Origin of the sequence: Collinsella sp. AF19-1LB (assembly GCF_003459655.1) — a bacterium.
Classification (GTDB): Bacteria; Actinomycetota; Coriobacteriia; order Coriobacteriales; family Coriobacteriaceae; genus Collinsella.
Window position 1 is genome coordinate 1 of sequence record NZ_QRWO01000026.1, and the last position, 45,358, is coordinate 45,358.

Sequence of the window (45,358 nt, forward strand, 5' to 3'; positions counted from 1 at the left end):
CTAATAAAGAAGGCCAAGATTCGGGACGCAGTTCATTTGTGGTGGTGTCCCTACGACCAAGGAGGGCGTTATGTGCGGAAGTCACTTTGATAAGCAAACCCAACGCGAGCGTACCTGCTCGCTGGTTCACGGTACCTGGCGTTGTGTGGGTGCCAAAATCGCTTGCGCCGGCGCGTGTGCGCTTATGGTCGGTCAGTTGCTGCTGCCGAGCGTGGCGCTGGCGACGGAATGCGCCGATCCGGCCGCTGGGACGGATGAGGTTGCCGCGGCTCCGGTGACGCCGACGGTTGTGGAGGATACGGCGGCTCCGGCGACCGCGCCTGCAACCGATGCTGCTCTGACGGCGCAAGCCACCGCTGAGCCTCAGCAGACGGTCCCGACTGGCGCCACCGATGAATCCAACGATGCGGCACCCGCTGAACAAAATACTCCCAGCGACAACGCCGCCACGCCGGCGAATGACGCCATCATGCCCTGCGGTGTGACCGATGTTGTTGGCGGCAGCGGCGTTAGGGTCAATATTACGGTGCGGAACAATTACACCGACATCAAGAAAGAAGAAACGATTGAGTATGTGAAGGGGATTGCCCTTGTAGATGGAGACCAGTCTGCTCTCGATGGTAGCGCTTTGACTTTTATCGGCCTGGGGGACTTGATCGTCCATGCGGCGTATGACAGTGCGAGCAATAAAACAACGCTTACCCTGGATATCAGCAAGATTCAGAGACAGAAGGAGGAGCAGAAGTACTTTACGGAGTACAAGGAGAATAAGTCCAAGATGACGACCACCTATGATGGATCCAAGCTTACGTATACGGGTACAGAGCCCGGGAATATCATCATCGGTGATCCGGACGACGCCTTTAAAGGAGACACCGAGGCGACCGGGAAACCCACTATTAACGAGATCCGGGATGACTACTACACCCGCACCCATGTCTACGAGAGGGCGTGCCTTGTTATCCCGGCAGCGGAATCAGAATCGGAATCCATCTCCTTTGCCAATGTTCAGAATACGAACTTCAATTGGCAGCTGGATACTGGTCCGCAGGCGACGGCAGGTGTCCCTAACTACGATGCAGATAAATACGAAATCGCTTATGAATGCTGGCAGGAATTTGAAAACAACGAACCCGTTGCTGCCTGGTATTCCGATAACGGCTCACATGGTTCCCTGCCGACTATTACAAAGTTTAAAAGCGGGAAAGAGTACGTGTATTCTCTTATGCTGAAGCCAAAAGACGGATATTCCTTCAGCGATGAAACCGTTGTTACCGTAAACGGGGAAACCGTAAAGTCGAGTCTAAGCGGAGAATTCCTGTATGTCCCTGCTATTAAAACAGTTACGACGCCTGCTTCGTCGGAAAACGAAGCTCTTGAGAATCTAAACGTCAACGATGTGAAAATCGACTACGCGCCCGGCGAGGCGCCGCGTGCGACCGCGACGATTCCTGCCGCCGATGCCGATAAGTATGAGATCGCCTATGAGTGCTGGGAAGAGATGGATGGCAGCGACCCTGCGGAGCTCAAGCCCGTTGCCTTCTGGTATTCCGACCCCGCAAAGTACACGCCGGGCATGAAGAAGATTGACCACTTCGAGGAGGGCAAGTTCTACATGTACTCCGTTGAGCTGAGGCTCAAGGGCGACAATACCGTGGGCAATGACTGCATGATGTACGTCAACGGCCATTGGGCGCACCACATCAAGACCGTCGACGGCGTCTTCGCACCAAACGCCGACAATATGCTGTGCGAGCAGCCGATCGACGAATGGCGGGCCATCGACGTTGTCGAGATCAACGGCGCCACGACCACCTTCAAGGCAGGCGATAAGCCGATCTTTACGGCGAATGTTCCGACGGGTTCCAACTCCCTTCCTCAGTGTGAGTTCTGGACGGGCAGCGATGGCAGCGAAGTGAACTCTCAGAAGTTCTGGGATCAGAACATCACGAATCACATCGACGTCTTTAAGCCCGGCGTGACCTATCGCTACGGTATCTACCTCAAGTCCGCGCGCGGCTTCTACTTCACGTCCGACACCAAGCTGGTGATCAACGGCCAGGAGTGCGGCTACCAGGTCGCGGATAGCGTATCCGATGAGGACAGCGGTTGGATCTACACCCTGTGGCTCAACACCGATTTGACCTTTACGCCCGAGGCCACGCCGACTCCCGATCCGCAGCCTACGCCGGATCCCAAGCCAACGCCGCAGCCTGGGGTGAAGCCTGAGACCGAGCCCGAGGTGAAGCCCGAGACCAAGCCCGCGGCCAAGCCGGCCACGACAACCGCCACGACCAAGACGGTTGAGAAAACCACGCATGCCAAGAAGGGCGATGCTGTCCTGGCTACCACGGGGGATACCACCGCGATGACGGTCGCCGCCCTAGGCATCGCCGGCGCAACCGTAGCCGCCGCCGGCCTCGCCGCGACCAAGTGCCGCAAGCGTTAGAGCTGGGTGACGGCTCTCGTTCTCGGCCTCAGCAAAATCTCAATCTGTAACACCAAACTGCCCAAAACGGCTCTAGATGTTACAGATTGAGATGAACTGCTCGGCTGCCAACCTAACGTCTCGATCTGTAACACGTAGCGAGGAATTTGGCCTCTAGCTGTTACAGATTGAGACTAACTGGCCGGCCAAGTCCAGAACCGCCACAAAGGTGCCTGTCCCCTTTGTGGCGGTTTGCGCAGGTAGAACGGTAGGTTCGTATATATGAACCTACCGTTCGCTTTGTTTTTGGACAACGATTACGCTGGATGACTTTTGGTTTGCAGGAAAGGAACGACCATGAGGTGGACTACTGTTCGAGCGCTTTGCCGCCGCCTGACCATTGCCGCGGTGACCCTCACCATGGTGACGGGCTCGTTGCCTGTGGGCGCGTTTGCTGAGGTGCTCACCACCGATAGCACCTTTGTGCAGACGGATGTCGACCAAGTAGACGCCGCCGACCCCGCCGACGCCGCGCCCGATGCCGCCGATCACGCGCCCGATGCCGGCGCTGCCGGCCCCACAGCGCCCGATACCGGTGACACCCCTACGCCCCCGGCCTCCGAGATTGCATCGGCGGCGGGCCTGACGGGCGCCGGACAGACCGAGAGCACACCTGCGGGTACGCTTGCCACCGATCTTGTCGAGGGCAAGGAGCTCGCCGAGCAGCAAAAGCAAGAGGAGGCTTCCGGCACCGAGGCGACCTGGAACGAAGAACTTGAACTCTGGGCAACCTCGAAGGGCGCCATGGGCGTAAAGGACGAATACGACGATGGCTACGTGGCCGGCGAGCAGACCCCTGCGCAGTACTACTTCTCGATCGATAGCCTCACCAACGAAATTTCTATCGAGTATGGCGACGCGGGCATTACCACGTTGGAGGTGCCCTCGACCATCGACGACAAAAATGTCGTAAGCCTTACGGGTATGGGAAGCGCTGCGCTCACATCGATCACCTTCGCTTCGAATTCGCATGTCCGCTCGGTTGGCGGCTTGGGCGGCAGCAGCATCAAAGAGATCGCACTGCCCGATTCGGTCGAGGAGCTCAAGAGCTATGCATTCTACAAAAGCAAGACGCTCCAAACGGTAACCTGGCCCAACAACGCGGCCTTTACCACGATTCCCGAGCAGGCCTTTAAGGACTGCGAACAACTTGACGACAATGTGGTGGCAACGCTGCCGCCTTCGGTCAAAACTATCGCCTATCTTGCATTCGCCTATTGCGGCGTGCCACAGTTCTATGTCTCGGACACAACAGTGCTCACCTTTACCCAGATCGCCGTGCCGGGCACGGTGGAGCGGATTGGGCCCTATGCCTTTAACGGGTGTGAGCATGTGTCGTCGGTGACGATTGGCGACGGCGTCAAATATATCGGAGCGCACGCGTTTACTTACCTCGATCCCGCACTGGCTGGTAAGGAAATCGTTGTGCCCAAGAGCGTGCAGTCGATTGATCTGGAGCCGTTTGACAATACGCGCATTACCAGCGCCGCCGGCAGCTCAACCACCAACCACAGCGCGGTGACCCTGCGCGTCATGAATCCCGACATCAAGCTCGAAGAGGGGGGCCTGTACGTCAACAACGTGACGATCGATGGCGTCGATTACTCGATGCCTTTTAGCGAGGGCCAGACCATCTATGCCTATGCGACGGACTCGGCGGGCAACCCCTCGATGATTAAGAAGGTTGCGGATGCCGTCGGCGATCAGATGGACTCGGCCGACCCTTCGCGTCCCGCCTATACCTTTGAGTGGATGGGCGAGGCGGCCCAGGTGACGGGCAAACTTCCCCAGAGCGCGACGGCTACACTCGTGCAGGCGGGGCAGTCCACGCCGCTGGCGGTTGGCGATGACGGCAGCTTTACAGCGGACGCTCTCTCCAAGACAGCAGTCACCCTGCGCATTTCGCTCAGCGGTTACTATGACATGGTGCTGGCGCGCCCGGGCGACCAGATGACGGGCACGTGGAATATCGGAGAGATTAAGGCGGAGGACTTTACCAAGATTCCGACTTCGCGCGCGATTGAACTCAATGTGGCCTATCTCGAACCGGTCGCAGGCCAGGATAAGACCGAACGCATTGAGCTCGATAGTCTCGATAACATCGATCTGACGGTGAAGAGCGGCGGCAAGACGCTCAAACCTGCCAAGGGCGACAAGGAAAACGACTACCGTATCCAGGGTACAGCGCTCGTGGTGTCGCAGGCCATTGCCGACGCGGACCAGGATCTGGAGATAACGCTCGTGCCCAAAGACAGCCTCAAGCTGGGTGGGGCGACGGCGACGGTGAAGCCTTCGGCCGGCAAGGTCGATATCGACTTGAAGCCTTGGGGTACGGCGACGGTCACGACCAAGGGCGACTACCAGGGAGCCAACCGCGTGCTGGTGTTTCGTACGTCCGACGGCAAGTTAGTCGCCGACGGCGTCACCTATCTGATGGGTTACGAAGACGATGGCACCACGCCTATCATGAAGGCCGAGACGCCGCGCCTTAAGGCCGGTTCGTACACCATCGTCGCCTTTAACAAGACGAGCTACGACATTCAAGCGACGAGCTATTCCACGTTTAGCCGGCTAGGGCTGACCGTGGGTAAGCATATCGCGCAAAAGCAGGTGAAGATTGAGGACGGCAAACAGCTCGACGTGACGCTCGACGTGCCGACGTTTGACGTGGAGGCCTATCGTGCCGAGCGCGGGCTGACGGCGGGCTCGGTTATTGCTGATTCGTCCGCGGTCGTTGGCGTGGAGACCGAGCTGCGCATTCATTACGAGCTCAAGGACAGCCAGGCTGCCAAGATTGAGATTCCGCTGGCCAAGGATGCCGTCGAGGATGTGTCCGCAGGCTCTCGCGATCCCGGTGATAGCTCCCGTACATGGTGGACTGACGCGACGTGGGAGGGCGACAACCTCGTTCTCGATATGAAGAAGGGCATGGGCGCCGATGTGTTTGTGCGCTTTAAGCCTAAGGCCGCGGGTATCTATGCCATCTCGCCGCTTATTACGCTGGGCGAGGTGACATTGCCGCTGGGAAGCACCACGCTCGAGGTTAGCGGGTCGCGCATCGAGGTCGACAGCACCGACGTCCACAGCCTGCTGGGCAATGTGGCCTACGTTTATGCGGCGCCCGGCAAAAGCGTGCAGCTTACCGTGGGCGCGGGCGCCTCGGCCGCAAAGTACACTGGCAAGACCAATAAACTCGGCCGTGCCAAGATTGAATACGACCTGCCGCAGGATACGCTTGCCGCCGAGCGCGTGACGCTCGAGGCGCGCGTGGGGTCGACCGACGTCGCCGCTGCTGCCGCAGAGGTGACGGCTCGCAACTATGTGCGCTATGTTCCGAGCGCTTCGGTCTGGAACTTTGATGTGACGTATCGTGGCGGTACGCAAAACTTGGTCAAGGACGGCAAGGACACCGGCAAGAGCCTGTGGACCTTCCATCATCTGCCACAAAAGAAGAACGCCTACTGGACCTTTGACATCACGCTCGAGGTGGGAAACGAAGAGGCCGCCGACACGCTCGACCTGTACGTGGACTGCGTGGATGGCAAGACGGTGACGATTCCTCTGGCTCAAAAGTCGCGCGAGGGCACCCGTGTGCGCTATGTGGCGGAGTATGTGGACGAGGGCTACCTTAAGCTGCTCGACGAGTTTAACAAGGCGAATGACTCGACCTATGTGAACTGCGGTAACTTTGAGCAAATCTTTATGCCGCAGACCTACCGCATCTCCAATGCTCAGCTTATGACCATGCTGAGTTTTGATGCCAACGCTTCGGCCAAAAAGCATTCCGCCGCGGCCGAGGAGCGCCAGCAGGAGTTCTCGAATGCCGTGCAGCAGTGGCACGAGTATATGATGGATAGCTCGTTTAATGATGTCGACGAGGCCTTTAACGACGCGATTGACCAGATGGTCGCCGATGCGTTTGCCGAGGAGGACAAGGACGGCAAGGACGAGGGCGGCAACGCGCGTAAGGTTCGCCGTGCTCCTGCCGCTGGTAGTGGCGAGGGTGAGACGGACAATGAGGCGGCGCAGTTTGCCGCCGAGCTTAAGGCTGCGGTTGGCGGCTCGTCGGCGCTGCTGACCAAGCAAGGCGACAGCTATGGCGTCAACGTGGACAAGATGATCTTTGAGGACGCGTACGGCACCGGCGAGGATTGGTATCAGGAACTTGCGTCGGCCCAGGGCGCGAACGCTGCGGATGCGGCGGCCATCAAGGAACTCGTCGACCATGCGTCGCGAGCGGAGTTTATTGCCCAGCAGGCCGAGGATCTGGTGGGCCAGTCGATGGGTATCGGCCAGCTCAACCAATACGGAAGCTGGAATGACGCAACCGCTGCGGCGCTCAACAAGTGTGCGGGCATTAAGGCCAGCGAGTACAACGGCCAGTCGACGAGCGGGTTTAACGATTTGGGCCAGGCGCTCGGCAGCTCGCTGAGCTACAAGGCGGCTGACGACGATACCGTCAAGGGCTTTAAGGTCGCGGCGCCCGATGGCGAGCAGACGGCCTATATCGAGTCGGAGTTTATCGAGAACTCCAATAACAACAAGAACCAGGCGCTGCTGTTTAACTCAATCGCCATGCAATGCGACATTTTGGACAATCTGTACGATAACTGGAACGTAGTCCACAGCCTCAATAACTCTACGATTCGCGGTTGGCTTATGGCTTGGAAGCGCAACGGTGACGTCAGCGCCCACATGAAGCTCATCCGCACGATCCGTTCGCTCAAAAGCTACAAGATCGAGTGTGAGATGTTCGGCCAGGTCTTTAAGACCGATGCGTGGAAGGCGGCCGGCCAGGCGTTTCCCGCGGCGACCCAGGGCATCGGCATCTTTACCGGCATTTACGGCGTGAACGATGCCAGCAAGAACTGGGAGAACGTGAACGTCCGTATGCAGAAGGTGAAGGGCGAGCGCGAGGGCTATGAGCTTCAGCATACGCGCTTGCTTGCCAAGCCCGAGAAGACCGAGGACGACTGGAAGTGCATTTACGCGCTGCGTGACGCCATGGAGAAGGCGCGTGCGTTTGAGGATCTGCTGTATCGCCAGCTCTGCCACGATAGCACCGATGTGGCGGTGGGCTCCATTATGACAATCGCCGGCGTGCTGACGGCCGGTTCGGCGGGTACCGTGGTGGGCGCTGCCTATGACGCGGCTTCGACCAGCGTAGGTTCGGAGCGCGCGATTAAGCTGACCAATGCCGAATGCGCCTACGATGTTGCCTGCGAGCAGGTGGAGCGCGCATGCCAGAATCGTATTACGGTCAACTGGGGCGAGCTGACCGATGCCGAGGTCTACAAGGCCAACAAGGACGGCTTGATCTCGGACGAGAAGATGCAGTCGATCTTCGAGGCGCGTTATCGCAACGTGGCTGCCAAGGCTGCACCCGACCCTGCGGGCGTGGTGTACGAGGGCCTGCTGTCCAATACGGTCGAGGGTGCAACGGTTGAGCTGTGGAGCGCCGACGATGCCGCCGGCACCAATGCCACGCGTTGGGACGCCGAGGAGTATGAGCAGGACAATCCGCTTGCAACGGGTGCGGACGGTGCGTACAACTGGAATACGCCGACCGGATGGTATCAGGTGCGTGTGACCAAGGACGGGTATGAGGAGGCGCGTTCGGCCTGGCTTCGCGTGCCGCCGATTCAGACTGAGGTGAATATTGGCTTGGTGTCGACGGCGGCGCCCGAGGTGGTTTCGGCCCATGCCTATACCGATTGCGTCGAGGTTGAGTTTGCACAGTATATGGATGCGAGTGACGATGCCCTGGCCGCATTGTGTGAGCAGGGCTTGGGCGACGTGACGTATACGTGGCTCGACAAGCAGGACGATCCCAAGGGCAAGCCGTTGTCGCGCGTGCTGCGCATTCACTATGCCGATGCGCGTGAGGCGGGCTCGACGGTCGAGTTTGAACTCGATGGCGCTCGCAACTACGCCGGCACGGCCATGGCGCGCTGGGCAAGTGGCGAACTTGTCGTGGGCGTTCGTGCCGACAAGCTCAAGCTCAACGTGGAGCAGGCCGTGACCATGCTTGAGGGCAGTGACTTTGAGCTGGTGGCGCACGTGACCGATAAGGCGGGCAAGCCGTTTGCGGGCGCAAAGGTTAGTGTTGGGCTGGAGTCCTCGGCTATCTGCTCTGTCGATGCCACCCAGGCCGTGACGGGCGAGGACGGCGCGGCGACGTTTGCGCTGCATGGTGTTCTGCCCGGTTTGACGACGCTGACGGCGGCGGTGGACGGCACGGCGCTGTCCAAGCAGGTCGACGTTCGCGTGTCTGCCGAGGCAGTGCGACCGGCGCGACCGGTGGCGACGATTGGTGCGACGACGTTTGGTGCATGGTCGCCCAAGGAGAACTATATTACGGTGCCCAAGGGCACGAAGCTGGAGCTTTCGGCCGAGGATGGCACGACGATTTGGTACACCGCCAACGACACCTGCCCCTGCCGTGATGAGGGGCGCGTGCGGTATACCGAGCCCATTGTGCTCGACAGCAATATGTACGTGCGTATTGCGGCGCAGCGTCCCGGCATGTCGTATAGCGAGTATTCGGAGCGCTTGAACATTACGATTACGGTGACCGATGAGGCGACGCCCGATCCCGAGCCGGAGCCCGGGCCCAAGCCGGAACCCAAGCCGGAACCCAAGCCGACGCCTGGCGGCGGCGAGCAGGGTGGCGGTGCGGATGGCTCTGGCGGTACCGGGGCTCCTGCGGGTGGTTCGACTTCGACGACGACCACGGTGACGACGGACAAGTCCAAGGGTAAGGGCAAGAACGGTAAGAAGTCCGATGCTGCGGTGCTCGTCAACACGGGAGACACCACCGCGATGACGGTCGCCGCTCTGGGCATCGCCGGCGCAACCGTAGCCGCGGCCGGCATTGCCGCAACCAAGCGTCGCAAGCGCTAGGTTTTGGCGACGGCGCCCATCCTCGGCTTTCGCAAAATCTCAACCTGTAACACCTGGCTGCCCAAAACGGCCCCAGATGTTACAGATTTAGATGAACCGAATGGCCGCCAACCTAACGTCTCGATCTGTAACATGTAGCGAGGAATTTGGCCTCTAACTGTTACAGATCGAGATGAACAGGCGGATGTTCGCACAATATCTTGATCTGTAACAACTACAAGGCTCAACAGGCTCTAACTGTTACAGATCGAGACAAAACGACCGACCAGACCCCAGATCACCATAAAGGCACCTGCCCCCTTTGTGGTGGTGGGGCGGCCGACATAGAAAAAGTCCCCGCCGGGCGTGTGCTCGACGGGGACTTTGCCGTTTGGTGGCTAACGCTGTAGGTGATTACTCGCCCAGCAGGCTCTTGGTGATGGAAGCGGCGGCCTTCTTGCCGGCGCCCATCGCCAGAATGACCGTAGCGGCACCGGTGACGATGTCGCCGCCGGCCCAGATGCGGGGATCGGTGGTCTGGCCGGTCTCCTCGTCGGCAACGATGTAGCCCCACTTGTTGAGCTCCATCTTGCCGCCGATCTTGGCAGCGAAGGGGTTGGCGTTGGTGCCGATGGCCGAGATCGCGACGTCGCAGGGAATCTCCTCGATGGCACCCTCGATGGGCACCGGGCGACGACGGCCGGACTCGTCAGGCTCGCCGAGCTCCATCTTCTGGACCTTGACGGCGCACACGGAGCCATCCTCGCCAGCGACAAACTCGAGCGGGGAAACGAGCGGCAGAACCTCGACGCCCTCGGCCTTGGCGTGGTGCAGCTCGGCGCGACGGCAGGGCATCTCGTCCTCGGTACGACGGTAGGCGATGATGGCGTGCTCGGCGCCCAGACGCTTGGCGGTACGGACGGCGTCCATAGCCACGTTGCCGCCACCAAAGACGACGACGTTCTTGCCGTGCTTGGTGGGGGTGTCGTACTCGGGGAACTTGTTGGCCTTCATCAGGTTCACGCGGGTGAGGTACTCGTTAGCGAAGAAGACGTTGGGCAGGTTCTCGCCGGGGACGTTGAGGAACTTGGGCAGGCCAGCGCCGGTCGCCACGTAGATGGCGTCGAAGCCCTGCTCGAACAGCTCCTCGGCCGTGGCCATGTTACCCACGACGGAGTTGTACTCAAACTTGACGCCCATGTCCTCCAGGCCGTCAATCTCGCGCTTGACGACTGCCTTGGGCAGGCGGAACTCGGGGATGCCGTAGACCAGCACGCCGCCGCCGGTGAAGAAGGCCTCAAAGACGGTGACGTCAAAGCCGTTGCGGGCGAGCTCGCCGGCGCAGGTGATGCCGGACGGGCCGGAGCCGACGACGGCGACCTTCTTGCCGTTCTTGGGGGCCATCTTGGGCGTGGAGGCGAGCTCGGGGCGGTCACCCAGGAAGCGCTCGAGCTGGCCGATGGCCACGGGCTCGGACTTCTTGCCACGGATGCACTTACCCTCGCACTGGTTCTCCTGCGGGCAGACGCGGCCGCAGATGGCGGGAAGCATGGAGTCCTCGCGGATGGTATCGAGAGCGCCGCCGAAGTCCTTCGCGCGGATCTGCTCGATAAAGCGGGGAATGTTGATGTTGACGGGGCAGCCCTCAACACAGAACGGCTTCTTGCAGTTGAGGCAGCGCTCGGCCTCGGCCAGCGCCATCTCCTCGGTGAAGCCCTTGTCGACGGGGCGGAAGTCGCAGGCGCGCTCGGCAGCCGGCTCCTCGTTATCGGGGGTGCGGGGCGACTTCATATCGGCAACGAAACGACCGTTAACTAGTGGCATGCGCAGCTCTTTTCCTCATAGGCCTTGAGGGACTCGCCCTCTTCGGAACGGTAAGCGGCCTGGCGGGCACGAAGGTCATCCCAGTCGACCAGGGTGGCATCGAAGTCGGGGCCGTCGACGCAAGCGAACTTGGTCACGCCGCCCACCTCGACGCGGCAGCAGCCGCACATGCCGGTGCCGTCAACCATGATGGGGTTGAGCGACGCGGTGATGGGGGTGTCGTACTTCTGGGCGGTGAGGGTCGAGAACTTCATCATCGGAACGGGGCCGACGCAGAAGACCTGGCTCACGGCCTTGTCCTGCAGCAGGCGCTCCAGCGGAGCGGTGACAACGCCCTGCTCGCCGTAGGAGCCGTCGTCGGTGGTGATGTGGATGTGGTCCTCGTCGAGGAGCTCGCGGAACTGGTCCTCCATGAGCAGGAGGTCCTTGGTGCGGGCGCCCATGATGGCGTGCACCTCGTGACCGGTCTCGACCAGGTGCTTGGCGACCGGGAAGGCAATTGCCAGGCCGACGCCGCCGCCAATGACGGCGCAGGGGCCCTCGGCCATCTCGGTGGGAACGCCCAGCGGGCCCACGACGTCGCGCAGCGACTCGCCGGCCTCGTAGGTGGAAAGCATCTCGGTGGTCTTGCCGATCACCATGAAGATGAACTCGACCCAGCCCTCGTCACCGTTCCAGCCGGCCAGGGTAAACGGGACACGCTCGCCCGTCTCGTTGGCGCGAACCATGAGGAACTGTCCAGCGTGCGCATGTTTGGCGATTGCGGGCGCCTCGATGCGGAACTTGAACACCTTCTCCGAGAACTGCGTCTTCTCCAGGATCTTATACATAGAACCCCTCTCTTGTTAGGGCCGCCGAACCGTGCCTCCACGGAAATGGACGGTAGCCCGAGTAAAACCGTACGCGCACAGGCGTTGTGCAGACATACGGTGCAAATTATACCCTCATGGACATGCTGTTTACGTGTGTCTTCGGCGGTTGGGAAAAGGGTTTATCCCGACCTACCAAAAAGGGACAGGTTTATTTTGGTCGGTTTTATCAGGCAAAACGGCAAAGGGGGCCGGCCTCGCGCATCGGTGGGGCCGGCCCCCTTTGGGGCGCTGCATATGTATGGCGGCGCAGGACTTATTGCGATGCGGCCGCGGCGGCGTTTTCGCATATAAAACCTGCCAAAATTAACATCCCTAAATGGTAGGTTTTAGTGCTTGCCGTTGGCGGAAGCGGCACCGTTTACGTGATCGCGGGCGTAGATTACGCCGTGGACGATGGCCAAACCGGCGGCATCTGCGGCGCGGGTGCAGGTGTCCTGGAAGCCCTCGGCCTCGCGGGCGCGCAGCTGCTTAAGCACATAGTCTGCGACGGCCATCTTGCCGGGAGGGTTGCCGATGCCGGTGCGGATGCGGCTGAAGTCGCGGCTGCCCATCTTGTCGATGATGGAACGCAGGCCGTTGTGGCCAGCATGGCCGCCGCCCACCTTAACACGCACGTCGCCGGCGGGAATATCGAGCTCGTCGTGGATTACGAGCAGCTCCTCGGCCTTGATCTTGTACTCGCGGCAGAGCTTGGAGATGGGGCCGCCCGAGGTGTTCATGAATGACTGCGGCTTGACCAGCACAATCTGGCGTTTGCCGCCCTCTTCCTCGGCATCGTTGATATTGATGAGCGCGACCTCGGCACCGGCCTGATTTTTCCAATACGTGACACCGGCCTGACGGGCCAGCTCGTCGATTGCCTTAAAGCCGGCGTTGTGGCGGGTCTCGGCATATTCCTCGCCCGGGTTGCCAAGCCCGGCAACCATGCGAATCTTAAGCGGCTGTGCAGCTGCCATGTTCATCCTTTCGTTGATTTGTCGCCTGCTATGGTGAGCGACCCTGTTGCCGCTGTCAAATGGAGGGCAATTGAGGTGAGTTGAGGGCGTTTGAGCGGTTGCAGGAAACCGGGGTGGACAGTTAGTTCAGATTTGTATAAAGCAAGAGGCTCTCGGCTGCCAAAATCGGAGACATGGAGCCGTTTCGGTGCTTTGGGGCGCACGTTTTGCGCTATTTCGAAGCCATTCGAGCCTTTAAATGAGGTGATTGGCCCCGAGATGGCAGCAAAGCGCCTTGAAATAAGCCGTCTGTTTATACAAATCTGAACTAACTGTCCAGCCTTGCTCGGCGATGTTGTCGAGATACGCTTTCTAGACCGGCGCGAGGCCGATTCCGGCCCGAAGGGCGTTGAGCCATGCGGCTTGACGTTTGCGATAACCCTTGATGCGATAGCGGAACCGAACCCCAGCGAGTCGATGCATCATTTGTGCGAAGGCTTCGAGCGCAACAAGGTCTTTCATTTGGTCGCGATTGATAACCAGGACGTGGATGCCCATTGCCTTGAGTCCATTATTTCGATTGCCATCGTGGATGCGAGCATTTTGAAGCTCATGCCCAATTCCGTTGTATTCGTTGTCGACTCCGGCTGCCGGGCAATATAGGTCGCAGATGGCATAGGGGATGCCTGAGGACATGTTGACCGCAAGAGTGTCGAAGTCGATTCGATGGTTGAGTAGCAGGCCTCCCATGGGCAGGCTGCAGCATCCGAATCCGCCAAAGCGCATGGGCGCGCCCAGGACGGCGAACATTAAGGACTCCGCTGGGGATGCGGATCCTGCTCGGGCGAGTCTGACGGCCGTGCGAAACGAGGCGTAGGAGCTACTTTTGGCAAACTGTGCGACTGCCTCGAGCTCATTTATGGTTGTGGCAGGCTCGCATTTGTAGTGCGCCTGTTCGTAGCGGGTTTCGTCTTGCTTTCCGGGTGCCGGCTGGCCGCCATGACAATCAAGATCGTCCATCGCTTCGGAGCTACCGGCCTTGGGCCACGTGTCGTCGTGGGCGATGGGGTTGGTTATCTCGGGCGGAAGGGAGTAGGACCCCAGCAGCTCCATGAGAAGCATCAGGACTTTGGCTACAGGCTCATTCCTAGAGCACAACATGGCTGTCATGGCGGGAGACGTTGCGTAGATGTCAGCTTCGATGTGCATGATTGCTTCCGCGGGAAGCGGGGCGGTGACGCTGTGCTGGAGAAGACGTCCGTCGGGCCGTCTGTTGTTGCCGCCGGCAACAAGGAGATCTAGGCGCTCGGAGTCGTCTTCGCTCCAGGCGTCAAGCATCGCAAGAGCTACAAAGTCTATGGCGTCCTTGTTGGGAACACAACTTGCAAGGGCTTGTGCCTGTTGCCTGTCATCGATGATGCCCCACGGAAGCGCAGAGTACGCCCGTCGAGCGCGGCGAATTGCGCGGAGGGCGGAGAAATGTGAGATCACAGTGGTCATAGCTATAAAGTACTAAGCCGTCGGCGAAATGATGCAGCCGTGGCGTTCTTTTCGCTCAAAGGGGCGTCGTGCGCCGCAGACGGTAGCAGATCGTGCGAGGGGCCTTGAAAAAGCGGGGCTCAGGGCGCTTGTTTGACCTTGGAGGCATGGATCGAGATAGGTGTTGGACAGTTAGTTCAGATTTGTATAAGGCGATTGAAGCGTTCCGCCATTGTCGAAGGGTTCGGTGGGCAAAATAGAGTGAATGGCATAGTGAAGACGTCCATAAGAGGAGAGATTGGCCGAGATTATGCCGGCAGGTGAACCTTTGGCGCATCAAGTGGTCCATGTGGGCGCCCAAGAAAATACAAATTTGAACTAATTGTCCAGGGAAGGTTGGCGAGGGATAGAAAAAGGGTCGGAAGCGAGCTTCCGACCCTTTAAAAGCATCAAAGATGATGCGATGCGTGGCAGGCTACAGCGCGAAGTCGCCGCCGACGAGCGTGGAGACGGGCTCCTCGTGGTAAACGGCGGAGATGGCCTGAGCGAACTCCTCGGCGACCGAGATGGTCTTAATCTTGCCGCCGACCTCGACGGGAATGGCATCGGTGACGACGCACTCGACGATGGGGGCGTCGTTCAGACGCTCGATGGCCGGACCGGAGAAGATGCCGTGGGTGGCGCACACGTAGATGTCGCCGGCGCCCATAGCCTTGAGCTCCTTGACGTTGGCGCACAGGGTGCCAGCGGTGTCGATCATGTCGTCGTTGATGATGCAGGTCTTGCCCTTGATGTCACCGATGATGCCCATGACCTCGGCGGCGTTGTGGCGCGGACGGCCCTTGTGGGCGATGGCCAGGTCGCAGCCGAGCATGTCGGACAGCTTCTTGGCGGCCTTGGCGCGACCCACGTCGGGGGAGACGACAACCAGGTTGTCGGTGTCGAAGTGCATGTCGTTGTAGTACTGGCCAAACAGCGGCAGTGCGGACAGGTGGTTAACCGGGATATCAAAGAAGCCCTGGATCTGGCCCTGGTGCAGGTCGAGGGTGATGATGCGGTTGACGCCGGCGCGCTCGAGCAGGTTGGCGACGAGGCGGGCGGTGATGGGCTCGCGCGGGCCGGCCTTGCGGTCCTGGCGGGCGTAGCCGTAGTGGGTGATAACGGCGGTGATGGAGCGGGCGGATGCGCGCTTGGCAGCGTCGGTGGCGATGAGCAGCTCCATGAGCATGTCGTTGACGTTGCCGCCAGCCACGGACTGAATCAGGAAGACGTCGGCGCCGCGGACGGTCTCGTCGTAGCGGGCGTAAATCTCACCGTTGGCGAACTGCTTTAGCGTAAGGCCCGAAAGCTCGACCCCAAGGTACTCAGCGATCTTCTGAGCGAGGGGACGGTTGGAGGAACCGGAATACACGCGGATGGACTTGCGCATATTCTCCGACTTCTCGGGATCATTAATCGGCATTACCCTTCTCCTTTATATATCGAATGCCATATAGATGCCTTTTTGCATTGTAACCGCGCGGCGGGGTTAATCGGGTCTTGATAACGTCTTTACCGTCAACGGACACGAACCGACCACTCATTCTGTCGCGCAGGTCAGCATAGAAAAAGGAGCCGTCCCCATGGGAACAGCTCCTTAGATGCTTGGTAAAACGTTATACCTCGTCGTCCTCGTGCAGACGGCGGCGATAATCGGCGGCCCAGCCCTCAATATTTACCTGACGGGCGCGGCCCAGACCGAGCGCGTCGGCCGGGACCGGCTCGGTGATGACGGAGCCGGCGGCCACGAGCGCGCCGTCACCGATCTGGGCGGGCGCGACCATCATGGTGTCGGAACCGATGAAGGCATCCTTGCCGATGACGGTCTTGTGCTTGTGCACGCCGTCGTAGTTGCAGGTGATGGAGCCCGCGCCCACGTTGACGCCGGCGCCCATGGTGGTGTCGCCGATGTAGGACAGGTGCGGAACCTTGGAGCCCTCGCCGATCGTGGACTTCTTGATCTCCACGTGCGTGCCGGCCTTGGAGCCGTCGAGCATGTGGGTACCCGGGCGCAGGTAGGCGCGCGGGCCGCAGTCGACGCCGTTCTCGATGACGGCCTCGATGGCGATGGTCTCATCGATGATGCAGCCGCTGCCGACGGTGGTGTCGGTGAGGCGGCTGTTGGGGCCGAGCTGGCACTCCTCGCCCACGGTGACGTGGCCGATCAGGTGCGTCTGAGGCCACACGACGGTGTCGCGGCCGATGGTGGCGTCGGGGCCGATCCAGGCCTGCGTGGGGTCGATGAACGTAACGCCCTCGGCCATCCAGTGCTCGTTGATGCGGTCGCGCGCGATGGCGGTAAGCTGTGCGAGCTGGATACGGCTGTTGACGCCCAGACCGTCGCGGTAGTCGTCGCAGTGGAAGATGGAGACTGCCTGGCCGTGGCCCTTGAGGATCTCGAGCATGTCGGGCAGGTAGTACTCGGACTGCGCGTTGTCGTTGCCGATCTCGTCAATGTGTGCGGCGAGCTGCGCGCCGTCGAAGGCGTAGCAGCCTGCGTTGCACTCGAGCAGCGTGGCGGCCTGCTCGGGCGTGCAGTCCTTCTGCTCGATGATGCGCTCGATCTGACCGTCGGCACCCAGCTTGATGCGGCCGTAGCCAAAGGGATCGGGCGGGGTCATGGTCATGACGGTGCAGGCGAGCTCGCCGGTAGCGACGGTCTGCGCGAACTTGGCGACGGTGTCGGCAGTGATGAGCGGCAGGTCGCCGTTGAGCACGACGACGGGGCCTTGCGTGATGCCGCAGGCCTCGAGCGCGACCTTTACGGCGTGGCCGGTGCCCAGGCGCTCGGTCTGCTCGACGCACTCGACCTTGGTGGCGCTGTTGGCGTAGGCGCCGTCGATAAGGGCGCGCATCTCGTCGGCGTGGCTGCCGATGACGACCACGACGCGGCTGCAGCCGGCCTTGATGGTGGCGTCGACGATCCACTGGACCATGGGCTTACCCAGGATCTTGTGCGAAACCTTGCAGTGGTTCGACTTCATGCGGGTGCCCTCGCCGGCGGCGAGGATAATTGCGGTTGCGTCCATGTGATCTCCTGTTACGTTATAGAGACGTGTGTTTGGAAACGATACACGGCGCAATATGATACCGCAGGCATATGACGAGCGCGTAACGATTGACGCATGGCGGCCGATGTCGGTGCCGCGGGCGCGGCGTTTGCGCTGGTTGTGTATGGCGCCGGCGGCGCTACGCCGTTGGCGTTTGAGCGAGGGGATGAGGGTGCCCGTGGATATCATGCGAGAGGAATCGGGCAACGAGCCCGTCGCGGCATTCTCGATGTCGCATCCGGCTGTGCCGGCACTCTATATAGTGCTGACGCTGGGGCTCACTATGTTCTCGATGCAGCCGGTACTGATTGCGCTGTCACTTGCGGGCGGGCTGGCGTATGGATTTGCGACGCGTGGGGCTGCCCGCACGCTGGGCGCGCTCCGCTGGCAGCTGCCGGTGATTTTGATCGTCGCGGTGCTCAATCCGCTGTTTAGCGCCTCGGGCTCGACGGAGCTGTTCCGTATTGGCATGCGCGCGGTGTATCTGGAGAGCATGGTATACGGCCTGTGCATGGGCGGGCTGTTTGTGGCGAGCGTGCTGTGGTTTGAGGCGGCGGCGTCGATGCTCGAATACGACAAGGTGCTCGCGCTGCTGGGCAATGCCGCACCGGTGATTGCGCTCATGATCTCGATGTGCATGAGGCTTATCCCGCAGTTTTTGCGCCGCGGCCGCACGGTGCTGGCGGTGCAGGACGCGATCGATGTGCCGGGCCGCGCGCCGGCCGACCCCGTGCGCTCGCGCCTGCGGGCGTCGAGCGTGTTGATGGGCTGGGGCATGGAAGATTCGCTGGAGCGCGCGGACGCGATGCGCTCGCGCGGGTGGGGTGCCGCGACGCGTCGTACGACGTATGCGCGGTATCGGCTGGGGCGCAGCGACGTTGCCGCGCTGGTTGGGCTTGCGCTGTTTGGCGTGGTCACGGTGGCAGTGGCGTGGACCGCGACGACGCAGTATTCGTTTTATCCGCAGCTCTCGGTGCCGGCGCCGTGGCCGGGCTATGTCGTGTACGCTGCCTGGATGGTGCTGCCTTGCGCGTTGCACGCGATTGATGAGAAGAGGTTTGGCTGATGGCTCGGTTGGATAGGGGCCCGGTGTCGGGCGCGGCGTGCGGCCCGGATATTCCGGCGATTGAGGTACGGGGCCTGAGCTTTACCTACCCCGGGGCTGAGGCGCTGGTGCTCGACGGGCTCGACTGGTCTGTTCCCCAAGGTGCGTTTGCACTGCTCGTTGGCGGTACCGGGTCGGGCAAGTCGACGCTGCTCTCGCTGCTCAAACCCGAGATCGCGCCGATGGGCGAATGCGCCGGCGAGCTGTGCGTGCTGGGTGAGAGCGTTGCCGATATGGACGTTCGGGCGTCCGCAGAGCGCATGGGCTATGTGTTTCAGGATCCCGAGAACCAGATCGTGTGTGAAACCGTGTGGCACGAGATGGCGTTTGGCCTGGAAAACTTGGGTCTAGCGCGTGATGAGATGCGCCGTCGTGTAGCCGAGACCAGCTATTTCTTTGGGCTGGAGGACTGGCTCCACCGCGATACTGACACGCTTTCGGGTGGTCGCAAACAGTTGCTGTCGTTGGCGGCCGTTCTGGCGTTGCGTCCGCGTGTGCTGCTACTCGACGAGCCCACGTCTCAGCTCGATCCCGTTGCCGAGAAGAATTTTCTGCACGCGCTGTTTCGCGTGAACCGTGAGTTGGGCTGCACGGTTGTTGTGGCTACGCATCAACCGCGCCCAATGCTCGAGTATGCGACATGTGCGTACCGGATTGAGGACGGTCACGTGCGCGAGGTGGCGGATATGGCTTCTTTGGGACGCCGAGAATCGCTGTTTTCCGACGACATGTTGGGGTGGGGTGCCGTCCGATGTGCAAAAAACGGAGTATTCAGCAGGCGTGAGGACAATTTGGGCTCTCTGGAGCCGCCCGGGGACGTATCGAGCGCGAAAAAAAGCTCGGAATTGGACAAATCGTCCGAATTTGTGGCGCAAACGTCGCTCGAGAACGGCTCGGAAGCCTTCCCGCGCACGGATGGAAGCAGAATACTCCAAAAAATGCACGCTGGGTCGGCTACCACCCTGTCGGAAGGCTGGTTTCGCTACGATCGCGCGTGCGGTTGGGTGCTGCGCGGGCTCGATGCGTCGTTTTCGGCTGGCGCGGTGCATGCAGTCGTGGGCGGAAACGGCTGCGGCAAGTCGACGATGCTTTCGGTGCTGGCCAAGACTGCCAAGCTGCAGCGTGGTCGTATGGTGCGCGGGGCGGCCTCGGCTGCGCTGCTGCCGCAGAACCCCAAGGCCCTGCTGGTTGCCGAGACGGTGCGCGACGAGCTGATGGAATGGGCCTCGACCTGCGGATATGACGAGAACTTGGCGCGGGAGCGTGCGGCGCAACTGGGATTGGACGGCCTGGAGACGCGCCACCCCTACGACCTCTCGGGCGGACAGCGCCAGCTGCTCGCGCTGGCAAAGCTGCTGCTGATTGGCCCCGAGCTGCTGCTGCTTGACGAGCCCACGAAGGGCTTGGATCTGGAGAGCCGCCGCATCATCGCCCGCGCCCTGCGTGACCATGCGAAGGCTGGCGGCACCGTCATCATGGCTACGCACGATTTGGACTTTGCTGAGCAGGTCGCCGACGACATCGCCATGATGTTCGATGGCGAGATTGCCTGCATGGAGCCGCCGGCCGACTTCTTTGCCGACAACGTGTTTTATAGGGCGTGATGGGATGGCGGATTATCGCATCGTGCGCCTACTCGCAAAACTGGAGATACCGCTGCTGCTGGCGGTGCCAGCCGTGATGGCTGCGGCGTTGCTGGCGGGCGTTGAGCAGGCGGCGCTCGCCATGCTTGTCGTGGTGGCGCTGGTGCTTGCGCTGTTCTTTGCAGGCTACGAGGCGTCGCGACCGGGCCTGCGCCAGATTATGCCAACGCTGGTGTTGGCGGCGTTGGCCGCGGCGGGGCGCATCTTGTTTGGCCCCATTCCCGACTTTAAACCCGTGAGTGCCATCGCCATTATCGCGGGGGCGACGCTTGGTCGCCGCAATGGTTTTATGGTTGGCGCGCTGGCGGCGCTGACCAGCAATTTCTTTTTTGGACAGGGCATGTGGACGCCGTGGCAGATGTATGCCTGGGGTCTGGTTGGCTATGTTGGCGGCGCGCTGGCGCATGCGGGCGCGTTCGACCGTGCGGATGGAACCGTGCGCATGCCGGCGCTGATGGCATACGGCTTTGCCTCGGGCTTGCTCTACGGCGTTGTGATCAACGCCTACGACATTATCGGTTTTGTTCAACCGCTCACGTGGGCGGGCGCCATAGCGCGTCTTGCTACGGCGGTGCCGTTCGACATCACGCATGGCCTCGCGACCTGCGTGTTCTTGGTCGCCCTGTACAAGCCTTGGTGTCGCCGCATCAACCGAGTCGTCGTGAAGTACGGACTGTAGGGCTGGTTGCGCCGGGGCGGGAATCAATACTGCCGAAGTGCCATTTTAAAACTATGCCGGTTTACGGGGCCAGATTGGCACAAGCAGACCATGCCGGCTATTTTTGAAATAGAGCAAGCCGTTTACCTGCGGTTTTATTATTTCGGAATTGCGTATGGTTGGGGGTTCGCGATTCAGCCCCGTAAACCGGCATAGTTTTGAAATAGCCGGCTGATACGACGGGCATCGTGGCCCTCGGAGAGCCAAATTGATCCGTTTTCTTTCGCCTCCAGACGTTCCCAGGGAATCAGCTGAACCCGCCCGCCACGAAATCGGTCTATCTACTACGTTTGGCCCGACACCCCCAACCACAACCGTGTTTTATGAAAAACCGTAGGCTTTCTACCTGCGGTTTTCTTTTTGCGTTGTTCACTGTGGTTGAGGGTAGTGGCTTAAACGTAGTAGATGGGCCAGTTTCGTGGCAAGCGAGCTGCGTGGATGATCTCGCGAAGTGAAAATGATTCCTTTTCCTCCGTCCCCAGGAGATCAGTTGGGGCTAGAGCTCTAGCGTGAGGGTGACGGGGCAGTGGTCGCTGCCAAAGATGTCGCCGCGGATGCCCGTGTCGCGCACGTTGCCGGCGATTGCGTCGCTTACCAGGAAGTAGTCGATGCGCCAACCGGCGTTGTTCTTGCGGGCATTAAAGCGGTAGCTCCACCAGCTGTAGACGCCCTCGACGTCCGGATTTGCCGCGCGCCAGGTATCGGTAAACCCGGCGTTGAGCAGCTCGGTGAACTTGCCGCGCTCCTCGTCCGAAAAGCCAGCGTTGCCGCGGTTGGACTTGGGGTTCTTAAGGTCGATCTCCTCATGCGCCACGTTAAAGTCGCCGCAAGTTACGACGGGCTTGCCGGTCTCGCGTTCAAGCGCGCTCAAAAAGCCGCGATAGGCATCGTCCCAAGCCATGCGCACGTCGATGCGGGCGAGTTCGTTTTGCGCGTTGGGAGTGTAGACATCCACAAACCAGAACTTGTCGAACTCCAGCGCGCAGACGCGGCCCTCGGTTACGGCTTGGGTGACGAGTGCGGCCGCCTCGCCCTCGCCGGCGTAGGGTAACAGCGCGTCGGCGTGCAGCACGCGCAGCGGTTCCTGGCGGCTAAAGACCGCAGTGCCCGAATAGCCTTTACGCTCGGCGTAGCTCCAGGTTTGGTGATAGCCGGGCAGGTCAATATCGACCTGGCCTTCTTGCAACTTGGTCTCTTGCAGCGCCAGGATATCGACGTCGAGTTCTTGCGCGATCTGGATAAAGCTTGGGTCCTTTTTGAGCACGGCGCGCAGGCCGTTGACGTTCCACGAGGCGAAAGTGTAAGTCTGAGGCATGGTGTCCTTTCTACGGGGTTGGCAGGCTTAAGATTAGCGCAACAGGGGCGGGGTGGGCTCCGCGCATGCTGACTTAAAGGTCGCATGCTGGGACATCGCCCGACGCCGCCCGATCAACAAGGACGGAGGACTCATATGACGCAGGCAATATCGGACCCCAGGCAGGCGTCCGCCGCGCTGGCGGATCTGTTTGACACCCACAAGCGCGTGGTCTTCTTTGGCGGCGCTGGTGTTTCCACGGCAAGTGGCATCCCCGATTTCCGCAGCGTGGACGGCCTGTATCACCAGCAGTTTGCCTATCCGCCCGAGACCATGCTGTCGCATAGCTTTTACGAGGCGCATCCGGCCGAGTTCTTCGACTTCTACCGCACCAAGATGATCGCGCTTAACGCTAAGCCCAACCGCTGTCACACCAAGCTGGCCGAGCTGGAGCGCGCCGGCAAGCTTGATGCCGTGGTGACGCAAAACATCGACGGCTTGCATCAGATGGCGGGCTCGCAGCGCGTGTTCGAGCTGCACGGATCGGTCCATCGCAACATTTGCCAGTCGTGCGGCGCGGTCTATAGCGCCGAGTGGATTTGCTCGCGCGAGCATGAGGACGCCGCGGGCGTGCCCGTGTGCCCTGCGTGCGGTGGTCGCATCAAGCCCGATGTGGTGCTCTACGAAGAGCCGCTCGACGAGCATGTGTTGACCGGTGCCGTTGCCGCCATCGCTGCGGCCGATGCCCTCATCGTGGGCGGAACATCGCTCGTGGTGTGCCCGGCGGCGGGTCTCACACGCTACTTTACTGGCGATACGCTGGCCATTTGCAATTTGGCGCCTACCGATCAGGATGCAAATGCCGACCTGCTGATTTCTTGCGACATCGCGGCCGCGTTTGCGTTCTAGCCCGTGTGCGCGGATACAATAGAAAGACTAAGTGCAAAGCGACCCCGCCGCCAGCTCCCCAAGCTCGGCGGCGTGGGCATTTTAGGAGGATGTTCATGGCGAACGACAGCAAGACATGGCGGTGCGGAAAGTATGAGCTCAGCTTTGACCGTCCGCGCATCATGGGCGTCCTCAACGTGACGCCCGATTCGTTTAGCGATGGCGGGGAGCACTTCGACCCGGATGCCGCCATCGAGTACGGCCTGGCGATGCTCGACGCCGGCGCCGACATCATCGACGTAGGCGGCGAGTCCACGCGCCCCGGCTTTACCCCGGTTAATCCCGACGAGGAGGCTCGCCGCGTGCTGCCCGTGGTGCGCGCGCTGGCCAAGGAGGGCGCCATCGTCTCGATCGACACGCGTCACGTGGCGGTTGCCAAGGCGGCCGTGCGCTGCGGCGCCTCGATCGTCAACGACGTGACCGGCTTCACCGACCCCAAGATGGTCGAGTTTGTTAAGACGAGCACCTGCGGCGTCATCGTGATGCATGCCGGCGAGGTCGCCGCGCCCGCGCGCACGCACGCAACGGTGCAGCTCGATACCTCGGCAGCGGCGTTTGTTGCCGAGAAGGCACGCGAGGCGGCTGCCGAGGCCGCGCGTGAGGCTGAGAAGCCGACTCGCCGCCGTCGCGGCAAGTTGCTGGGCGAGCCTAAGCCGGAGGCCAAGCTTCCGGGCGGCGTGGTGCAGCCCTCGTTGCCGTTTGGCGATCCGGAGCCCGCGTCGGAGCCCACGGACGAGCAGAAGCAGGAGACGCCGGCCGCCGAGCAGGCTGCTGCCGCCGAGACCGTCGCGCCCGCGCCCGAGGCCACCGAGGCCGCATCGGAGCCCAATGACCGCCTGGCCGCCATGATGCGCCGCAGCGCCCGCCGCGAGGAAGCCTACGTGCCCACCTCGCAGCTCCGCCGCTTCACCCTGCCCGATTCGGCGCCCATCATGCGCCGCGTTATGGGCTTTCTGTCCGATCAGGCCCGCGCGCTCATCCACGCCGGTGTGTCGCGCGACCGCATCTGCATCGATCCTGGCCCGGGCTTTGGTAAGTCGGCTAACGAGGACATCGTCATCCAGCGCGAGACTGCCAAGATGGCGTCACTGGGCTATCCGCTCATGTGCGCCGTATCGCGCAAGCGCTTTGTGGGCGCCGTCTCGGGCGTGACCGAGGCCGCCGAGCGCGATGCCGCTACGTTTGGCGTGTGCCTGGGTGCCATCCAGGCCGGTGCCAACATCGTGCGCGTGCACGACGCCGCGGGCTTTGCGCAGTTCCTGAACGGCTACTGGGCGGTTGCCAAGCCGCAGCCGCGCCGCGCGTTTGTGGCCGTGGGCTCCAACCTGGGGCATCGCTGTGACAACATCCGCGCCGCACGCGACATGATCGCCGAGATTCCACTCACCTGCGTGTCCAACTCCTCCAAGATCTACGAGAGCGAGCCGGCCTACGAGACGCGCCAGGACGCGTTTGCCAACGCCGTCATCGAGATTAAGACCGAGCTGGCGCCGTTGGTGCTGCTCGACGAGCTCATGAAGATCGAGGCCGAGCTGGGCCGCGACCGCTCCAAAAAGGCCAAGGCCAACGGCCCGCGCACCATCGACCTGGACCTGCTGTGGATGGACGGCGAGACCCACGGCGGCAAAAAGCTGCGCCTGCCGCATCCGCTCATTGGCGAGCGCGACTTTGTGCTGGTGCCGCTCGAGGACCTGATGCACGACCCGGCGCGGTTCTTCCGCTATAACGGTGTCGAGGTCAAGGAACCCGAGGATCGCGTGGGCCATATCGTGGGCGAATTGGGGCGTATGTAGATGATCGAGATGAATGCTGTTGTCGCCGGTACCGAGCTCGACGCGGCGCGTGACGCGGGCCGCGAGGGCGTGTCCGCGGGCTGGTGCGCGTGGAGCGTGGGCGATGCTTCGCTGACGTTTTCGCTGGTTGTGCGCCCCGATGTGAACATGCATGCCTTCCACGGCCTGCCGTTTGTGGCCGCGATGGGCATGATGGACGCGCTCGTGGGCACGGCTTCGACGCCGGGGTTGGGCCTTGCCGGTAAAGTGGGTATCCAGTGGCCGAGCGATATCGTGTGCGGTGCGCCTGCGTTTGAGGCGTCGCTCGCGCGTGTTGCCGTGAACGGCGGTGCCGGTGCTGCGGGCATGTTTGCCGCGGTGACGGTTGATATTGAGCGTGCGGCGCTGGGTGAGCTTGGCGTGGATATGGCAGATGAGGCGCTGATCGAGGCATTGGCCGCCGCTGTGCTGACCCGCGTTGACGCCTGGGCGGTTGCCGCCAACACGCCGCAGGGCGCTGCCGGCCCGCTGGCTCCGGTGCTGGGCGAGTACTTTGACATGGTGCCACTGCTGGGTCGTCAGGTCGCGGCGGTGTCGCCCAACGGCTTGCCGCTCGCAGTCGGTGTGTTTGCGGGCCTGGACATCTGGGGCCGCGCGACCATCAAGACCGATGCCGGCGAGCAGGAGTTTCCGCCCGAGGCCGTACGGATTCGCGGACTGTAACGCGTGGCGCCCGCGCTCAAAGATAACGATGACAACGAAGCCCTCTTCGGCCTGTGCCGGGGAGGGTTTCGCCTATCTGGTGAATGGGTTGCCAGCGCCCTATTCCTCAAAATTGAAAAATTTTCAGTTTTGAGGAATAGGCTTGGCGAACGTTTGCGGGGCTGTGACATCGGGCGTGCTCGACTTTAGCCCCTGTCTTACCCCAGCTCCTGCATGCGGCGGTAGATTTCGCAGATGCCCTTGATGGTGAGCTGCCCGTCGACCACGTCGAAGGCATCGGTCGAATCGGCGACGATGCCGGCGAGACCGCCTGTGGCGATAACGGTGGCGTCCTCGCGGCCCAGCTCGCGTTTCATGCGCGCGACCAGGCCCTCGGCCATGGCGGCAGCACCCACCACGGCGCCGACCTTGATGCATTCCTCGGTATCGCGGCCGATGGCGTGCTCGGGCGCCTCGAGCGGCACGCTGGCGAGCTTGGCGGCGCGGGCGGCAAGCGCGTCCATGGAGATGCGGATGCCCGGCGCGATTGCTCCGCCAATGTAATAGCCGTCTTCGTCGATGACGTCGATATTGGTCGCGGTGCCAAAGTCCACCACGATTGCCGGCGCGCCGTAGAAAGTCTCGGCCGCAACGGCGTTGGCGACGCGGTCGGCACCTACGGCCTGGGGGCGCGCCGCACGCAGCTTGGTCACGGCGGCCGTCTGCGGCCCAATGACGATGGCGTCCGCGGCAATGCGGTCGGCTACGGCGTGCCATTCGCGCGAGAGCTGCGGCACCACGCCGGCAAAGGCGATCGCGTCGACCGCATCGAGCGAAAGGCCGTACATCTTAAAGAAGCCCATCAGGCGCACGTGGATCTCGTCGGCGGTATAGGAGCGGTCGGTGGGCATGCGCCACGACTGCACCAGCTCGTCTCCGTCAAACAGGCCCATGGCCGTCTGCGTGTTTCCCATATCGATAGCGAGCAGCATGTCTACTCCCAGTGTTGGCATAAAAGGACGCGCACCATTGTATACGTGCCGTCGACGGCGCTCGGCTGCGATTCGTTTACGGTGATAGGGGCTGAGAGGTTTAAATATGAAGGAATTATGCTCTACGAAATTTTCCTTGCCGTTTACCGAACTCCCACGTAATATTCTTTCTTGCGCACATGAGGCGCCCAGACATTGCGGGGTGGAGCAGTCTGGTAGCTCGCCGGGCTCATAACCCGGAGGTCGTAGGTTCAAATCCTGCCCCCGCGACCAAGAACTTGCAGCTCGTCGGCCTAGCCGGCGAGCTTTTTTGTTATTCCGAGACCGTGTTTTTCGGTCCAATTCTCAGCCTCTCAAACAAAATCTCGATCTGTAACATCTAGACCCGATTTGGGCGGCTAGGTGTTACAGATTGAGATGTTTCGGCAGGACGGTCTTCGTTTGTCTAAATCTGTAACACGAGGGACGGTTTTTACTGAGTAACTGTTACAGATCTAGATCTTTCGGCAGGCTAGATTGGTTCGTCTCAATCTGTAACAGTTGCTCGGCAAAATAGGGCCTAACTGTTACAGATTGAGACAAACCGACGGGCCGCCCCGCCCCATCCACCTGCCGTTACCTGCTGTCTGCCGATTTCCATTGCGCCACTGTGCTCCCATGCCATATCCTCTAGACAACTACGCGGCACCATCGCCGCCGCGCCTACAAGAGAGGAATGTCCATGACCGCACCTGCATCCAAGCTGCTCCAGCCCATTACGGTTGGCCCCCTTGAGCTCAAGAACCGCATTATGTTCCCGCCGCTGACCACCGGCTACGAGGAGCGCGACGGTTCCATCGGCGAGCGCAGCCTGGCTTTTTACGAGCGCCTGGCCCGTGGCGGCGTGAGCTACATCGTCATCGGCGACGTCGCTCCCGTTATGACCGCGAGCCCCACGCCCAAGCTGGCGACCGATGCCCAGATCCCCACGTTTAAGGCGCTGGCCGACGCCGTCCACAAGCACGGTGCCAAGGTCGCGCTGCAGCTGTTCCATCCCGAGTACGACGTGCCCGGTGTCGGCCGCATGGTCATGGGTTCCATGGCCGCCGCCAAGGCCGCGCAGGAGGCCAAGGCCGCCGGCGACGAGGAGACCTTTGCCGCCAAGATGGCCGAGTCCAACGAGATCCGCAAGCAGGCCTACGCCAAACTGCACCACGACATGCAGCACTTTGTGAACGAGGCCACCGTGGAGCAGCTCACCCAGATCAAGGAGGCTATCGCCGCCTCGGCCGCCCGCGCGCAGCAGGCCGGCATCGACGCCATCGAGGTCCACGGCGACCGTCTGGTGGGTTCTCTGTGCTCGGCCATCCTCAACCAGCGCACCGACGAGTACGGCGGCTCGTTCGAGAACCGCGTTCGCTATGCGCTCGAGGTCGTCGCCGCCATTAAGGAGGCCGCGCCGCAGCTGATGGTGGAGTACAAGCTCCCCGTGATTATGGAGAACCCCGACGGCACGCCGCGCGGCAAGGGCGGCCTGCAGCCCGACGAGGCCTGTGAGTTTGCCAAGCTGCTCGAGGGCGCGGGCATCGATATGATCCAGGTCGCGCAGGCAAACCACACCGGCAACATGGGCGACACCATTCCGCCCATGGGCGCCATGCCCTACAGCTGGACGCTGCCGGTGGCCGAGCGCGTCAAGGCCCTGGTCTCCGTGCCGGTGGCAACCGTCGGCCGTGTTGTCTCGGTCGAGGCCGGCGAGAAGATTCTGGAAGACGGCGCGGCCGACATCATCGCGTACGGCCGCTCGCTCATGTGCGACCCCGACATTGCGCTGAAGGCCGCCACGGGCGAGCCCATCCGCGAGTGCCTCAACTGCAACAAGGGCTGCGTCGACGCGATTCAAAACCGCAAGTACATCTCGTGCGTGCTGAACGCCGAGAACGGTGACGAGGTGACCATCGCCATTAAGCCGGGCGAGGGCGACAAGAAGATCGCCGTGGTAGGCGCTGGTATTGCCGGCCTGGAGGCCGCACGCGTGGCGGCCAAGCGCGGCTACGACGTGACCGTCTACGAGGCGAGCGATCACGTGGGCGGCCAGATTGTGCTGGCGGCCGCGCCTCCGCGCAAGGACGAGATCATGCGCTCGGTCGAGTACTACGAGAAGATTCTGCCCGGCCTGGGTGTGAAGGTCGAGCTCAACCACGTCGCTACCGCTGAGGACCTCAACGCCGCCGACGCCGCGATTGTGGCCGTGGGCGCGCACGACGTGGTCATCCCCGTTCCGGGTGCCGATTCGGAGAAGGTCGTCTCGAGCTGGGACGTGCTGGCCGGCAAGGTGGAGCTTACGGGCCGCGTCGCCGTCATTGGCGGTGGCCTGGTGGGCACCGAGACTGCCGAGTACCTGCTACAGCACGGCTGCGAGGTATCGATCGTCGAGATGCTCGACAAGATTGCCGCAGGCGAGTCCGAGACCATTCTGCCGCTGATTATGAACGACTTTGCCGAGCACAACGTGGAGCAGTACGTTAAGACCCGCCTGACCGCCATTACCGACGAGGGCGTGGAGGCCGTTCGCACCACCGAGGACGGCGTCGAGGAGCCGGTGAAGATCGCCTGCGATTACGTGGTGATGGCCGTGGGCTCCAAGGCCAACGCGTTTGACCTGGAGGGCGTGACAGTGCCCGTGACCTGCGTGGGCGACTGCTCGGGCGAGCGCACCGCCGATATCGCGAGCGCCATTCGCACGGCGTATCACGCGGCCAACGAGCTCTAAGCAAGAAAGCTATCGCGTATTGAGTGGGCGGGGAGTGCCGTATCGGTGCTCCCCGCCTTTTTGCCAATAGAGTGTCCCTGACCAGCAGGTTCAGAAAATCCGAATCCTTAGAACACGAAAATCCGAATCGCAACCACCCGAAAATCCGAATTTGCTACAGTGGAATAGAAGAACCAGAAAGCAGGAACTGGAAATCTGCGGGGGTGGCTCATGGCGGGCGAGAGGCTACATCGGGACGGATACATCCCGCGTATCGTGGATGCGCAAATCGAACGCTACCTTCGCGTCTTTGGCGCGGTCGAGATTGCGGGCACCAAGTGGTGCGGCAAGACGTGGGCCGCGCTCGAGCACGGGGCGTCCGTCTCGTATGTCGACGAGAATCTCGACCTCGCGCGTGCCGACCCGGCGATGATGTTGCTGGGAGACCGTCCGCATATTATCGATGAGTGGCAGCGCGTTCCCCAGATTTGGGACTACGTTAGACACGAGGTTGACCGCACCCGGGGCACGCGCGGCGCCTATATCCTCACGGGTTCCGCCACGCCTGCGTTTGGCTCAAAGGCGGAGGCGCCCGCGCATAGTGGAGCCGGCCGCATCGGCCGCGTCCGCATGCACCCCATGACGTTTGCCGAGACAGGTGAGTCCAACGGCAAGGTGAGCCTGGCGGGCTTGTTTGAGCATCGTTTTGAGCCCTGCCGGTGCGATGGCGATACGCCGGGGCTTGTCGAAGCCGCCTGCCGCGGCGGCTGGCCCGAGGCGATCGATATGGTTTCGGCTGACGCCCAGCTCATCGCCCGCGAATATCTCAACACCACATTTTCGAGCAGCTTCCCGGCGGTCGGTCTCGACCCCGATATTGCTCGTCGAGTCTCCGCATCGATCGCGCGCAATCTGGGACAGGCAACCACGTATAAAACGATTCTTATGGATATGTTCGGTGCCGAGGAGGAACCCGCAGCGTTTGCCGACGAGACCAAGGTGCGTAGGTACCTGGATGCCCTCAAAGGCATGTTCATTCTCGAGGAGGTCCCCGGTTGGGTTCCCGCCGCGCGCGACAAACGGCGCTTTACCGTCAAGCCCAAGCGCTATCTGGCAGATCCGAGCCTTGCTTGCGCCTTGCTAGGTATGTCCTTGCAGGCGCTGCTTGCCGACTGGCAGACATTTGGTCTGGTGTTTGAGAATTTGGTCATACGCGACCTTTCGGTCTACGCACGTTCGCTCGACCTGCTGGATAGCACGCCCGTGCGCTATTATCGCGACGATTCGGGCCTTGAGTGCGATGCTATCGTGCAGCTAGCCGACGGACGGTGGGCCGCCTTTGAGATTAAGGTGAGTGAAGATAAAGCGAGCGCCGGCGTCGAGAGCCTCAAGCGCGTTCGCAAGAAGGTCTGTGGAAATCCCCGTTCACGCACACGCGAACCGGAGTTTATGGCCGTGATTGTGGGGGTGGGTGAGTACGCCCGCGAGGTCGAGGACGGTATCTACGTGATACCCGTGCGCGCGTTGGGGTGTTAAGGGGCAGCACGCCGTGTGTCCGCTGCCCGGTGCTACGGATCAGTGCAAGGGGGTCAGGCTTGTTTGCACCAAGGGTTTGACATATGGGGGGGAGGCCGCTGGCGCTAACGAGGGCGTGTTAAGGGTGCTCGACTGGCTTAAACGCACCCTTAACCTCATCTTCACCTCAAATGAGGCTAAGATGAGGTTAAGATGAGGCAAGCAAACAACTGGGCAAATGCTGAAAATAGGGTGCTGTTAACCTCAAAATGAGGTTAAGATGAGGCAAAGCTCGAAGGGGTGTGCGAACCGTTCCGCGGACAATGCGCGCCTTAAGCCAACGATGAGCCTGGGTCGATTTTCGATTTCAACGCAACACCTGAGCCTTTCCCCTGCACCACGTTGGCGCAAACTAGCCTGTCCCCCTCGCACCAAGCCCTTGGCGCGCGGGACAGGCTGCTGCTTGTAATCTTTAAGACATCATTAAGGCTTGCGCTGTGGAGCAAACCGCAGGTCAATGCTATTCTTTTACCTTATCGTATGGTGTTGTATTCTGCCTGAATTCTATGCCTACGAGCAATGGATTGAGCACACCCAAGCGGAAAGGATGGCACGCCCGCTAGCAGGGCAAACGTAAACGATGAGTGGCATGGACCGACATAGCGAGCTCCAGCAGCACAAGACGGCGGCCGAGTACCGCCAAGCTGCCGACGAGCACGTGCGGACCCTCAAGGATTTCTGGAAGGATTTCCTGGTGAGCGGTCTGTTTGTGCTGGCCGCCATCGTTGCCATCTTTGCATGCCTGGCCTGGTTTGCCGCGAATAACCGAGTGAGTGCCACGGGGAGCACGATCGCGGCGAAGGGCCCGCGGTTTGTGCTCTCGGGAACGCAGGGCGGCACGGCGGGTAAGTACGACACTCAGGACAACTACGCGTCGGACAGTACAAGCCTTGCCGTGAACAATCTTTTCAACCTCAATAACATGAGCACCGATGGCGGTCTCTCTCCGGGGTCGGCCGGCCAGCTCCAGCTCAACGTCAGGCCGCTCTGCAATGACCTGCACGATATCACGGTGGAGATGACCTGGGAAATTTCTGTTCAGACGAGCGTTGCGGGCACGGGCGGCACTGCTGCGGATGCATCGAAAAACGAAGAGATCATCAACTCGCTTAAAGATTTGGTGCGCGGTCATATCCTGGTTTTTCAGGGCAAAGATGCCTCTGGCTTTTACTCGAATCCGCTGGTCCCCACGACCACCACGGTGACCCAGGACGGGGCCAGCGTCACCGTCATTACGCAGAGCTTTACCATCCCAAAGTCGAGCTTTTACGCTGCGGACTCAAATAGCACGACCGAAACCGTCACCAAAACCCTCTACTGGATTTGGCCGGAACAGTTCAAGAGCTATGTTCGCACGGGCAACGCCGGCTACGGTGGCAACCTTTTCGCTAACACAGGCGACGAGGGGGGATACACAACCCTCGTCGGCGACATCAACAATAACCACGCGCGCTATTTCCGCGCCGATAGCACGAGCGTGCCAGGTCAGGCGCCTAGCGCGGTTCCGCCTGTCGGAGCCGGCATGTCCTCTGCGGATGTGGAAACCTGCGCCAGCTACTACAACAACGCCGACGAGATTATCGGCAAGAACGTCAAGTACATTCGCGTGCGCTTCACCGCCAAGGAGGCGGATAAATAAATGGACGAGCAGCTTAATGCCCGCGAGCAGGGCGATATCAAACACAACGAAGGAGCGGCAAACCCCGGCGGCAACGGGTTCGGCTCGCACGGCGAAGCGCGTCCGGCTGGCCGCATCGAGCGCATCAAGGCTTGGGTGAGCGACCACCGTCGCGAATCCCTGGCCATCGTGGGTCTGGTGGCCGTGCTTCTCGTGTTGCTGGGATTGACGCTCGGATGGTTCGTCGATGCCAATCGCGGCTCCACCGTTGGCAAGATCAAGGAGCCGGCGGAGCTCAAAGTGCTGGGCCCCAACGCTACGGCAACAGAGCAGGTCGACCTGAGCTACAACCCCGAATACGGCGATACCAAGACCGGCAACACGGTGACGCTCAAGCGCCCGTTTTGCGTGCAGACGGGCGGTGACGGTTTTGAGCTGCAGCTTGCGAATACGACCAACATTACGGGTCTCACTATTGAGCTGTACAGAGCCGAGAACACGTCTGCGCTCCAGACGCCCGACGTGAGCGGTACCGCAGGCGGCAAATCTTATAGCTGGAAAGCAACCGGAGAGAACCTGCTGACGAGCTTCGAATATATCAACAAGGAGAACGACGGTCTGGCAGCCGTGCCGGGCGAGGGCGCAAGCGACCCTACATTCAAGGACTATCAAAACGTCCAGCGCAACGCGCGCCCGCTCTACCGATACAAGAAATTCGGCAAAGGCGACCTCAACGCTAAGACACTCGACAACTCGACTGGCAATGACACGCTTAACTTTATCATCAAGCTTTCGTGGGACGAGAGCGCCAAAGAGACCGACGTGATTTACCTGATCGCGCGCAACGCGAGCGGCAAGTAGGAGAGGGGGCGCACATGGAGAAGCAAGAGAAACAGCAGGATGCCGAGCGCGAGCAGCTGGCAAAAAGCAAGAGCCTAGTCAAGAACAAGCTGGTTGTGGCGGCAATCGCACTTATTTGCGCCGTGGCGCTCGTGACGGGTGGCTACTTTACCTATTCCGCCTACACCGCCAACGGATTTCTAAAGTCCGTCGCCGCAACGGGCACTGCGCAGAGCCTATTTGCAAGCGATTTGCTCACGGGCTATATGAGTGCGCCTAGCCCCGACGAGCTCGCCCGTGCCCAGCGCTCCGTTACGGTGTATCCCAACAACGGGCAGTGCAACTTTACCTTTAGCATCTACAACTACTTGCTGGGCAACAGCAACTTCTGCAACGATAAAAACGTGACGTATACCTTGACGGTCGAGGGGTATGGGCTCGATGGTGCCACGTGGAGCTATGCGCCCCAACCCGCCGGAAACGTCAAGCTTCCGGAGAATCAGCCTACCAAGAACGATTACACCGTGACCTTTCCTGAGGACAAGTTGGGACATGCCTACTTTGTGATTAAGGCCATGGTTGTTTCGAAGGAGAGCCCCGGCACCGAGCTCACCTGTCTGGCGGCGAAAGTCGTGCCGTCAAAGAAGGCCGAGGTCAAAACCGCTGCGGTTGAGGGCGCGCTGGTTGATGAGGCTGGCAAGTTTGCTGATTACGCTGCGTACAACTACCGTGTGACGGTTACGGGCGCACCGGCAAACGTCACGCTCACGTGGGGGGAGAACGTGGAGATCGATCCGTTCTTCGAGACCAACCATGGCGCGACGGTGGATGCTGCAGCTCGCAAGGCTACGTTCACCATGGAGCCGGGTTCGATGGTCGTCAACTTTTACCGAGCGGACGGCAAAACGCCCGGTGGCTGGGGTGACCTGGGCATTAGCGTGAGCGGAACTACCCTGACGGGCACGACGGAGACTCAATAACTCTGGAAGCGGAGTTTTTAGGATAAGAGGTACGGAATCGATGAGAACGGCAAAGCGCATACTCGCAGAGTTCATGACGGTGGTCATGGTGCTCCAAGCATGCTCGCCCACGGTGGTTGCTGTGGCGGCAGGCTGGCAGAACATCTCGAACGAGATTGCTGCCGCATCTGCGAAGGCGTTGGATACTGCCGAGGGCGGCGAGACCAACGGCGATGTCACGATCGGGTCTGGGTCGAGTGATACCGGTGCCGACAGCGACAGTGCTGGGGATGACGCGGCGAAGGATGACGCTGCAGCAGGCGATACCACCGATAGCGCCATGGGTTCCGATTCCACGGGCGACCAGACGGAAGGCGACGATGCCGCTGACGATGCCGCCGCTGACGACGCCGAGCAAGATGCCGATGATGCGACTTCGGAGGACGCTGAGGCCCAGGCGGGTGCGACGATCACGGATTTGAAAAAGCTTGTCGAGCTGCTCAAGGCTAATGGTGCGGAAAACATCGTGCTCAAAGAAGATAACAGTGGAATCAAAAGCCTCAATGTCAAGTCGTCGGAGGCGTTCGCCGCCCTGTCTAACGCCGACGCTTCGCTTTACTATGATGCGCAGATCAAGGTTATCATCACGGGCGATGCGAAGCTCACCGAGTCGGCTAATAACGGCATGTCTTTCCAGGGCTTTGGCAGCGATGAGCATCCGTTTGAAGGCAGGATCTATAGGTCGCTGAATGGCGCTGATAGTCCCGTCGAGCTCACGACTGATCGGACGGTTTTTAATAGCCTCAAGCTGACCGACCAAAACAATATGGTCAAGATGAAGTGGGTGGGCGCGACTAGCTATAGCGCGCCGATGGTCGCTTCGAAGGTCAGCGGTGCGGAAAACAGCGAAGAGAGTAAGACGCTTAACGCGTCGGTTGACATCGCGGGTCCCGTTGATAAGAAGGATGATACGACTTCCGTCTTGACGGCACCCCTCCTGGGTGAGACGACGGGCTATCTTGCTGCGAAAGTTACCTATAGCTTCACCGGTTCCCACAAGATTCTCAAGGTGAATGCGACGGGCAACATTGGCTTGATTGGTAACACGGTCGAAAGCGGGGCCTTGACGGTTGAGTCCGTCACGTTCCCCAACGATCTGGCCTCAGGCGGAACCGTCGAAACGAGCTCTGACAACGCTGGGCTGCTCGTAGGCGAAGTCAAGGACGGTGCGACCCTGAGCGTCGGCACCCTGACCAATGTTCCCGCCGCCACCGTCCAGTCCACGAGCGGCTTTGCCGGTGGCGTTGTAGGCCTCGTTGGCTCGAGTGCAGGTGCCATGGTCAACGTCACGGAGGCTCTCGACCTACACGCGCTCACCGTCAAGGGCACCACCGCCAGCGGCGGTTTTATCGGCAAGGCAGCCAACCTCACGCTTACCGTGGGTACGGATAACAGCGGAAAAGACGCCTCGGGCAATGCCATCACCATCAAGCCTGCACGCGCGGTTGGGTCATCATCGGCCGGCACGTATGCAGGTGGCCTTATCGGCGACGCCTCGTTTGCCGGCAAGTTCACCATCAATGGCGACATCTTCGACTTTGGCGAGGGCGTGGATCTCAGCGTATCCAACACGAGCGTCGCTCCTTCTGCCGGCGGACTGTTCGGCGAGCTCGACATCTCGAACGGCGATGTGACCGTCAGCGGCGGATCGTATACAAGTACGTTGCAAAACGGAACGGACAACAACAATAGCGTGCGCGGCAACTACGGCGGCTTGGTGGGCAAGCTGTGGGGCAGGAAGGATGGCGAGGCACTGCGTGCGTTCACGGTGCAGGATGGCGCCGCGGTGTCGTTTGGCGTGGGCTCCAACGGCAAGCTCACCTATGCGGGCGGCCTGGTAGGCTACCTTGGCGAAGGCAACGGGAGTCCCAACGAGTCTGCCGTGGTCATTGATGACGCAACGGTGACATGTGCAACATCGGGCTACGCCAGCAATAGTGGCAAGTATGGCGGTGCCGTGGGCGTCGTGGACACAAAAAACGTTCTAGAAGTGCGCGGCCTAAAGGTCGAAACCGCCGGCAACGCCACCATCGGCGGCTCGAACGGCGGCTTTGCCGGAGTCGTCGGATCGTCGTGGCGCGGCATCGTTAAGTTCAGCGGTGTCACCGATCTGTCGGACGCCAGATTCGCGGAAAACGACCACACCGCGCAGCTAGTCTATGAGAACTTCAACTCACTCATTTTTGCCGCGGGTAGCGGAAGCGACGGCGGTGCCACCGCAGGCGATATCACAAAATGGCAATACAAGCGCCCCACCACTCAGGTCAAGATTGATGACATCTACAGCTATGGTCAGGTCATTCGCCTGGGCAGTGGGCTGAGCAATGATCTCATCACCATCAACGATTCGCACCAGTGTATCTTTAAATCGAACCTCGTAAAAACTGGTGGCGCCTTTGTGCTGGCAGGCGTCGACGATTTCGCAAAGCTGGCGATCACCTGGCAAACGAGCGGGTACTTCTCCGCCGTGGAGGACGTTGCGGATGACAATTTCGCTCAGATTCCTTCGACGAACATCACGCTCTCTGCAGACATCAACCTTTCCGGCACAGGTCTTACCGGCCTTACCAAAGACCGACAGCCCAAAGAGCAAGCCGGCGTTAACGAGAACAACCACAGCTTTACCGCCACGCTCAACGGCAACGGTCACACCATAAGTCTGGCGGTGGGCGAGCCTTACGGCATGCGCGGCAATAGCGAGGTCAGTGCCACCAGTGATGGCAACGGCAAAATCTATCGCCACGGCCGCCTGGGCTTGTTCGCAGCAATCAACGGCGCAACTGTCTCCGACGTCACAATCGCCGGCTCTATGAAGTTCGATAACGGCGCGGCCATTGATGCCGGATCGCTTGCGGGCACCATTGCGGGCGGTCTGACGCTGTCTGGCGCAACGTGCAAAACGAATATCGCGTGCGATGATACGTTCGCTAACGATGTGAACATTAACGATGTGAACATTGGTGGTATTGCGGGCAGCGTGTCGACGGCTTCCACGGTTACGTTTGGGGGCAGCAGCAAGGCTCAAGCGACCATCGCTGCAACTAAAACGCTTAACGGCAATATTCGCATTGGCGGCGCCATCGGCTATGTGGGCGATTATGCCTCGACATTCAATGTTACGGGTCTCGAAGCCGGCGGCAAAATCGAAACCGGCAATTGCGCCAGCGGCAAGATTGCCCAAGTTGGTGGCCTTATCGGCTGCATCGCACAGGGTAAACAAGAAAACGTGACAAACAAGACCAATGTGGCGACCGTCAACATCGCAGGGTTGGTGTTCGATTCGTTCGCCATGAGCGTCGGCAAAAACGGCGATAAGCTCAATGGCGCGGGCGGTCTCTTGGGTTATAGCTGGGGCAACGCGGTCGTAACTATCGGAGATAACAGCGTTAACAAGGATGTAAACTCCTATGCTCTGAGAACAACCAAGGCCTCAATAACTGCGGAGAATTCCAAGGAGCTCGGCGGTCTTGTATACGCCGCTAGTGGCCACTGGGTCATCAACGACTATGCCATCGACCTTTCGGGTGCAACCATTAACGCGAGCAACGCCGAGATGTTGGGCTTGCTCGTCGGCCGTGGCAGCAGGGTAGCCGACGGAATATACGGTTCCGAGCCGTATGCGGGATTATATCTAGAAGATAAGGCTTATTGGGGTACTGCCTATAGGGTCGAAGGCATTCATGTTGCGGAAGCTAAGTCCATAAAGAAGTTTGATGAATGGGTTGGCGACGGCAGGAAGCCAGGCAGCAAGCTAATCGATGCCGAATGGAACACTGTCGTTTCACTTCACACCAAAGACGACGTTAATAATGGCAAGCTCGACATGAGCGGAAATCCGGGAAGCGATAACAGCTATCACAATCGAACGGATTTCGGCAACTCACGCAAAACCAACGCTTGGACGAGGTATTACTACAATCTTGACAAGGCGTATACGGTAGTAGGCAGCAACTCAAAAAATAGTAGTGCGAGCAGCTGGATGGACCGCCCGGAGTACTTGTTGCTTTGGTGTGCATGCCTGTATGCCCCGCCTGCAATTCAGGGCTATATCATTCCGGGAAATCGTGAGATTTTCAAAGGAAACAATATTGGTACGAACGGTTCCGAGGGCGTGGCTATCAACCTAGAGGGATACAGCTTCTACCCCACCAACCCCACCAGTAATTCCACGGTAACGGTAAAAAACGCAACCATTACGTTCCATTATTCCGATATTAAAGCTGAGCAAGAAGGCAATAAAAAGAATAACGAAGCCACGCAGCACGAGAATATGCACTGCGCTCTCATCCGAACTCACACGGGCGATCTTAAGGTTGAGAATGTCACGCTTGCTGGTACCGTGGGCTCTGTTGTGAGCGATTGGGGAAGCTCGTCTGGCGCGCTTGTGTGTCGCTATATCTACGGACCCGTCAAAAAAACCAATGTGGCACAAATCACGATAAACGGTTTAGTGCTCGATGGTCTTGCGGTCGATGGTGTGACGAACGCCACCCAATACGCTCCACTGCTAATCAACCAGATGCAGACCCTTGTAAACCTTGATGCGAAGAATATCTCGGTAACCGATTCGTACAATAACGGTACGAAAAAAAAGATTGCAGCTACAAGCTTGTTTGGCGAGCTCGGCGTGGGAGATAAGGCCAATCAGGTCATAGCGAAGTTTGAGAAAATAAGCTTGCCCAGCCAAACGGACAATTCGATTTTTACCCACGCGAGCCTGCTGGAGAGCTTTGGCTACGCGACCGGCGGCACGGGCTCGGCGGACTATACCTTTACAGCAGATGCCGCTCAAAATGACAAGGTGACCTACGGATCCGAAATTGATAGGAAAGGCACGGAGTACTCCGGCAAGCAGCTTTGGTATTACGATGAAGCGACGTATGGCACCCCTAACGGCTTGGTGAAGGCTGGGGATAAGACGGCGAATGTCGATGCCCCGGTGTTCGGTGACTATCTTCCTTATGTTTATAAGGGGAAGGCCACCGAGAGCAATGTCCAGTACCACGAAATAAAAGTCAACCAGCGTATTCCAAAGCTGATAACGGGATGTGGTACATATGGCGATCCGTATACCGTTAAGGACGCGACGGAGATGAACGCCATCGCCAACTACATCAACAATAGCGTGGCATTGGATGGCTGGGAAGTCACCATTGCCGCTGACCAGAGTGCGCTTTGCACTCGCCGCAGCGACCAATCGACCAACAATGAGGTTACGTACGTCTATAAGCAGGCAAACGGTACTGATAAAAAATGGGAGAGGAAGATCGGCGATAAGACCGATCCCGAGCAGACGCTGAGCGACGAAACCGTGCGCCGCTATATACAGAGTGCGTATTACAGCATAGAGCCTGACAAAGATAGTAAGATTACCGTCGATGCGGCATCGTTTGGCGGGTTTGGCAACAAGGCCAATCCGTTCCGCGGTGTTATCGTTGGCGATCTGGGCGCCTCGACTGCAACAATTGAGATTGAAAACAACAAGGGCGAGCTTCGCGGCCTGGTTCCCTATAGCTATGGCAGCGTGGTACGCAACCTCAACATCAATTATGTGAACGAGTCGGCGGCGATTACTTATTCTGCCAAGGACGCCGACGGTGCCCCAACGGCGTTCTTTGGTGGCGTTATCGGCTGCATCCTTGGTGGCGATAACATTATCGATGGCGTGGTCGTAAATGGGGCGACGGCCGATAACCCCACAACTGGCTTTACGGTTACTGGTGGCGGAACTAAGTCACATCTTGTTCCCGTCGGCGGTTACGTTGGTGCCATTGCGGGCGGCGGTGTGATCTTCCGCAATATGTCAGGGACGTCTTGGCGCGCTGGAACCAGCGACAAGTCTCAGGGGCTTGGAACGGGCAACTTCCGGCAGTACGACAATCCCTACGTTGGCCGTGTGATTGATGGCTATGCCTTTAGCGAGGGCTGCAAAGTCGAAAACGGTAACGCTAGCTACAAGATCAACGAGCTCACAAACAAGGGAACCGCCTGCGTCACTACCACGGGCACCGACAACAAGTATATCGGCACTGATGCCGAGGCACCCGTGACCACGGTGGAAAACGCCCAGGGCCTTTTGGTGCTCTCGGCCATCATTAGCTCGGGTGCGGGTGCTGGAGCGGCACATACCGACTACGCTAATTATGGCGTGTTCCGCGGCTCCAAGGCGTACTGGGGCAGCGATAAGCAGGACCCGGCGATAAACGGCTACCTGTTTGGCAACAAGGAATATGGTAAGGTGCGAAATGCCAGCTACGACTGCGTGGGCAAGCCTGCGAGCGCTGCCGGCGATTTCGAAACCGCCAAAAACGATGACCAGAAGGCCCCGGGCAAACAGGGGTGGCACGGCCCGCTCGACCATGATGACGATGTAAATTCGCCCTACCTGGTGGCGTCCTACGCTGCCGACTACCAAACGGGCTACGTGTGCGCGTCGAAATCTATCGGCATGAGCCTGGAGTTCAAGGAAAATGCCACCTACGATATGACCGGCTACGGCACGGGATACGTGGGCCTTAGCGGCCGTTACTATTCCAATGCTTGCAGCTCGAACGAGGCGTCCACCGATCGCGACCGCATCACGCCGCACGTGGCAACGATCGACGGCAACGGGGCCACCATCACGGTAGGCGCCAAAGATGCCACTTACGGCGTCGTCGAATATGCCGATGACGACTATAAGGTCTCGGGCGTGGGCGGCCTATTCAGCACCGTGATGTTCACCTCAACCAATGTGGGGCAGAGCGTCACCGCGAATGACGGCGCTCAGGTCAAAGACCTTACCTTTAGTAACTGCAACGTATCGCTCACGTACAAAGACGCCAACGGTAGCATTGCCTCGGGACCGGCATCGAACGACCTCATCGGCACCGGCCTATTGGCGGGCGCAACGGCCAACTACGACGGCAACACGCGTGGCGTCTACCGCAACGTACAGATGAAGAACTGCACCGTGTTGGGCGCAAAGAGCGTAGGAGGGCTTCTTGGCAGCTCGGGCCGTACCAGCCGAAGGACGGATAACGACGTGACCTATATGGTCAATTTCGGCTCCGGCACGCAGGCGCCCGCGAATCTCTATGACTGCTCATACACTGGCCTTAGCGTCACGGGCGAGAAGTACGTTGGCGGCTATGTGGGTGCGATCGCCTCGCCGTGCAGCGTGTGGACAACCGCGGCCACGGGGGTATACGAGAAGACTATTGGCAAAAACTCGACCATAACCGCCACGGGAACAACACCCTACGTGGGCGGCGTGTTCGGTTATACCTCCAGTAACGTATCGGTGAACACCAAAATTGGCATCACGGAAGCCGTCGCATCGAGCACGGCAGTCATCTCTGGGGTAAATGTACTCGCCACCGGGTCGAACACCGATAAGTACATGGGCGCCGGCGGTGTGGTCGGAAGCGCCTATAGAGGCGTTATTTCTATAAGCAACGTGCGCATTGATGCCGGAGGCGATGCCAAGAGCGCCATCATCGGCGATGCCACCGGAACGAACAATAGCATCCGTAATGCGGGCGGCTTGATTGGCGAGGTCACGAGCAGTGGCAGCCCCAACACGTACTGGTTTGAGGACTGTAGCGTCGAGAATATCAACATTGCCGGCACCGACCAATGCTCGGGCGGACTTATCGGCTACTACTTCAGCAATGTGAACATAGCCTGCAACAATATCGCGATTGAGTGCGCCACGATCAAGGGCAGGTGGAGCGGCGGTCTACTTGGCGCGATTAACAGCGGTGCCGACGTCATCAACGTCACCAACACAAAGGTATCTAACACAACGTTTGGCGGAACCTCCAACGGCGGCATTGCGGGCGACGGACGCGGCCAGTTCCATCTGGTAAACGTGCTCATGGACAGCAATACCTACAAATTGGGCTCTAAGCAGGGCGTGCTCTTAGGCGAGGTTGACACAAACGGCTATAGCCTCTCCGCAGCGGGCGTGAACGTAAAGCTCGGCAACGGCAAGACCACGCGTGATCTGCCGCCGATGGTTTACACGACCAATACGGCCGCCGTAAACAGGAAGACCTACATCGCGTTCGGCGACTATAAGGACACGCTGCGCGCGCCCGACGAGGGCACCACGCTCTACGGTGCGGACGATACCGCTACCACGGCGGCAAGCCCGTACGTGACCACGAGCCCCGTAAGCACGCTGGCGGTGCGTGCCTCCGACAACGACACCACCGATCGCTACCTGTTTGGCGACGGCGCCACCATCGACACCGCGGCGACCGTCCAGAGCGAGGCAGGCACCGGTGTTGCCGATCGCTACACCTACACGAATATCGGCGGCATTAATGACAACGGCGCCTATCAAAATAAGTCGAGCTACGATGCCTCATCCGTGGCCAGTAAGTTCAATTCGAATAATGATACAAGCAGCAACCAAGCCACAACGGATTTCTCCGTTTTGGTGATCTCTGGCAACGACAACACGACGGTCAAGAGCTATCTAAACATCGTCACGAACGGCGGCTTCTCCGATGCCTGCAGATTGAATAACGAGAATGGCACCAATCCGCACGTGACGGCCAAAGCAGAGGTTTTCCAACTCAAGGACGGTGTGTTCGTTAAGGACGATGACGCGTCGAACAATCCCACGCTTCGCGTGGTGAACAACGGCAAGAACAACATGTCGTTTAGCCCAAGCTCCGATTGGGATAACGGCAAGGGTCGCTTTACGCTCCTGACCGTCACCTTTACCGAGGCGGGTCAGAGCTACAACGTTCAGGTGCCGATCATCGTTAAGCGCAAGCTCGAGATCGATTTCACTGCAACGTATGATTACGGCACTAAGTTTAAAGAAAGCGACTACGCTAACCTTGGAAAAGATGCACACGTGCTTACGAGCTTTGGCGAGCCGATGACGGGTCTGCTTACCTGGACATACAATTCTGCCAATGGGAAGGAAGTCGACTTTGGCTGGGACAGCTATATGGCTGCTGGCGGCTCGATGAAGGGGCTCGGTAAGAGCATCCTCTTCAATGGTGCCGACGGAAGGTTGCCCCAGGGCAGCCAGCTTGCGCTCATCGATGCGAACGTTGACGGCCGGGCCGGTGGCAGAGAGTATCACTATACGGTGGGCGAAGGCGGAGCAACGAGCGTTTCCCTGAGCGGAAACGACGGCTTTAAGGATTCTGCGGGCAATCCATATCAGGAGCGATGGCTGAGCGAGATTTTGGATGTGTCGGCCACACAGGATGGCGCCGGCACATGGACCGTGTGTGATAACGAGGCAGAGGCGACCGCTAAAGCGAAACTCGATGGCAAGTGGACGCTGTTTAAGGTTGCGGGTGCTGACGTTCCCAGCAACAGTCGCTATACGCTAGAGGTGCCTAAGGATAACGGCAAGGAGCAGCGTGCGTCGGAGAGCGTCTACCTAGTTGTCAACGTGCCCAAGTCGGGCGACGGCGTGACGCAAGCTAATATCAACGGTTTTACGGCTTCGTCTATTGACTCGAATTCTTCGGGTGCCCGCATATCTTGGAATCTGCATCATGTTTTACGCACCGATGGCAGCGACGATATTCAAAACAGTACGGCATCGACATACAGTATCTTGTCCAATTATGAGCAGAATGTAGTCGACAAAAAAGATGGGGCGTGCATTCCGGTTTCGAAGTCGGAGGACGGTGCCGCCTACGTTCTTTCTCTCGATGTCATGGATACGGTTACGTTTAGCCCGAGCCAATACTATACAGAGAGCGACCATCTGTTCTATCAGCTCGATACATCGCTGTGTCGCTATGGCGCCAACAACAACCTAATGGGAGTAAGCAGTTTCCCGAGCGGAACTTCGGCGATTGCGAAGTTCTATGTTGCCATCGGCAATCAGAACTACAGGTGGAATGGCAGCGATTGGGAGCCGTATGACGCTTCGACGCCTGCGTTTACACAGATTGTGACGGATACGGGTGATGACTCACTGAGGCTCACGCTCGACCATGACCTTGCCGGAATCCGCAAGCGTGCAGCGGGCGGATCCTTTACCGTGCGTACGGTAGTGGAAGAGATTCGCCTTACGCCGGACGGCTGCAACAAGGTTATCTCCCTGTCCAAGCAGTCTGGCGAGGACGCCTGTACCAAGATGTCCTATACCGCCAAGCTTTCGACGCGCGATTCTGGTCTTGCCACCTCGAGCCTGGCGATGACGAAGCGCGGCAACGTTGGATACTATCGCATGGACACGGGTGATACGACCATTACGCTATCGGCGCCTGAGAAGTCGCAGCTTGGCATTAACGTGGACGACCTGCGTCCGATCGCGAATGGCACGATTGGTCTGGGTGCCACGTATGAACTGGGTGGACTCAGCAACGCCGCCGAGGCAATTGCGAACGCAGACTCTGTTGTGTACACGCTCGCGCTTCAGCGCCGCGGAACCGACGGCACGTATGAGAGCGTAACGGATGATATCTCCAACTACGTAACAGTGACGGAGAGTAAGCTTGCCGCGGTCGCTCCCTCCGGTAGCACGATCACCTTCACTGACTCGAAGGAGAACGGCAAGTTCCGAACACAGAACGGCGACACCACGTTTAACCTGCCCTTTACCGTTAAGGTCAACACGCAGGCTGAACAGCGTGATCAGTTCTACGCGAACTATCGTCTGGTGATGACGGCGAGCCTAGTCACGGGCAGCACGGCGAGTGCAACGCCTCAATCGCCCGACTATGTGACCTACACGCTCACGAGGGTGAACCTCAACGGCATCGATCACTAGTTCCGAAGCCAACTAGCTTCGCAAAGGGGGCGGCAACCACCCGGTTGCCGCCCCCTTTCTAGTTCAAGACTTTAGTCTGCTGGCCGCGCAGCGGCCA

At 60.0% G+C, this 45,358-nt stretch carries 22 protein-coding genes and 1 tRNA gene; 15 read left to right on the forward strand and 8 right to left on the reverse strand.

The genetic code is table 11. The annotated features are described in order from the left end of the window. The first annotated feature begins 70 nt into the window (after positions 1-70). On the forward strand, positions 71-2,449 hold the full coding sequence (locus DWX39_RS08345) for a hypothetical protein (RefSeq protein WP_117759331.1): 2,379 nt from the start codon (positions 71-73) through the stop codon (positions 2,447-2,449). A gap of 336 nt (positions 2,450-2,785) precedes the next feature. Beyond that, positions 2,786-9,391, forward strand: a complete 6,606-nt coding sequence (locus tag DWX39_RS08350; RefSeq protein WP_117759333.1) for a leucine-rich repeat protein — start codon at positions 2,786-2,788, stop codon at positions 9,389-9,391. 393 nt (positions 9,392-9,784) lie between these two features. Here the strand turns inward: DWX39_RS08350 and gltA are convergent, their stop codons facing one another. From gltA to glmU, 6 genes are all read right to left on the reverse strand, one after another. Further along, positions 9,785-11,194 (reverse strand): NADPH-dependent glutamate synthase, encoded by a 1,410-nt coding sequence (gltA, locus tag DWX39_RS08355; RefSeq protein WP_089572633.1) that lies wholly within the window; start codon positions 11,192-11,194, stop codon positions 9,785-9,787. Continuing rightward, entirely contained in the window at positions 11,185-12,024 is an 840-nt protein-coding gene (locus tag DWX39_RS08360; protein WP_006235793.1) for a sulfide/dihydroorotate dehydrogenase-like FAD/NAD-binding protein, read from the reverse strand. The genes gltA and DWX39_RS08360 overlap by 10 nt, the downstream gene beginning before the upstream one ends. A 368-nt stretch (positions 12,025-12,392) precedes the next feature. Beyond that, a complete protein-coding gene (gene pth, locus DWX39_RS08365) occupies positions 12,393-13,022 on the reverse strand; it encodes an aminoacyl-tRNA hydrolase (protein WP_199411478.1) in 630 nt (209 codons plus the stop codon). A 351-nt stretch (positions 13,023-13,373) separates the two neighbouring features. Next, on the reverse strand, positions 13,374-14,501 hold the full coding sequence (locus DWX39_RS08370) for a hypothetical protein (RefSeq protein ID WP_117759335.1): 1,128 nt from the start codon (positions 14,499-14,501) through the stop codon (positions 13,374-13,376). Positions 14,502-14,955: 454 nt separating this feature from the next. Continuing rightward, positions 14,956-15,942 carry a ribose-phosphate pyrophosphokinase gene (locus DWX39_RS08375; RefSeq protein ID WP_089573682.1) on the reverse strand — a complete coding sequence of 329 codons (987 nt, stop codon included), beginning with the start codon at positions 15,940-15,942 and terminating at the stop codon, positions 14,956-14,958. A 193-nt stretch (positions 15,943-16,135) separates the two neighbouring features. After that, the gene (gene glmU, locus DWX39_RS08380; protein WP_117759337.1) at positions 16,136-17,548 is read right to left on the reverse strand and encodes a bifunctional UDP-N-acetylglucosamine diphosphorylase/glucosamine-1-phosphate N-acetyltransferase GlmU; all 1,413 of its coding nucleotides are present in this window, start codon (positions 17,546-17,548) and stop codon (positions 16,136-16,138) included. A 208-nt stretch (positions 17,549-17,756) separates the two neighbouring features. Here glmU and DWX39_RS08385 point away from each other — a divergent pair, with 208 nt between their 5' ends. The 3 genes from DWX39_RS08385 to DWX39_RS08395 are packed head-to-tail and all read left to right on the forward strand — an operon-like array spanning position 17,757 to position 20,996. Continuing rightward, positions 17,757-18,635 (forward strand): energy-coupling factor transporter transmembrane component T, encoded by an 879-nt coding sequence (locus DWX39_RS08385; RefSeq protein WP_117759367.1) that lies wholly within the window; start codon positions 17,757-17,759, stop codon positions 18,633-18,635. Then, positions 18,635-20,278: an ABC transporter ATP-binding protein gene (locus tag DWX39_RS08390; protein ID WP_117759339.1), complete on the forward strand. Its 1,644-nt coding sequence runs from the start codon at positions 18,635-18,637 to the stop codon at positions 20,276-20,278. Before DWX39_RS08385 ends, DWX39_RS08390 begins: the two co-directional genes overlap by 1 nt. 4 nt (positions 20,279-20,282) lie before the next feature. Then, positions 20,283-20,996: a DUF6580 family putative transport protein gene (locus tag DWX39_RS08395; protein ID WP_117759341.1), complete on the forward strand. Its 714-nt coding sequence runs from the start codon at positions 20,283-20,285 to the stop codon at positions 20,994-20,996. A 535-nt stretch (positions 20,997-21,531) separates the two neighbouring features. Here the strand turns inward: DWX39_RS08395 and DWX39_RS08400 are convergent. Next, complete coding sequence (locus DWX39_RS08400; RefSeq protein WP_117759343.1) at positions 21,532-22,350, reverse strand: exodeoxyribonuclease III; 819 nt, start codon at positions 22,348-22,350, stop codon at positions 21,532-21,534. 135 nt (positions 22,351-22,485) lie between these two features. Here DWX39_RS08400 and DWX39_RS08405 point away from each other — a divergent pair, with 135 nt between their 5' ends. The 3 genes from DWX39_RS08405 (at position 22,486) to DWX39_RS08415 (ending at position 25,772) form a co-directional block, all read left to right on the forward strand. After that, on the forward strand, positions 22,486-23,238 hold the full coding sequence (locus DWX39_RS08405) for an NAD-dependent protein deacylase (RefSeq protein WP_117759345.1): 753 nt from the start codon (positions 22,486-22,488) through the stop codon (positions 23,236-23,238). Positions 23,239-23,333: 95 nt separating this feature from the next. After that, positions 23,334-25,070 carry a dihydropteroate synthase gene (gene folP, locus DWX39_RS08410; protein WP_117759346.1) on the forward strand — a complete coding sequence of 579 codons (1,737 nt, stop codon included), beginning with the start codon at positions 23,334-23,336 and terminating at the stop codon, positions 25,068-25,070. Next, a complete protein-coding gene (locus tag DWX39_RS08415) occupies positions 25,071-25,772 on the forward strand; it encodes a hypothetical protein (protein WP_117759348.1) in 702 nt (233 codons plus the stop codon). A gap of 197 nt (positions 25,773-25,969) precedes the next feature. Here the strand turns inward: DWX39_RS08415 and DWX39_RS08420 are convergent, their stop codons facing one another. Beyond that, positions 25,970-26,743 carry a type III pantothenate kinase gene (locus tag DWX39_RS08420; protein WP_138113655.1) on the reverse strand — a complete coding sequence of 258 codons (774 nt, stop codon included), beginning with the start codon at positions 26,741-26,743 and terminating at the stop codon, positions 25,970-25,972. 196 nt (positions 26,744-26,939) lie between these two features. Here DWX39_RS08420 and DWX39_RS08425 point away from each other — a divergent pair. The 7 genes from DWX39_RS08425 to DWX39_RS08460 all read left to right on the forward strand — a co-directional run bounded on the left by DWX39_RS08425 (position 26,940) and on the right by DWX39_RS08460 (position 45,261). After that, positions 26,940-27,016: transfer RNA gene (locus tag DWX39_RS08425), tRNA-Met, on the forward strand. Positions 27,017-27,464: 448 nt separating this feature from the next. Next, complete coding sequence (gene bilR, locus DWX39_RS08430; protein ID WP_233508912.1) at positions 27,465-29,495, forward strand: bilirubin reductase, long form; 2,031 nt, start codon at positions 27,465-27,467, stop codon at positions 29,493-29,495. Positions 29,496-29,705: 210 nt separating this feature from the next. Continuing rightward, positions 29,706-31,010 carry an ATP-binding protein gene (locus DWX39_RS08435; RefSeq protein ID WP_117759354.1) on the forward strand — a complete coding sequence of 435 codons (1,305 nt, stop codon included), beginning with the start codon at positions 29,706-29,708 and terminating at the stop codon, positions 31,008-31,010. Between the two features lie 628 nt (positions 31,011-31,638). After that, positions 31,639-32,688 carry a hypothetical protein gene (locus DWX39_RS08445; protein WP_117759358.1) on the forward strand — a complete coding sequence of 350 codons (1,050 nt, stop codon included), beginning with the start codon at positions 31,639-31,641 and terminating at the stop codon, positions 32,686-32,688. After that, the gene (locus tag DWX39_RS08450) at positions 32,689-33,528 is read left to right on the forward strand and encodes a hypothetical protein (protein WP_117759360.1); all 840 of its coding nucleotides are present in this window, start codon (positions 32,689-32,691) and stop codon (positions 33,526-33,528) included. A gap of 14 nt (positions 33,529-33,542) precedes the next feature. Further along, on the forward strand, positions 33,543-34,487 hold the full coding sequence (locus DWX39_RS08455; RefSeq protein WP_117759362.1) for a hypothetical protein: 945 nt from the start codon (positions 33,543-33,545) through the stop codon (positions 34,485-34,487). A 40-nt stretch (positions 34,488-34,527) separates the two neighbouring features. Further along, on the forward strand, positions 34,528-45,261 hold the full coding sequence (locus DWX39_RS08460) for a hypothetical protein (RefSeq protein ID WP_117759364.1): 10,734 nt from the start codon (positions 34,528-34,530) through the stop codon (positions 45,259-45,261). Positions 45,262-45,358: the final 97 nt, after the last annotated feature.

What these genes read in the sequence shown, in the direction of transcription:
- DWX39_RS08345 (WP_117759331.1), top strand. Translation starts at nt 71, where the DNA reads ATGTGCGGAAGTCACTTTGATAAGCAAACCCAACGCGAGCGTACCTGC.
- DWX39_RS08350 (WP_117759333.1), top strand. Translation starts at nt 2,786, where the DNA reads ATGAGGTGGACTACTGTTCGAGCGCTTTGCCGCCGCCTGACCATTGCC.
- gltA (WP_089572633.1), bottom strand. Translation starts at nt 11,194, where the DNA reads ATGCCACTAGTTAACGGTCGTTTCGTTGCCGATATGAAGTCGCCCCGC.
- DWX39_RS08360 (WP_006235793.1), bottom strand. Translation starts at nt 12,024, where the DNA reads ATGTATAAGATCCTGGAGAAGACGCAGTTCTCGGAGAAGGTGTTCAAG.
- pth (WP_199411478.1), bottom strand. Translation starts at nt 13,022, where the DNA reads ATGGCAGCTGCACAGCCGCTTAAGATTCGCATGGTTGCCGGGCTTGGC.
- DWX39_RS08370 (WP_117759335.1), bottom strand. Translation starts at nt 14,501, where the DNA reads ATGACCACTGTGATCTCACATTTCTCCGCCCTCCGCGCAATTCGCCGC.
- DWX39_RS08375 (WP_089573682.1), bottom strand. Translation starts at nt 15,942, where the DNA reads ATGCCGATTAATGATCCCGAGAAGTCGGAGAATATGCGCAAGTCCATC.
- glmU (WP_117759337.1), bottom strand. Translation starts at nt 17,548, where the DNA reads ATGGACGCAACCGCAATTATCCTCGCCGCCGGCGAGGGCACCCGCATG.
- DWX39_RS08385 (WP_117759367.1), top strand. Translation starts at nt 17,757, where the DNA reads ATGCGAGAGGAATCGGGCAACGAGCCCGTCGCGGCATTCTCGATGTCG.
- DWX39_RS08390 (WP_117759339.1), top strand. Translation starts at nt 18,635, where the DNA reads ATGGCTCGGTTGGATAGGGGCCCGGTGTCGGGCGCGGCGTGCGGCCCG.
- DWX39_RS08395 (WP_117759341.1), top strand. Translation starts at nt 20,283, where the DNA reads ATGGCGGATTATCGCATCGTGCGCCTACTCGCAAAACTGGAGATACCG.
- DWX39_RS08400 (WP_117759343.1), bottom strand. Translation starts at nt 22,350, where the DNA reads ATGCCTCAGACTTACACTTTCGCCTCGTGGAACGTCAACGGCCTGCGC.
- DWX39_RS08405 (WP_117759345.1), top strand. Translation starts at nt 22,486, where the DNA reads ATGACGCAGGCAATATCGGACCCCAGGCAGGCGTCCGCCGCGCTGGCG.
- folP (WP_117759346.1), top strand. Translation starts at nt 23,334, where the DNA reads ATGGCGAACGACAGCAAGACATGGCGGTGCGGAAAGTATGAGCTCAGC.
- DWX39_RS08415 (WP_117759348.1), top strand. Translation starts at nt 25,071, where the DNA reads ATGATCGAGATGAATGCTGTTGTCGCCGGTACCGAGCTCGACGCGGCG.
- DWX39_RS08420 (WP_138113655.1), bottom strand. Translation starts at nt 26,743, where the DNA reads ATGCTGCTCGCTATCGATATGGGAAACACGCAGACGGCCATGGGCCTG.
- bilR (WP_233508912.1), top strand. Translation starts at nt 27,465, where the DNA reads ATGACCGCACCTGCATCCAAGCTGCTCCAGCCCATTACGGTTGGCCCC.
- DWX39_RS08435 (WP_117759354.1), top strand. Translation starts at nt 29,706, where the DNA reads ATGGCGGGCGAGAGGCTACATCGGGACGGATACATCCCGCGTATCGTG.
- DWX39_RS08445 (WP_117759358.1), top strand. Translation starts at nt 31,639, where the DNA reads ATGGACCGACATAGCGAGCTCCAGCAGCACAAGACGGCGGCCGAGTAC.
- DWX39_RS08450 (WP_117759360.1), top strand. Translation starts at nt 32,689, where the DNA reads ATGGACGAGCAGCTTAATGCCCGCGAGCAGGGCGATATCAAACACAAC.
- DWX39_RS08455 (WP_117759362.1), top strand. Translation starts at nt 33,543, where the DNA reads ATGGAGAAGCAAGAGAAACAGCAGGATGCCGAGCGCGAGCAGCTGGCA.
- DWX39_RS08460 (WP_117759364.1), top strand. Translation starts at nt 34,528, where the DNA reads ATGAGAACGGCAAAGCGCATACTCGCAGAGTTCATGACGGTGGTCATG.